We start from the raw sequence: 56,715 nt of genomic DNA on the forward strand, positions 1-56,715 counted from the left end.
TACGGCCGGCCCTCCCTGGTGATCCGGAAGTCCTCGAGGTTCTCGACGAGGCTCCAGGTACGGGTGTCCAGGACGGAGGTACGGGTGGAGAAGTTCGTGCCCGCGTAGGAGTCGCCCCCGACGAACACCGTCCAGGCGACCATGCGCCCGCTGGGCGAGACCCGGGCCCGGGTGGGGATGCCCGCGAGGGGGAAGCGGCGCAGCTCGTGCAGGCGGGCGTCGAGCACGACGGCGCGGTAGCCGTCCTGGACGGCGCCCTTGACGGACTGCAGGCAGATGCCGGTGCCCGCGGCCGCGTAGAAGCGCAGGCACTTCACGTCCGAGGCGGTGCGCGCGGCCCCGGGGCGGCCGGCCGGGACTGTGGCGAGCTCGTCCCGGTGCGGGCCCCACGCCATGTTGCGGAACACCATGCGGGGCGCGTCCGGCGCCAGCGTCACCGCCCCCGCCGTGACCGCGGGGCCGCCCGCCTGCGGGCGGCCCTTCTCCGCCGCCCGGTCGGCGGCGCGCAGCACGGACACGGCGGCGACGGCGGCCAGCGCCGCCACGGCGGCGAGCAGCACGAACAGACGGCTGCGGGTGTTCATGAGGGGCCTTTCCTCGGGGGTCACGTGCTCGGCGCCGGACGCAGGTACACGGCGCAGACCGCGCACGCCGTCAGCGCCAGCGCGGCGGCGGTGAGCGCCGTGCGGTCGCCCCAGGCGGTCCAGGCCGCGCCGAAGGCCAGGGAGGCGACGAAGCGGGCCATGGCCTGCCCGGTCTGGACGAGGGCGAGCCCGGCGCCGCGCAGCTCGTCGGGGACGGCGGTGGAGGCGGCGGCCATCAGCACACCGTCCGTGGCGGCGTAGAAGGCGCCGTGCAGCAGCAGGACGGCGTACGCGGGGCCGTGCGCGAGCATCAGCCCGTACGCGGCGAGCAGCGCGAGGTGTCCCGCCAGGAACATCCGCCAGCGCCCCACACGGTCGGCCAGCCTGCCCAGCGGCATCGCGAGCAGCAGGAAGGCCGCCGCGGTGCCCAGGGGGAGCAGCGCGAACCAGCGGTCGGGGACCCCGAGCCGGTGCTGGAGCAGCAGGTAGACGAAGGAGTCGCTCACCGTCGACAGGCCCAGCAGCGTCGCGCAGACCGTGAGCCGCCGCACGTCCCGGCGGCGCAGCAGCGCCACGGACGCCCGCAGCGAGGGCGCGGGCGCTTCGGCGGGGGCGGGGGCGGCCGTGGTGGCCGGGGCCCCGCCGCGGAGGCGGCCCGGCACGAAGAGCAGCAGCACCAGCACCCCCACGGCGGCCACGCAGAAGCTCACCGTGAAGACGGCGTCGTACCCCTCGGCGGCCTGCCGCAGGATGAGGAACGCCACCAGCGGTCCCAGCAGCGCCCCGGCGGTGTCCATGGCGCGGTGCACGCCGAAGGCCCGCCCGCGCGTCCCGGGCGTGGAGGTCAGCGAGATCAGCGCGTCCCGCGGTGCGGTGCGCAGTCCCTTGCCGGTGCGGTCGACCGCGAGGACGGCACCGATCAGGGGCAGGCTGTGGACGAGGAGCAGTGCGGGCTTGCACAGCGCCGACAGGCCGTAGCCGACGGCCGCGACGGCCTTGTGCCGGCCGCCGCCCCGGTCGGCGAGGTGGCCGCCGGCCAGCCGCACGAGGGCGCTGAAGCCGTTGTAGACGCCGTCGAGCAGGCCGAAGCCGAGCGGGGAGAGCCCGAGTCCGGCGACCAGGTAGAGGGGGAGCACGGCGGTGACCATCTCCGACGAGACGTCGGTGATGAGGCTGACGGTGCCCAGGACGAGGACGGTGGGGGCGACGGCGGTGGCCCGGGGTCCGGGACGCGACGCGTCCCGGACCCCGGTGCCGGCTCCGCCGCGGCTGTCCGCGACGTACACCGGCCTCAGCTCGCCCAGATGCCGGTGATGTCCGAGGCGGAGGCGGCGTTGCCCGCGTGCGTGGTGAGACCCGCCAGGTCCTCCAGCGTGCGGAGCACGTTGTAGTGGTTGTACGTCGTGGCGGACGACGAACCGGCCTTGACCGGCTGGCCGTAGAACACGGTCGGGATGCGGTTGCCGCTCAGCCGGTTGTCCTCGTCGAAGGTGACGACGAGCAGGCTGTTGTGGGTCTTCGCCCAGGTCGCGTAGGCGCCCAGCTTGTTCTTCAGCCAGGTGTCACCGGTGGAGACCGAGCAGTCGTGCATGTCGCTGCACAGGTTCGGCGTGACGAAGGAGACCTTCGGCAGGGTGGTGAAGTCCGTCGGGAACTGCGCGAAGGTCTTCGCCGTCGACGTCGGGACGTTGCTGAACGCGAACCACGGGTTGTGCTTGCGGGCGTAGTCGCCGCTGCTGCAGGTGGTGGAACCCTGGCTGGGCAGCGTCTCGTTGTAGCTGGCCCAGCTCTTGCCGGCGGCGATCAGCTCGGAGGCGAGGTTGGGCTTGGAGCTGAAGCCGGGGGTGTAGCAGCCGTCGTCGGTGACGCCCTGGTTGCCGCCCGAGAAGATCTGCAGGTAGTTGGGCTGGCTCGGGTGCGTGACGCCGTACGACTGCGTCAGGCTGGCGCCGCCGGCCTTGAGCGTGTTGTTGAGGTACGGCGCGCTGGAGCTGCCGATGACCTGGCTGTAGGCGTGGTTCTCGAGCATCACCACGACCACGTGGTCGGGGTTCGGCACGCTGCCGGCCGCGTGGGCGGTCTCGGCGCCGCCGAGTCCGGCCCACAGGCCGAGGGAGGCGGCGGCGACGCCGAGGGTGGAAGCGAGGGCGGTGACGGTGCGACGGGGACGGGGCAGGGACCAGCCGGACACGGCGGACCTCCGTGAAGGGGGGGACGGGGAGTGGCGCCGCGCCAGGTTAGGAGGCGGTCGCGGACGTCCGAAGCGCCGCGGAAGTGAAGGTCCGGGGAACGGTGCGTACGTTCTGGATCTTGAGGTCAAGCCCAGGTAAAAGGGCCCGGGGAACGCAACTCGCGTTCCCCGGGCCCTTGCTGTCAGGACGTCACTTGACGTACGTGATGCCGTCCGTGGTGATCGCGGGGCGGCCGGAGGTACCGACGACGACGACCCTCAGCGTGTGCTTGGCGCTGGTCGTCCAGGACTTGGACCAGATCGTCTGCCGGTAGGCGGTGGTGGAGGACTTCAGGTCCACCGTGGCCGCCTTGACCCCGTCGACGTAGACGTACGCCTGACCGGAGGTCGAGGCGCGAGAGACCACCCAGCCGACCGAGCGGCCGGTGAACGTCCAGGTCAGGCTGGCGTTCTTCGAGGACGAGGTGTAGGACTTCCCGCCGAGGTAGCTGGTGCTGCTCTTCGCCGACCAGGTCCCGGACTTCGTCGCCGAGGTCTCCTGCAGGATCGCCGCCGTGCGGCTCACCGAGGCGGTGGTGTAGTTCCCGGCCGCGTCGGTGGCCTTCAGGCCGTAGGTGACCGCGGTGTTCACCTTGCCCGTGGTGCTCCACGACGTGGTGGTCGGACCGAAGGTGGCCGTGGTCGGGGCGGTCGCCGCGACGCTCTTGAGGGCGCCGTTGTCGGCGGCCTTCCAGCTCACCGAGACCGGCACGGAGGTGCTGGAGACGGTGGCGTTGCGGATCTTCACCGAGGGGGCGGTGGTGAACGTCGGCTTGGTCGTGTCGCCGACCACGCTGTACGAGCTCGCCGACGTCGCCGTCTTGTTGCTCATGTGCACCGCCCGCACGGTCACGGTGTGCTTGCCCGCGGCGACCGTGATCGGCGCGGAGGTGGCGGTGGCCTTGGCGGTGGCCGCGACCTTGCCGTCCACCAGCACCTCGAACCGCTTCAGGACGGCTGTCGGCGTGCTCTCCTTCCAGGCCACCGTCGCCGTGCCCTTGGTGTAGTACGAGGACCCGGAGAGCGTGGCGCCGGTGACCCCGTTCAGCGTCGGCGCGGCGACGCCGGCCGCGTAGGAGCGGATGGTGGCGAGCTTGTCGTACAGGTTCTGGCCGGGGCAGGCGGTGGCGAAGCCGTCGCGGTGCCCGGAGATCGGGTTGAACGTGTACGACTTCTTGAAGACCCACGGCGGGCTGTCCTCCGCGCCCTCGACCAGGGTCTGCGTCTTGCTGCCGGGGTTGGGGTTGATCCCGTACTGGCCGAGCTTCCACGCGGACAGCGCCGCGATCGAGCCGAGCATCTTGGAGGAGATCGGTGTGGCCGGGACACCCTTGATGACCTGGAAGGTGCCGATCGCGGCGATGCCCCAGCTGCGCGTGTTGAAGCCGTAGGTCTGCGCGCCGATGACCGGCAGGTCCAGGCCGCCGAAGCGGCCCTCGAAGATGGTGCCGCACTTGTCGACCAGGGCGTTGTAGCCGATGTCGCGCCAGTCCTGCGACAGGTGGTAGGCGTAGATCCACCGCACGATCGAGGCCGATTCGGTGCAGTCGTAGTCGGCGGCGGTGTCGGTGTGGTGGACGAAGACCACGTTCACCTTGTCCGCGTAGGGCGGGTCCCCGGCCTCGCGCTTGGACTCGTCGGCACCCCAGTCCTTGCGGAGTTTGACGGCCGGCATCGCCACGGTGGACGTGGGGGCGGTGGGCCGGGTCGAACTCGGCGACGGCGAGGTGGAGGCGGAGGTGCTCGCGGACGCGCTCGGGGAGGCACTGGTGGACGCCGAGGAGTCCGGTGCCGGGGCCGAGGTCGACGGAGCCGCCGTGTCGCTCGGTGAGGAGTCCGTCGGGTCGGGCGTCGCGGTGTCGGACGGCGAGTCCGTCACGGAGGGGTCGGCCGGCGGGGTCGTGGTCTCCTCGGCGTCCGCCGCGAAGGCGGCGGGCGCCATGGCGACGTCGGTGCCGCTCTTCTTGGCGTCGCCGACCAGCTCGAGCTGGAGGCCCTTCGGGAGGGTGCCCGACGCGCCGTTCGCCGATACGACCTTGAGCTCGACGCCGTTGGACAGGCCCACGTACAGCGGGGCCGAACCGCCCCGGGTTGCGCCCTCGGTCTTCGGGTCGGGAGCGTCGTCGTAGTGCGGGTCGACCGCGTGCCAGTCGGACCATTGGCCGCTCTTCACGGAACGGGTGCGCACCTGCACCGTGCCGTCCAGCTCCGTGCGCGGGTCGTCCCACGTCACACCGAGCAGGCCGAAGGTGTCGGTGTCGCGCCGGGGCAGGGTGCGCTCCCCGCCCTTGCCCTTGAGGTCGACGGACTGGACCGCACTGGGCACCGGCCCCTTCGCGTCGGCCGACGGGGCGGTCCCCTCCGGACCGCTGGCCACGGACGCGGCGGTGATGACACCGGCCCCTCCGAGTACGACCGCCCCGACCGCGAGCCACGCACGCCCGCGCAGACGTATTCGCCGCATGTTCTCTATCCCCGCCCCGTCCCACTCCTGGGTAGCCGTGGGTACCGTTGGTTGATTTCTTAAACCTCTGAAACAGCAAGCGCTTTATACCAGAAGGACCAGACCGCGCTCACACCGCCGGACGATCACCCCGAAACCGGCCATAACGCCAGGTAACAGAGCCGGGGCAGGGCGGATACTCTCTCTAGGGCGGATCAGCCCAGCCGGGAGCACCGGGAAAGGCAGGCGGCGTGCTGGAAGGGCGACGGGACACCAGGTTCGGGCGGCTGCTGCGGCACGGCTTCAGTGACGCCGTGGCCGCCGAGGCGCTGCTGGGCGGCGAGCAGCTCGCCCCGGTGCGCAGCGACCCGGTCCTGCTCGACGCGCTGGGCGCCACGGCCGACCCCGACCAGGCGCTCGCCTCCCTCGTACGGCTCCTCGAGGCCCTCGATCCCGGGGAGCGGCGCACCCTCCTCGACACGCTCACCACGGCCAAGCCGCTGCGCGACCGGCTGCTCGGGGTGCTGGGCGCCTCCGTGGCCCTGGCCGACCACCTCACCCGGCATCCGCGCGACTGGCACGCCCTGGTCACCTACGAGCACGCCGACCTGCACCCGGGGACCACGGAGTTCGAACGGGGGCTGGCCGGGGCCGACGACCCCGAGTCGCTGCGCGTCGCCTACCGGCGCTGCATGCTGGGCATCGCCGCCCGCGACGTGTGCGGCACCAGCGACCTGGTGCAGACCGCCGCGGAGCTCGCCGACCTCGCCACCGCGACGCTGCGTGCGGCCCTGGCCATGGCCGAGGAGGAGGCGCCGGGCGATGCCGCGCTGTGCCGGCTGGCGGTGATCGGCATGGGCAAGTGCGGCGGCCACGAGCTCAACTACATCTCCGACGTCGACGTCATCTTCGTGGCCGAGGCCCGCCCCGACGCCGAGGAGGCCAAGGCGCTGCAGGCCGCCACGCGGCTGGCCTCGCGCATGATGCGGATCTGCTCCGACACCACCGTCGAGGGCAGCATCTGGCAGGTCGACGCCAACCTGCGCCCCGAGGGCCGGCGCGGCCCGCTGGTGCGCACCCTGTCCAGCCATCTGGCCTACTACAAGCGCTGGGCCAAGACGTGGGAGTTCCAGGCGCTGCTCAAGGCCCGGCCGGTGGCCGGCGACCCGGCGCTCGGGCAGGAGTACGTCGAGGCGCTGTCGCCCATGGTGTGGCAGGCCGCGGAACGCGAGCACTTCGTCCAGGACGTGCAGGAGATGCGGCGCCGGGTCGTGGAGAACATCCCCGTCGCGCACCTCGACCGGGAGCTGAAGCTGGGCCCCGGCGGCCTGCGGGACGTGGAGTTCGCGGTGCAGCTGCTCCAGCTCGTGCACGGCCGCACCGACCCGTCGCTGCGCAGCGGCACCACCTTGACCGCGCTGTCCCAGCTCGCCGCCGGCGGCTACGTGGGGCGGGCGGACGCGGCGGCGCTCGACACCTCGTACCGCTTCCTGCGGACGATGGAGCACCGCATCCAGCTCCACAAGCTGCGCCGCACCCACCTGGTGCCCGAGGACGTGGCCGACCTGCGGCGGCTCGGCCGCTCCCTGGGCTTCCGGGCGGACCCGGTGGCGGAGCTGCAGCGGGAGTGGCGGCGGCACGCGCGGGAGGTGCGCCGCCTCCACGAGAAGCTCTTCTACCGGCCGCTGCTCGACGCGGTCGCCCAGCTCGCCCCCGGCGAGGTGGGCCTGACCCCGGACGCGGCCAAGCAGCGTCTGGAGGCGCTCGGCTACGCCGACCCCACCGCGGCCCTGCGCCACCTGGAGGCGCTGGCCTCGGGGGTCAGCCGCAAGGCCGCCATCCAGCGGACCCTGCTGCCGGTGCTGCTCGGCTGGTTCGCCGACTCCGCGGACCCCGACGCGGGTCTGCTCAATTTCCGCAAGGTCAGCGACGCCCTGGGCCGCACCCCCTGGTACCTGCGGCTGCTGCGGGACGAGGGCGCCGCCGCCGTCAACCTCGCGCGCGTGCTGTCCTCCGGGCGGCTCGCCCCCGACCTGCTCATGCGGGCCCCCGAGGCGGTCGCCCTGCTCGCCGACGACGAGGGGCTCCAGCCCCGCACGCGTGGTGCGCTGGACCAGGAGGTGCTGGCCGCGGTCCACCGCGCGGACTCCGCCGAGCAGGCCGTCGCCGCGGTACGCGGAGTCCGCCGCCGCGAGCTGTTCCGCACCGCGGCCGCGGACCTCGTCGGGGTCCACCGCGACGACCCCGACGCCATCGGCACCGCCCTCACCGACCTCAACGCCGCCGCCGTCACCGGGGCCCTGCAGGCCGCGGTCAACGCCGTCGAGGTGGCCGAGGGGGAGCCCCTGCCGACCCGGTTCGCCGTCATCGGGATGGGCCGCTTCGGCGGCCACGAACTGGGCTACGGCTCCGACGCCGACGTCCTGTTCGTCCACGAGCCGTACGAGGGCACCGACGAGCACCGGGCCGCCAAGGCCGCGCTCAAGGTCGCCAACGAGCTGCGCAGGCTGCTGCAGATCCCCACCACCGACCCGCCGCTGCTCATCGACGCCGACCTGCGCCCCGAGGGCAAGAGCGGACCGCTGGTGCGCACGCTCGGCTCGTACGCCGCCTACTACCGGCGCTGGTCGCTGGTCTGGGAGAGCCACGCCCTGCTGCGCGCCGAACCGGTCGCGGGCGACGAGGACCTGGGAGCCCGCTTCATCGGCCTCGTCGACCCGCTGCGCTACCCGGCCGAGGGGCTGCCGGAGGAGGCGGTCCGCGAGATCCGCCGGCTCAAGGCCCGTATGGAGTCCGAGCGGCTGCCGCGCGGCGCCGACCCGACGACCCACGCCAAGCTGGGGCGGGGCGGGCTCAGCGACGTCGAGTGGACCGTGCAGCTGCTGCAGCTCCAGCACGGCGCGCAGTTCCCCGGCCTGCGGACCACCCGTACCCGGCCGGCGCTGGCCGCGGCCGCGGCGGCGGGACTGGTCCTCGCCGAGGACGCGGAAGTCCTGGACGCCGCCTGGATCCTGGCGAGCCGGATGCGCAACGCCGTCATGCTCGTCCGGGCCCGGGCCGGGGACACCTTCCCCGGTGACGGCAAGGAACTCGCCGCGGTGGGCCGGTACCTCGGCTACGAGCCGGGGCACGTGGGCGACATGGTCGAGGAGTACCGCCGGGCCACGCGCCGGGCCCGCGCGGTGGTCGAGCGCCTCTTCTACGCCACGTAGTCCGCGCCCGCCGCCCGCCTACGCCGTGGCGACGCGCACCTGGCGCGGCAACCGGTAGGCGAGGCCGCCGTAGACCGCCCAGGAGGCGGCGAAGCCGACGCCGAGGCAGAGGGTGCCGCCGGCGGCGTCGAGCCAGAAGTGGTTGGCGGTGGAGACGATGACGAGCAGCGTGACCACCGGGTAGAGCACGCCCAGCACCCGCACCCAGGCCCGCCGCGCGAGCATGGCGACGGTGATGCCGCACCACAGCGACCAGCCGATGTGCATCGACGGCATGGCCGCGTACTGGTTGGAGACGTGCGCCAGGTCGCCCGACGCCATCGACCCCCAGGTGTGGTGGATCTTCACGGTGTCGATGAAGCCGCCGCCCTCCATCAGCCGGGGCGGCGCCAGGGGGAAGAAGTAGTAGCCGAGCAGCGCGATGCCGGTCGTCACGAAGAGGACCAGCCGGGTCGGCGCGTAGCGCCCGGGGTGCCGGCGGAACAGCCAGACGAGCACGGCGAGGGTGACGATGAAGTGGAGCGTCGCGTAGTAATAGTTCATCGCGACGATGAGCCACGTTACCGAGTTCACGGCATGATTGACCGCGTGTTCGAAGGCGAGCCCGAGGGACCGTTCCAGGCCCCAGACGTGGCCCGCGTTCCGCATGGCGTCGTCCTGCTGCTCGGGCACGGCGTTGCGCACCAGTGAGTAGATCCAGTAGCTGACGGCGATCAGCAGGATCTCGAACCACAGCCGGGGCCGGCGTGGCGCCAGCAGTCTGTTGCCCGTCGTCGCTCCATCGGCGTCACGGGAATCGATGGAGCGCGGTGGTACGGCGTCACTGCGGTGGGCCATGGTCTTCGCGGTCGATTCCCCCATGGGGCGATAGTCTGCCATGCGGTCCGGTGCCGTCCGATCAACCCCCGGTGGGATTGCGTGCATCCCGCGTACGCCTCCCGGTCGACTGCTGTACGGGTACGGCTGCCCCGGCCTTGGGACCTGATGCCGTCGAACCGCGGACGACCAGTTCGGGCAGGAAAACGAACTCGCTGTGCGGTGCCGGGGTACCGCCGACCTCCTCCAGCAGCGCGCGCACCGCGGCCTGGCCCATGGCCGTGACCGGCTGCCGGATGGTCGTGAGCGGCGGATCGGTGAAGGCGATGAGCGGGGAGTCGTCGAAGCCGACGACGGAGACGTCCCCGGGGACGGACAGCCCCTGCTGCCGGGCGGCGCGGACGGCGCCGAGCGCCATCATGTCGGAGGCGCACACCACGGCCGTGCAGCCGGACTCGATCAGGCCGGAGGCGGCAGCTTGACCACCCTCGAGGGTGAACAGCGAGTGCTGGATGCGCCCGGCCGCCTCGTCGGCGGCTATGCCGAGCACCTCCTCCATGCTGCGCAGGAAGCCCTCTATCTTGCGCTGCACGGGGACGAACCGCTTGGGACCGACGGCGAGGCCGATCCGCTCGTGGCCGAGCGCCGCCAGATGGGTGACGGCCAGACGCATGGCACCGCGGTCGTCGGGCGAGACGAACGGCGCCTTGATCTTGCCGGAGAAGCCGTTGATCAGGACGAACGGTACGCCCTGGCCGTGCAGCCGGTCGTAGCGCTCCACGTCGGCGGTGGAGTCGGCGTGCAGTCCGGAGACGAAGATGATCCCGGCGACACCGCGCTCGACGAGCATCTCGACGAGTTCGTCCTCGGTCGAGCCGCCCGGGGTCTGGGTGGCCAGCACCGGGGTGTACCCCTGCCGGGTCAGGGCCTGCCCGATGACCTGGGCGAAGGCCGGGAAGATCGGGTTCTCCAGCTCCGGGGTGATGAGCCCGACGAGGCCCGCGCTGCGCTGCCGCAGCCGCACCGGCCGTTCGTACCCCAGCAGGTCGAGGGCGGCCAGCACGGATTGGCGGGTGGCGGCGGAGACCCCGGGCTTGCCGTTGAGGACACGGCTGACGGTCGCTTCGCTCACCCCCGCCTGGGCTGCGATGTCGGCAAGCCTTGCGGTCACAGGATTGGACTGTACCGGTCGCATCTCAGATCGCCCACCAGATGCACGAATCAGCCGGAAGACGGACGGATCCGCCGGTGAACGCCACGGGCTCGGAGGAGAGCACCGGCCGCCCCGGCACGGGGAGTTGGACCGGGGCCGAACGGGCGTTGACGGTGCACACCAGGCCGGGACGGGAGAAGGCCAGCACCCCCTCGGGAGCGTCCAGCCAGCGCATCGGCCCGTCGCCGAGGCCGGGCAGTTCACGGCGCAGCCGCAGGGCCGAGCGGTACAGCTCCAGGGTGGAGTCGGGGTCGCCGGTCTGCGCCTGGACGCTCAGTCCGCCCCAGCCCGCGGGCTGCGGCAGCCAGCTGCCGGCCGGCCCGAAGCCGTGGCTGGGGCCGTCGGCGGTCCACGGGATGGGCACCCGGCAGCCGTCGCGCAGCCCGTCCTGGCCGTTGTCCCGGAAGAAGGAGGGGTCCTGGCGGACCTCGTCCGGCAGGTCGGTGACCTCGGGCAGACCCAGTTCCTCGCCCTGGTAGACGTACACGGAACCGGGCAGCGCGAGCATCAGCAGGGCCGCGGCGCGGGCCCGGCGCAGCCCGGCCGCACCGCCTCCGTAGCGGGTGACGTGCCGGACCACGTCGTGGTTGGAGAGCACCCAGGTGGTGGGGGCGCCCACGGAGACGGTGGCGGCGAGGGACTCCTCGATCACCGCGCGCATCGCCCCGGCCTCCCAGGGGCACTGCAGGAAGTGGAAGTTGAAGGCCTGGTGCAGCTCGTCGGGACGGACGTACAGCGCCATGCGCCCGGCGTCGGGCGCCCAGGCCTCGGCGACGCCGATGCGCTCGGACGGCAGTTCCTGCGGCCCGGGGCCGGGGGAGTAGGAGTCGAGCAGCCGGCGCCAGGCGCGGTGGATCTCGTGCACCCCGTCCTGGTCGAAGAAGGGGAGCACCTGGGAGCCGATCATCTTGACCTGCTCCTTGTGGCCGATGTCGGGCAGCCCCGGCGCCTTGACCATGCCGTGGGCGACGTCGATGCGGAAGCCGTCCACGCCCAGGTCCAGCCAGAAGCGGAGGATGGCGTCGAACTCCTCGCGGACCTCGGGGTGCTCCCAGTTGAGGTCGGGCTGCTCGGGCGCGAAGAGGTGGAGGTACCAGTCGCCGTCCGCGACCCGGGTCCACGCGGGGCCGCCGAAGACCGACTCCCAGTCGTTGGGCGGCAGTTCGCCGTGCTCGCCCTTGCCGGGGCGGAAGTGGTAGCGCTCACGGGCCGGCCCCCCGCGCCGGTCCGTGAGCGCCGCCCGGAACCACGCGTGCCGGTCGGAGGTGTGGTTCGGGACGATGTCGACGATCACCCGCAGGCCCAGCTCGTGGGCGGTGCGGAGGAGCGCGTCGGCATCCGCGAGGGAGCCGAAGAGGGGGTCGACGGTGCGGTAGTCGGCGACGTCGTAGCCGCCGTCCGCCTGGGGCGAGGCGTAGAAGGGGGTCAGCCAGACCGCGTCGGCGCCCAGTTCCGCCAGGTACGGCAGCCGGGCCCGGATGCCGGGCAGGTCGCCCACGCCGTCACCGTCGCCGTCGGCGAAGGAACGTACGTACACCTGGTAGATGACGGCGCTGCGCCACCAGCCGGGTGTGCCCCCCTCGGGGGCGGCCGGGGTCTCGTCGGTCGCGTCGTGGATGACGGGGGCGAGCTCTTGGGTCATGTCGGTCCCTCGGGAGTCGGCGCCGTTCCCTGCCGATGATTCCGATCCACCGCGTGATCGGCAATGCCTTTCAAGAATTTGCGGAAGATCGCGTAACGGCTTCCAGGAGCGCGAGCGTCCCACGTCACGTCTCCCATCGGCAACTGTGAGGACACGCAGATGTAACGATCGGAAGATCTTGCAAGTCTTTGCAGCAAGGTCTTTCGTCGGGCTTTCATCCCTGTTACGTTCCTCGACAGCCCGGCGGCCGCAAAGGCGCAGTCGGCAGGGGGGACGCGGCGACGCGCCCCGCACCATCACGGGCTTTCATCCTGGAGGAGATCACATGCGGCGTGGCATAGCGGCCACCGCGCTGGTTGCGGCGCTCGGGCTTGCGGCGACGGCTTGCGGCGGCGACGACGGCGGCAGTGACAAGGCCGGCGGTCCGGTCACCATCACCTGGTGGGACACCTCGAACGCGACGAACGAGGCGCCGACCTACAAGGCCCTGATCGCGGACTTCGAGAAGGCGAACCCGAAGATCAAGGTCACCTACGTCAACGTGCCGTTCGACCAGGCCCAGAACAAGTTCCAGACGGCCGCCGGCAGCAAGGGCGCCCCGGACGTCGTCCGCGCCGAGGTCGGCTGGACCGCCTCCTGGGCCAAGTCCCAGTTCCTCGCGCCGCTGGACGGCACCCCGGCGCTGGCCGACCAGGGTGACATCAACCCGTCCCTGCTCAAGCAGGCGCAGTACGAGGGCAAGACCTACGGTGCCCCGATCGTCACCGACACCCTCGCGCTCATGTGGAACAAGGAGCTGCTGAAGAAGGCCGGCTTCGACAAGGCCCCCGCCACCTGGGACGAGCTGAAGGCGGTCGCCAAGGCCGTCAAGGCCAAGGACAAGGTCGACGGCTTCTGGCTCCGCGCCGACTCCTACTACGAGCTGCCCTTCCTCTTCGGCGAGGGCACCGACATGGTCGACGCCGCGGCGAAGAAGATCACGATCAACTCGCCCGAGGCCGTCAAGGCCGTCGACACGAGCAAGTCCGTGCTCGCCGCCCCGGGTGTCCACAAGCTCGATGTGACCGCCGACAGCTACGCCCACATGCAGGACGCGTTCGTCAACGGCAAGGTCGCCATGATCGTCCAGGGCCCCTGGGAGCTGACCAACATCTACAAGGGCGCGGCCTTCTCCGACAAGGCCAACCTGGGCATCTCCTCCGTCCCGGCCGGCTCCACCGGCAAGGCCGGCGCCCCCACCGGCGGCCACAACCTGGCCGTCTACGCCGGCTCGGACAAGGCCCACCAGGAAGCCGCCCAGAAGTTCGTCGGCTGGATGACCTCGGGTGAGACCCAGGCCAAGATCGCGCTGAAGAACGGCACCCTGCCGACCCGCACCTCCGCCTACACCGCCGAGGTCAAGGCCGCTCCCGGCGTCGCCGAGTTCCAGGACATCCTGGCCAACGTCGCCCGCCCGCGTCCGGAGCTGCCGGAGTACAGCTCCCTGTTCGCCGACTTCAACACCGGTCTGACGAACGTCCTGCAGGGCAAGACCGGCACCCAGCAGGGGCTGGACGCGACCGCCGACGCCTACAAGAAGCTCGTCAAGGACTTCCAGTAAGGCAGCCATGAGCCGTCCGGTCCGCCTCCCCCGAGCGGGGGGCGGACCGGGCGGCCCGCCCGCGTCCGCACGCATGCCCCCCGGCCGTGCGGGGCGGCCGTACCACCCTTAGCGAACCTCTCGAAAAGGTGCCGAAGATGACCGTCGCCGTCCAGGGCGGGACCCGGAAGACCAAGCGTGGCGAGGCGCCGCGCCCCGGTCCGCTCAGCCGCATCCGGCAGTCGTACAACCGCAACTGGTATGCCTGGGCCATGGTGGCGCCGGTGGTCGCCGTCATCGGCCTGCTGGTGCTCTACCCCCTGGTCCGCGGCATCTACCTGTCGCTGACCGACGCCAACAGCCAGAACGTCGGCCGGACGATCGGCGTCAACCACATCCCGGACTCCTTCTCCTGGGTGGGCTTGAAGAACTACACGGAGATCCTCTCCGGGGCGGACCACCAGTTCTGGCCGCACTTCACCTGGACCATCGTGTGGACGGCCGTCTGCGTCACCCTGCACTACGGCCTCGGCCTCGGCCTCGCCATGCTGCTGAACCGCAAGATCCGCGGCCGCACCTTCTACCGGCTGGTCCTGATCCTGCCCTGGGCCGTGCCCACCTTCGTCACCGTCTTCTCGTGGCGGCTGATCCTCGCCGACGACGGCGGCATCCTGAACACGGTCCTGCACTCGCTGCACCTGCCGACGCCCGCCTGGCTGAGCGACCCCTTCTGGCAGAAGACCGCGGCGATCATGGTCAACACCTGGGTCGGCGTCCCCTTCATGATGGTCTCGCTCCTCGGCGGCCTGCAGTCGATCCCCTCCGAGCTGTACGAAGCGGCCGAGATGGACGGCGCCACCCCCTGGCAGCGGTTCCGCTTCGTGACGCTCCCGGGCCTGCGCTCGGTGAGCAGCACGGTGATCCTGCTCGGCATCATCTGGACCTTCAACCAGTTCGTCGTCATCTTCCTGCTGTTCGGCGCGAGCGCGGGACAGGACGCCCAGATCCTGGTGACCTGGGCCTACCGGCTCGGCTTCGGACAGGACCCGCGTGACTACGCCGGGTCCGCCGCCTACGGCGTGATCATCCTGTCCATGCTCATCGTCTTCGCCTCCGTGTACCGGCGCTGGCTCGCCCGCTCCGAGAACGCGGCCGCCTGACGGCCGCCCCCGGCCAGGACATCGTCATGACGCAAGAGAGGGCAGCCACCCCCATGAGCACCACCGCAGACCTCCCCGCCACGGGGGCCGACCAGGGCGCGACCGCCGCCCCCGCCCGCGCGGCCGTACGCCGGCGCACCGGCCGCGGCGAGCGCAGCCGGGGCGCGTCCGTGCTGATCCACGGCGTGCTGATCACCGCGAGCCTCATCGCGGCCTTCCCCGTGCTGTGGATCGCCTGGGTCTCCTTCGGCCCCGACAAGACCGACTTCCTGCACCCGGCCGACATCGCCGGCAAGTTCAGCTTCGAGAACTACACCAAGGTCCTCGGCGACACGAACTTCCTGCAGTGGTTCCTGAACTCCATGATCGTCGCCCTCGGCACCTGCGTGCTGGGCGTGTTCATCGCCGCCAGCTCCGGCTACGCGGTCTCCCGGATGCGCTTCCCCGGCCACCGGCAGCTGATGTGGATCTTCCTGGTGACCCAGATGTTCCCGGTCGCCATCCTCATGGTGCCGCTGTACAACATCCTGGCCGACCTGGGTCTGCTGGACACGTACTGGGCGCTCATCCTGGTCTACTGCACCACCGCCGTGCCCTACTGCGCGTGGCTGCTCAAGGGCTACTTCGACACCATCCCGCAGGAGATCGACGAAGCCGGCCGGGTCGACGGCCTCACCCCCTTCGGCACCTTCTACCGGCTGGTCCTGCCGCTGGCCCGTCCGGGCCTGGCGGTGGCGGCCTTCTACACCTTCCTCACGGCGTGGGGAGAGGTCGCCTACGCCTCGGTCTTCATGCTCGGCGACGACAAGTACACCCTCGCCGTCGGGCTGACCACCTTCATCAGCGAGCACGACAACCAGTGGGACCTGATGGCCGCCACGTCCGTGCTCATCGCCGTCCCCGCGTCGGCCTTCTTCTACGTCGTCCAGCGGCACCTGGTCACCGGCCTCACCGCCGGCGCGGCCAAGTCCTGACCGTCGTCCGACCCGGGGCACCCGGCCCACCGGCCGGGTGCCCCGGCCTCGCCCCCTCGCCGCACGAGCAACCACTTTTCCAAGGGATCACCATGACCCAGTACCTGGCGGACTCCACCCGTCACCCCCACTCCTGCGACCAGCCCGTGGCCACCACGGACTGGTGGAGAGACGCGGTCATCTACCAGGTCTACCCCCGCAGCTTCGCCGACGGGAACGGCGACGGCATGGGCGACATCCCCGGCGTCCGCGAGCGGCTCCCGTACCTGCGCGACCTCGGCGTCGACGCCGTCTGGCTGAGCCCCTTCTACGCCTCGCCGCAGGCCGACGCCGGTTACGACGTCGCCGACTACCGGGCCATCGACCCGATGTTCGGCACCCTCCACGACGCCGACGGCCTGATCCGCGACGCCCACCGGCTGGGTCTGCGGATCATCGTCGACCTGGTGCCCAACCACTCCTCCGACCAGCACGAGTGGTTCAAGCAGGCGCTGCGCGAGGGCCCCGGCTCCCCGCTGCGGGCGCGCTACCACTTCCGCCCCGGCAAGGGCGAGAACGGCGAACTGCCCCCCAACGACTGGGAGTCCATCTTCGGGGGGCCGGCCTGGACCCGTGCCGCCGACGGCGAGTGGTTCCTGCACCTGTTCGCGCCCGAGCAGCCCGACTTCAACTGGGAGCACCCGGCCGTCCAGGACGAGTTCCGCTCGATCCTGCGCTTCTGGCTCGACATGGGCGTCGACGGCTTCCGCATCGACGTCGCGCACGGCCTGGTCAAGGCCGACGGCCTGCCCGACATCGGCGCCCACGAGCAGCTCAAGCTCCTTGGCAACGATGTCCTGCCCTTCTTCGACCAGGACGGCGTCCACGAGGTCTACCGCTCGTGGCGGCGCATCCTCGACGAGTACGACGGCGAGCGCATCGCCGTCGCCGAGGCCTGGACCCCCACCGTCGAGCGCACCGCCAACTACGTCCGCGCCGACGAACTGCACCAGGCCTTCAACTTCCAGTACCTCGGCACGAAGTGGGACGCCGTCGAGCTGCGCGAGGTCATCGACCGCTCGCTCGACGCCATGCGCCCGGTCGCCGCGCCCACCACCTGGGTCCTGTCCAACCACGACGTGGTCCGCCACGCGACCCGGCTGTCCCCCGACGGGAAGGGCTACGACCTGCGCCGCGCCCGCGCCGCCTCCCTGCTGATGCTGGCCCTGCCCGGCTCCGCGTACGTCTACCAGGGCGAGGAACTGGGCCTGCCCGAGGTCACCGACCTGCCCGACGAGGCCCGTCAGGACCCGGCGTTCTTCCGCGCCGCCGGCCAGGACGGCTTCCGCGACGGCTGCCGGGTGCCGATCCCGTGGACCGCCGAGGGCCCCAGCCACGGCTTCGGCAGCGGTGGCAGCTGGCTGCCGCAGCCCGCGGAGTGGGCGGGGCTCAGCGTCGCCGTACAGACCGGCGACCCGGACTCCACCCTGGAGCTGTACCGCTCCGCCCTGCGGCTGCGCCGCGAGCGGGACGGCCTCGGCGCGGGCGAGTCGGTCCAGTGGCAGGACGCCCCGCAGGGCGTGCTGTCCTTCCGCCGGCCCGGCTTCGCGTGCACCGTCAACACCACCGGCACTCCGGTGACGCTGCCCGCGCCGGGCCAGGTGCTGCTGGCCAGTTCCCCCGTGGAGGTCACGGCGGACGGGGTCGTCCTCCCGGCCGACACGACCGTCTGGTGGGCCGTTTGACGTGCGGCGCGGTCGCATAGGGTCGGGGACTGTGAACACCACCGCTCGACTTGCCGACATCGCGGCCCAGGCGGGGGTCAGCGAGGCCACCGCCAGCCGCGTGCTGAACGGGAAGGCGGGGGTCGCCCCCGCCACCCGGCAGAAGGTGCTGGCCGCACTGGACGTGCTCGGCTACGAGCGTCCGGTGCGGCTGCGCCAGCGCAGCGCCGGCCAGATCGGGCTGATCACCCCCGAGCTCAACAACCCGATCTTCCCCGCCTTCGCCCAGGTCATCGAGCAGAACCTGACCGGCTACGGCTACACCGCGGTGCTGTGCACCCAGCACCCCGGCGGCTCCACCGAGGACGAACTGGTGGAGGCGCTCGTGGAGCGCGGGGTGCGCGGCATCGTCTTCCTGTCCGGGCTGCACGCGGACGTCACCGCCGACCCCGAGCGCTACGCCCGCCTGCTCGGCCAGGGCGTGCCCTACGTGCTGGTCAACGGCTTCAACCCGGCGATCGCCGGGCCGTACATCTCGCCGGACGAGCGCGCCTCGGCGCGCATCGCCGTCCAGCACCTGGTGGAGCTCGGCCACCAGCGGATCGGCCTGGCCGTCGGGCCCAACCGCTTCGTGCCGGTGCACCGCAAGGTCGAGGGCTTCGTCGAGTCGCTGGGCAGCCTGCTCGGGCTCGGCGAGGAGCAGGCCGCGGAGTACGTCCAGCACACCCTCTTCTCCGTGGAGGGCGGCCACGCGGCCGCCGGGGCGCTGCTGGACAAGGGCTGCACGGGCATCGTCTGCGGCAGCGACCTGATGGCGCTCGGCGCGGTGCGCGCGGTGCGGGAGCGGGGGCTGACCGTCCCCGGGGACGTGTCGGTCGTCGGCTACGACGACTCGCCGCTGATCGCCTTCACCGACCCGCCGCTGACCACGGTCCGCCAGCCGGTCGAGGCGATGGGCGCGGCCGCGGTGAACGCGCTGCTGGAGGAGATCGGCGGCAACCCGGTGCAGCGCGCGGAGTTCGTCTTCCAGACGGAGCTGGTCGTCCGCGGCTCCACGGGCCAGGTGCCCGGCGCCGGCCGGCGTTCCTGATCGTCCCTCATCGTCTCTGATCGTCCCCGGCCGTTCCTGATGCGCGGCGGGTGTTGAGGCGGGCCCTGGACCTGCCCCGGGCGGGGCGCAGCGGGGTGGCTTCGTCGGTCCTGGGCCCGCCTCCGTCTCGGGGGCGACCGGTCCAGCCGGCCGGGCGCGTGGGACCCGCCGTCAGGGGCGGACCCCCGGCCGGCCGAACCGGGCTGAAGAGGAACGTAACAGCCGCTCCGGCCAGGACGGAAGGCCCCTGCAGAAACTTTCTGCAAGATTCTGCAGGGACCTTTCGGAAGGGCGGGACCGCAGGTGGGAGGGGGTCAGGGTGCGATGCCCACGCCGTCCAGACGGCTCCACGCGCGCTCCTGGGCGGCGGACAGCGCCGGCCAGTGCCGTGCCCCCGGGCGGGGGTACACGCGGGAGGCGTAGGGGCGCGGGACGTACCCCGGTTCGAAGAAGCACCCCGTGCCGTAGGTGGCGTCGAACGCCGGGCAGGAGGCCGCCACCGAGGCCGGCGTGGGCTTGCGGCCGGTCCGCGCCCAGGTCGCCAGTGACCGCATCGCGGCGGCGTACTCCGCGTCGCTCAGCTCGCTGTGCTCGCTCTCCCGCGTGAAGTTCTGTACCAGCAGCCGCCCGCGGTGGGCGCCCTCCAGGGAGGCCCGGTAGGCCGCCTCGTGCTCGACGAAGGCGGTCGGGTCGTCGATGGCGTGGACGGTGAGCACGGGGATCGACACGGCGCCGGTGACGTCGCTGTCGTAGGACAGGTCCCGGCGGGCCGTGGGGTCGGCGGTGAAGCGCTCCACGCCCGCGTTGAGCGCCGCGTCGTCGTGAGAGCCGGTGTAGCGGACGGTGCCGTTGCCGAACGGGTTCCGGCCGCCGAGCCGGTTGTGCACGATGTCACGGAAGGTGAAGGTCGCGAACCGAAGGTGCGACTCCAGCGTCCGCTCCGGGATCCCGGTCACCGCCAGGATGTCGTCGAGGTTGCGCTGCTGCAGGGCGGTGCGCTCCTGCGGGGGCGAGGCGTAGCCGGTGCACTCCTGCAGGCGCGAGCGCAGTCCGGTGGTGGTCATCGTCGAGTCGGCGCGCAGCCCCATCCACAGCGGGTACGGGGGCTCGGTGGGCCTGGGGTGGTTGCGGCAGTAGTACTGGTAGACCACGCGCAGGTCCACCCGGTAGTCGTAGCCGCGTGAACCGCCGCCCAGGACGCCGCTGGTCAGCAGGGCGCCGTCGTAGGGCGCATGCCGGCCGGTGCCGTAGACCTCGGCGACCTTGGCCGCCACGTCGCCGCCCCAGGACTGGCCGTGGACGAAGGTCAGGCGCGGCGCGCCGAAGCGCTCCACGAACAGCCGCCGCACCGTCTCGGTGTCCTTCGCCGCCATCCGCGTGCCGTAGCCACCGCGGCGGTAGGACGAACCCGCCCAGGCGTAGCCCTCCTTCACCATGACCGACCAGCGCGCCAGGTCCCCGGTGCTGCGCTCGGGGTCGGAGGTGTCGCCGAGGTCGGGGCCGCCGTGGGCGTGGACGACCAGCGAGCCGTTCCAGTCGCGCGGGACCGCCATGGCGTAGAAGGCGCCGTTCGCGTCCTGGCCCCGGTAGCAGGTGGCCTCCGCCGCCAGCTCCGCCGGGCAGTCGGCGGGGGCGGGTCCGTCGGCCGCGGACGCCGGTACGGGCCCGGCCAGGGCGGTGGCGAGGAGGGCGGCGACGCCCGCGATCGTCACGGAGATGCGGTGTCGTGCGGATCCGGACCGGGGGCGGTGGGGGGAGTGCCCGGTGACCATCGTCTCGTCCTTCCGTCGTCGTCCGGCGCTTCGTTGCGCGGGCCCCGATGCTTGGGGACGGAGGCGGTGGGGGTCCAGAGCCGTGGCCTTTGCGTTCATAGTGTTCGGCGACCGGCCGCGGCGGACCGGGATGTGACGGGGCGTCATCCGCACTCCGTCGACGCGGAGGATGTCACGTTGGAAATCCTTGCGACATCTTGCTGTAAGCCGCGCGTAAGAGGTACGGTCCCGCTCACGGTCCGGCACTGCCGCCGGGCCACGGCTCATGGCGCGTGGGCTCCCAGAGGTACAACCGTCCGCACACGGATTCCGCAAGGAGAACACCCCGTGGCCCAGCACACCGGGCTGCCCGCGTCCGCGCGTTCACGCGCGCGCAGACGCGGAGCCGCAGCCGTCGCGGTGGCGGCCCTCGCCGCCGCCTTCGCCGTCCCCGCATCGGCCCCCGCCGCCTCGGCGGCCGCCCCGCCCCCGCCGCCCTCCGACGCGGCGCTGGCCGCGCAACCCGGGCGTCACGACCTCACACGGGAGCAGTTCTACTTCGTACTGCCGGACCGTTTCGCCAACGGCGACGCGTCCAACGACAGGGGCGGTCTGACCGGCACCCGGCTCAGCACCGGCTACGACCCCACCGACAAGGGCTTCTACCAGGGCGGCGACCTCAAGGGGCTCACCCAGCGGCTCGACTACATCAAGGGCCTCGGCACCACCGCGATATGGATGGCGCCGATCTTCAAGAACCGGCCCGTGCAGGGGACCGGTGAGAACGCGTCGGCCGGCTACCACGGCTACTGGATCACCGACTTCACCCAGGTCGACCCGCACTTCGGCAGCAACGCCGACCTCAAGGCGCTGATATCCAAGGCCCACGCCAAGGGCATGAAGGTCTTCTTCGACGTCATCACCAACCACACCGCCGACGTCGTCGACTACGACGAGAAGTCCTACGGCTACCTCTCCAAGGGCGCGTTCCCCTACCTGACGAAGGACGGCGTGCCGTTCGACGACGCCGACTACGCGAAGGGCGGCAAGGGCTTCCCCGCCGTCGACCGCGACTCCTTCCCCCGCACCCCCGTCGTCACCGCGAACAGCAAGGTCCCGGCCTGGCTGAACGACCCGACGATGTACCACAACCGGGGCGACTCCACCTTCGCCGGCGAGAGCTCCGACCAGGGCGACTTCTCCGGTCTGGACGACCTGTGGACCGAGCGTCCCGAGGTCGTGAGGGGCATGGAGGAGATCTACGAGAAGTGGGTCCGCGACTTCGCCGTCGACGGCTTCCGCATCGACACCGTCAAGCACGTCGACCTGCCGTTCTGGACCCAGTGGGCCACGGCGCTGGACGCCTACGCGGCCGAGCACGGCCGCAAGGACTTCTTCATGTTCGGCGAGGTCTACTCCGCCGACACCGCCGTCACCTCCCCGTACGTCACGCAGGGCCGCCTCGACTCGACGCTCGACTTCCCCTTCCAGGACGCCGCCCGTCAGTACGCCTCCCAGGGCGGCTCCGCGGCGAAGCTGGCCGGGGTCTTCGGTGACGACCACCGGTACACGACGGACAAGGCCAACGCGTACGAGCAGGTCACCTTCCTCGGCAACCACGACATGGGCCGCATCGGCACGTTCCTGAAGCAGGACAACCCGAAGGCCGACGACGCCGAACTCGTGCGGCGGGACCGGCTCGCCAACGAGCTGATGTTCCTTTCGCGCGGCAACCCGGTCGTCTACTACGGCGACGAGCAGGGCTTCACCGGCGCCGGCGGCGACAAGGACGCCCGCCAGACGATGTTCGCGTCCAAGGTCGCCGACTACCTCGACGACGACCAGCTGGGCACCGACCGCACCCACGCGAGCGACGCCTACGACACCGGCGCACCCCTCTACCAGGCGATCGCGAAGCTGGCCGCGCTCCGCAAGGCCCACCCGGCGCTCGCCGACGGCGTCCAGACCGAGCGCCACGTCGCCGACGGCGCCGGGATCTACGCCTTCTCCCGCACCGACGCGAAGACCCGCACCGAGTACGTCGTCGCCGTCAACAACGCGACCGAGGCGCGGACCGCCGACGTCCCCACGGGCTCCGCGAACACCGCCTTCACCGCCCTCTACGGCACCGGGGGCTCCGTCACCAGCGGCGCCGACCGGAAGATCGGCGTGACCGTCCCGGCGCTGTCCACCGTGGTCTACAAGGCGGGCAGGCCGCTCGGCGCCCCCGCCGACCGGCCGTCCCTCACCCTGAAGGCCCCCGCCGCGGGTGCCACCGGCACCGTCGAGCTCTCCGCCGACGTCGACGGCGGGCAGCTCAACCGCGTGGTCTTCGCCGCGCAGACCGGCAACGGCCCGTGGAAGGTCCTCGGCTCCGCGGACCACGCGCCGTACAAGGTCACCCAGACGGTCGGTGACGAGGTGACGCCCGGCACCGCGCTGCGGTACAAGGCCGTCGTGATCGATTCCGCCGGCCGGACCGCCGCCGCTACCGCCGAGACCACCAGCGGCACCCCGGTTCCGCCGCAGCCCCCGGTGGCGAGCAGCCGCGACTACGCGATCGTCCACTACAAGCGGGCCGACAACAATTACACCGACTGGCGCCTGTACGCCTGGGGCGACATCGCCGACGGCGAGGGCACCACCTGGCCCGCCGGGCACGACTTCATCGGCCGCGACGCCTATGGCGCCTTCGCCTATGTGAAGCTCAAGCCGGGCGCGTCCAGCGTCGGTTACCTCGTCATCGACAAGGACGGCAACAAGGACGTCGGCGCCGACCGGTTCATCGACGTCACCAAGAACGGCGAGATCTGGGTCGAGCAGGGCAAGGAGGCCGTCGCCACCCAGGCCCCGTCCGGCACCGAGCCGGGGCAGGACAGGATGAAGGCCGTCCTCCACTACCACCGGGCGGACGGGGACTACGCGGGCTGGGGCCTGCACACCTGGACCGGCGCCGCGAACCCGACCGACTGGACCGCCCCGTTGCAGCCGGTGCGGACCGACGCCTACGGCGCCGTCTTCGAGGTGCCGCTCGCCGCGGGCGCCACGTCGCTCAGCTACATCCTGCACAAGGGCGACACCAAGGACCTGCCCGCCGACCAGTCGCTCGACCTCGCCACCTACGGACACGAGGTGTGGCTCCTGAACGGAACCGAGAAGTACCTCCTGCCCTCCACGTCCGGCTCCTCCGCCGACCTCGACCTGTCCTCGGCCAAGGCCCAGTGGATCGACGCCGACACCGTCGCGTGGAAGACCGGCGACACCGCCGCCAGTCACCAGCTCGTCTACGCCCCGGACGGCGGCCTGGCGATCAAGGACGGGGCTCTGACCGGCGAGGGCCACTGGCTGCGCCTGCAGCGCGTCGCGGGCGGCCTGACCGACGCCCAGAAGGCCCGCTTCCCGCACCTGAAGGACTACGCGGCCTTCACCATCGACCCGCGCGACCGCGACCGGGTCCGCACCGCCCTCACCGGGCAGATCATCGCAACCCAGCACCTCGCCAACGGCGCCTTGCTGTCCGCCACCGGCGTCCAGATCCAGGGCGTCCTGGACGACCTGTACGCCGCGAAGGCGACCAAGGCCGCGCTCGGCCCGGTCTTCTCCCACGGCAGGCCCATCCTCTCCGTATGGGCCCCGACCGCCCAGTCCGTCGCCCTGGACCTGGACGGGCGCACCGTCCCGATGCGGCGCGACGGCTCCACCGGCGTGTGGAGCGTGACCGGTGAGCGGAGCTGGACCGGCAAGCCGTACCGCTACGCCGTGAAGGTCTGGGCGCCCAGCGTCCAGAAGGTCGTCACCAACACCGTGACCGACCCCTACTCGGTCGCCCTGACCGCCGACTCGAAGCAGAGCCTGGTCGTCGACCTCGACGACAAGGCGCTCGCTCCGGGCGGCTGGTCGCACCTGGCCAAGCCCAAGGCCGTGGGCCTGAACAACGCGCAGATCCAGGAACTGCACATCCGGGACTTCTCCGTCGCGGACGCCATCGTCCCCGCGAAGGACAAGGGCAAGTACACCGCCTTCACCGACACGGGCTCCGCGGGGATGACGCACCTGAAGGCGCTGGCGAAGTCCGGGGTCTCCTACGTCCACCTGCTGCCGGCCTTCGACTTCGCCACCGTCGCGGAGAAGAGCGCCGACCAGGCCACCGTCGACTGCGACCTGGGCGCCTACCCGGCCGACTCCGACAAGCAGCAGGAGTGCGTGGCCGCGGTCGCCGCGAAGGACGCCTACAACTGGGGCTACGACCCCTTCCACTACACCGTCCCCGAGGGCTCCTACGCCACCGACCCGGACGGCACGGAGCGCACCGTCGAGTTCCGGAAGATGGTGCAGGGGCTCAACCAGGCGGGCCTGCGGGTCGTCATGGACGTGGTCTACAACCACACCGCCGCGAGCGGCCAGGACGACAAGTCCGTCCTCGACCGGATCGTCCCCGGCTACTACCAGCGCCTGCTGGACGACGGCACCGTCGCCAACTCCACCTGCTGCTCGAACACCGCGACCGAGAACGCGATGATGGGCAAGCTGGTCGTCGACTCGATCGTCACCTGGGCCAAGGAGTACAAGGTCGACGGCTTCCGCTTCGACCTGATGGGCCACCACCCCAAGGCGAACATCCTCGCCGTCCGCAAGGCGCTGGACGCGCTGACCCCCGCGAAGGACGGCGTCGACGGCAAGAAGATCATCCTCTACGGCGAGGGCTGGAACTTCGGCGAGGTCGCCGACGACGCCCGCTTCGTGCAGGCCACCCAGAAGAACATGGCCGGCACCGGAGTCGCCACCTTCTCCGACCGGGCCCGCGACGCGGTCCGCGGCGGCGGCCCCTTCGACTCCGACCCCGGCGTCCAGGGCTTCGCCTCGGGTCTGTTCAACGAGCCCAACGGCTCCGCCGCCAACGGCAGCGAGGCCGAGCAGCGGGCCCGCCTGCTGCACTACCACGACCTCATCAAGGTCGGCCTCACCGGCAACCTGAAGTCCTTCTCCTTCACCGACAGCAGCGGCAAGGAGGTCAGCGGCGCCGAGGTCGACTACAACGGCTCACCCGCCGGATACGCGGACGCCCCCGGCGACGCCCTCGCCTACGCCGACGCCCACGACAACGAGGCCCTGTACGACGCGCTCGCCTTCAAGCTGCCCCAGGGCACCTCGCCCGCCGACCGGGCACGCATGCAGGTCGTCGCCGAGGCCGTCCCGGCCCTCTCCCAGGGGCCGGCGCTCTACCAGGCGGGCTCGGACCTGCTGCGCTCCAAGTCCCTGGACCGCAACTCGTACGACTCCGGCGACTGGTTCAACGCCATCCACTGGGACTGCTCCTCGGGCAACGGTTTCGGCCGCGGCCTGCCCCCCAAGGCCGACAACGAGTCCAAGTGGTCCTTCGCGAAGCCGCTGCTGACCGCGGACACGCTCCGGGTCGGCTGCGCGCAGACCACCGCGGCCTCGGCCGCGTACCAGGACCTGCTGCGGATCCGCTCCACCGAGCCGGCCTTCGGGCTGACCACGGCGGCGCAGGTCCAGGAGCAGCTGTCCTTCCCGCTCTCGGGCGAGCAGGAGACCCCCGGCGTCATCACCCTGCAGCTGGGCCGGCTGGTGGTGGTCTTCAACGCGACCCCGAAGGCCCAGGACCAGCGCGTCGGCGCCCTGTCGGGGAAGGGCTACGCCCTCCACCCGGTGCAGGCCGCGGGCTCCGACGCCGTGGTGAAGCGGGCCTCCTACGACGTCGCGTCCGGCACCTTCACCGTGCCGGGCCGCACCGTCGCGGTGTTCGTCCGGAAGTAGCGACACGTTCCGTGACCGCCCGGTCGGCGGCCCGCTCTCCGCGGGTCCCGGCCGGGCGGTGCTGCGTACGGGCGAAGTGGGTGGCCATCGGCGCCTCGACGGGCAGAACGCCAACGGCTTCCTCCCGGGCGGCCCCGTGTCGGTCATCAACCTCGCCGTGGGGCAGAAGATCGACCGCTTCGGCGGCGAGGGCGGACGGTTCCTCGCGCCCGCGGGCCCGCCGTACTCCCAGCGCTCCATCGCGCCGTCCAACCCCAACACCTTCGACCCGGGCTACCCCTTCAACTGCCACCTGTACAAGGTGGTCAGGCCGTTCGCGGTCTCCGCGGGAGTCGTGGCGCCCTTCTACGGGCAGCCGGGCAACGGGCTCCAGTACGTGCTGCCGCTGAACGACAGCGTGCTCAACCACATCAACAACGGCGGACTCATCCGGGCGGGCCGCTCCGCCGCGTTCCGTGCGCCTACAGCTTCTTCTCCAGCAGGGTCACCGTGTACGGGCTGCCCTTGCCGCTTCGCTTGTGGGGCTGCTCGCCGACGACGGTGTAGCCCGCGCCCTCGTAGTACGCCCGCAGCTGCGGGTTGGCCGCCACGCAGTCCAGCCGCGCGTACGGGCGGCCGGACTCGGTGATGCGGCGCTCCGCCCGGTCGAGCATGGCCCGGCCGGTACCGCGCGGGGCGGTCGTCCGGTCCACCATGAGGCGGTGGACGTAGCCCGCGTCCGGCGGGCGCACCCCCCAGGCGTGCTCGTCGTCCCACCACAGCTCCCAGGCGCCGACCACCCGGCCCTCGCGTTCGGTGAGCCAGACCTCGCCCGCCGCCATGCGCGTGCGGAAGTGGCCCTCGTCCATCTCGCCGGGCTTCCACTGGTCGATGCCGTGCTCCTGCATCCAGCGGGCCGCGTCGTCCCGGAGGCGGACGAGGAGGGCGGCGTCGTCGGGCAGTGCGAGGCGGAAGGAGAGGTCGTTCATGCCTCCATTGTCAGGGAACCGTTTCCGGGCCATCGCTCGGCCGGTCCCGCGAGGGCGAGACCCACCAGGCCCATGCCGACGAGCCCGAGCATGCCCAGCACGTACAGCCAGGCGAAGGCCGAGCCCCAGTCCATGGCGCCGGGGTGGGTGAGGACCGCCAGGAGCGAGAAGGCGCCGACCGCGGCGTAGCCGGCCGCCGTGCCGCCGGCGAACAGCAGCAGGAGCAGCGGCCTGGTCATCGCCTCCATGGAGGCCGCCTTCGAGGCCGCCGGCGACTGGTCCGCCGGCATCCGGGACGCCCTCGGCGCGCTGCTCGGCATCCTCGCCGGGGCGCCCGCCTTCGCGACCATGGCCGTGGTCGAGATCGACGCCGTGGGGGAGGCCGGGCGCGAGGAGCGCGATGTGCTGCTCGCCCGGTTCCGGCGCTTCTTCACCGCCGCGGACGGCGCCGCCGGTGCCGTCGGGGCTCCGCCGGAGGTCGCCGCCACCGAGCTGTGATGGCCGTACCCGCCGCCGCGATCGGCGCCACGCTCATGGTCCTCACCGCGCAGGGCGCGCTCGGCGTGCAGTTCGCGATCTCCGGGATGCCCTTCACCGTCACCGCCACCGAACTCAAGGGCGAGGGCTTCGCGCAGTTCGGCGGCCTCGACTCGATGGCCGAGGGCAGCCCGAACACCGGCGACACCGGCGGCCAGGTCCTGGTCGTCGTCTCCGCGATCAAGAAGGCGACGCTCACCGACCTCTGCCAGAGCGTCGACCTCGGTGGCACCAACCTCGTCATCACAGCGGGCGGCGGCGCGGAGAAGGTCACCGCCCGCGGGCTGACCACCGACTCCACCGAGCTGTCCGGCGACGCCGCCTTCGACGGCATCGAGATCGGCAACGACGCCAGCACCCTCGACAAGGCCGGCGTCCAGGGCCCGATCGGCGTCTTCAGCCAGCAGTCCGACACCGTGACCATCGACAACCTGCGGCAGACCAACTACGCCATGACGGCCGCGGTGTTCAAACTGCCCGGCCTGAAACTGAAGTTCAGCGGCGAGGGCTGCTGATGGCCGGCTTCCGCCGGTGGCGCGGCCGCCGCCCGTTCTGGGGAGGGGGCCTGCTGACCCTCGGCGGCGCCGAGATCCTGGTGACCGAGAAGGCCGCGCTGCCCGTCGTCCTGCACATCGGCGCGCAGGGACTGGCCGGCTACCTCCTGCCCGGGCTGATGGTGATCTGCGGGCTGCTGATCCTGCTCAACCCGGCCCAGCGGCTCTTCTACTCGGTCGTCGGTGTCCTGCTGGCCCTCGGCAGCTGGATCACCTCGAACCTCGGCGGCTTCTTCGTCGGCCTGCTGCTCGGCGTCGCCGGCAGCTGCCTCGCCTTCGGCTGGCACCCCGACGGGGGAGCACCGCGCCGCGCCCGCTCCCCGCGCGGCGCCCCGGCGGCCGCTCCTGGCGCGGAGCAGGCCACCGGGGCGGGGGAGGGCGGGCTCAGCGCAGCGTCGTGAGCGCCGCGCCCGAGTCGAGCACCGCCGACAGCTCGGCCCGGGCGCCCTGTTCGGCGCGCACCGCCATCGTCGGGCCCTTCGAGGCGCCGGTCACGCCGCCCGTGGCCTTGATCCGCGTCACGTCACGGCTGCCCGCCGCCAGCAGGTACCAGTGGCCGGCGGTGGACTTCCACAGCGCTCCGGCCAGCACCTGCGGCACCGCCCGGCCGCACGCCCCGCTGTCCCGGCCGCTCTGGCCCACCGGTGCGCCCGGGGTGCCCGGTTCGGAGACCGGGGGCAGGAACAGCGCCAGCGCCCGGCCGTCCGTGCCGCGCCAGGTGTCGGCGCGGGCGCAGACCCACGACGCCTGCCCGTTGCCCTCCGGCAGCCGCTGCGTCGCGTACCGCCAGATGTTGACCGACCGGGTGCCCAGGCCGCTCATGGAGGGAAGGTTGCAGGCCGTCCGGGCCACGTTCGCCAGCCCCGTGGGGCCGGTCGCCTCCAGCGGCGTGGCGTCCGCGGCGGGCTGGTACGTCAGGTGCGCCGGCACGAGGTCGCCGAGGTCGGTGAGGAGGAACGGCCGGTCCACGCCGAGGCCGCCGGCGGCCCGGAACTGCAGCGCGGGCCAGGTGTCCCCGCACACCCCGGGACGGCTGTCCGCGCCGGGCATCCGCACCGGCTCGGTCACCCCGTCCGCCGTGCGGTCCAGCTTCGCCGGGGCGCGCCCCGGGTCCCGCAGGTCGCGGGAGGCCGCCTCGGTGACCCAGGGGGCGGTCAGGAACCGGGTGTTGCCGTCCGTACGGCCCAGCACCACGGCCGCCGTGGTCACGCCCGCGCCGTCCACCCGGGCGAAGTCCAGGGCCGCCGAGCCCCCGCCGTCGCGCGGCTCGGCGTAGCGCACCAGGCGCAGGCCGTCGTACATCAGCACCACGGTGGCGCCGTCCACGTCCCCCGCGTACAGCAACTGCGGCTGCTGCGCGGGCAGTCCCTCGGCGGTGCCCTTGGTGGCCGACACGGCGACGTTGCCGGAGGGGTGCGCCCACACCGCCATCGCCCGGCCCAGCAGCGCCCGGTCGCCGGCGCGCCCGCCGCGGGCCGGCCAGGCCGTGAAGTCCACCCGGGAGGCGCGGGTCCACGCGGTGTCCTGCACCCGCACCAGTTTCGCCGGGTCCAGCAGATCCGCGGTCCCGTACGCGCCCCCCGGCGACCCGCCCGCCGCGTACGGGTCCTGCCCGCCGGCCAGTACCGCGACCAGGGTCGCGGTCACGGCGACCGCGCCCGCCGCGATGAGGCCCACGCGCACGTGCTGCCGCCTGCGCAGCAGATCCGTCGGCCGGGCCTGCACCGTGCACGGGTCGAACCCGGTGCCGCCCAGCAGCAGTCCCTCCGGCACCGCCTTGGCGGCCTTCAGGGCGCCCCGCGGGTCGGCCACGCCGGCGGCCACCAGCAGCCTGCGCACCTCGCGGCCGTCCGCGTGCCGGGGCCGCTCCAGCTCCAGCAGCGCGTAGGCCGCCCGCCCGGCCGCGCTCAGCCCGGACAGCGCCCGGTCCAGCTCCGCCTCGTCCGTCCCGGTCGCCTTGGTGTGCAGCCGCAGGCCCCAGACGTACGGCGCCGGACCGCCCACCACCGTCCTGCGCAGCCGGCCCCGCCAGCCCCGCTCGCGGCCGAACGCCAGTGCCGTGTCCAGCACTTCCTGCCGCACCAGGGCGTACGCCGGGTCCACGGTCCCCCGCGGCCCGGGCACGTCCACCACGGCGGGGTCCGGCTCGCACGGCGAGCGCGGCAGCACGCCCTGCGTCAGGGTGTGGGCGGTCAGCACCCTCCGGTGCCGGCCGAGCGACGGCGGCAACGTCAGGTAGGCCAGCCGGACCAGGTGCGGGTAGTTCTCGACGAGTGCGGCCTCCGCCTCCTCGACGTCCACGATGACGGCTGCGCCGTGCCGGGGACGGGTGGCGGTCGCGTGCTGGGCGTTCACGTTCCGTAGAACGAGTGAATCCTGGGATGGTCACCCCGCCACCGCGCGCCGCCCCGGTGCCGGAGCGCCCAACCGGCCTGCGAGCAGGCGTTGTCGGTGCCCCGCGCCATGATGGCCGCATGCACGAGACGGACTGGGCACGGCTGTTCCACGCCTACGGCGCCGCCACGGACACCCCGCGGCATCTGGCCGCCCTGCGCACCGGCCGGGAGGCGGACGTCCGGGCCGCCCTGGAGCACCTCAACGGGGCGATCGTGCACCAGGGCACACCCTGGCCCGCCACACCGCCGGCCGTCCGCCAGGTCGCGGAGCTGCTCGCCGGGGAGCGCCCGGCCGCACCCAGGCAGGCTCTGCTGGCCTTCCTGCGGTACGCGGCGCAGGCGGCGCCCGACCCGGCGGAGGCGCAGGAGTGGCGGGCGCGGGCGTTCCCCGCGGACGGGGCGGCGGCCGACGCCTGGCAGGAGGCCTGGGCGAACGCGGACGAGGAGGAGCAGCAGGCCCTCTGGGACGACGAGATGGCCGACCTGGCGGTCGTCCGTGCGGCCGTGGGGGTGTACGACGCCCTGCCCGCCGTCCACGCGGCAGCGGCCGTCCACCTGACCGACCCCGACCCGCAGGTGCGGACCGCCGCGGCCGCCTGCGTGGCGCGCACGGCCGCGCACCCGGCGCTCGCCGGCCGCAGGGACGAGGTCGTCCGGGTCCTCACCGCGGCCGCGGCCACGGCCGGGACGGACGAGCGCGCCGCCCTCGCCGTCCACCTGGGGGAGTTGGGCGAGGCGCCCCGGGCCCTGCTCGCCGACCCCGAACCGGCCGTGCGGGTCTGCGCCGCACTCGCCCCCGCCCTCGATGGCGACGAGGACGCGCACACGGTGCTGCTGGACGCCCTGCGTGATCCGGCCGCGCTCGACGCGGCGTTCGGCCGCAAGCCCGCCACCTTCACCGGCCGGCCCCGCTTCACCGTCGCCGCCGCACTGTGCCGGCGCGTCACCGACCCCGAGCGGCTGCTGCCCGCGGCCCTCGCCGTCCTGCCGCTGCTCCCGTGGCGCCACCCCGACCCGGACATCGGCCCCTATCTGCCCCGGTTCTTCCCCGACGGCTGGCCGGCACCCCACAGCGCCACCGCGGCCCAGCGTGCCTACGCCGGGGCCCTGGCCGCGCACGACACCCTGTGGGATCCGCGCGGCGGCAACCGGGGTGCCCTCCTCGCCCGGCTCGGGCTGCCCGGCGACCGTGCCGCGTGGCGTGCCCTGAGCACGACGTCCGAATCCCGCCGGACCTCCTGACCGGACCGGGCGACGCTGGGGGCATGGACACCCATCGCATCGCGTACGAGGTCCGGGCCCTCGACCCGGCCGTCGCCGAGGAGTTGCGGGACGGCGACGACGCCGGTCTCGTCCCCCGCCCCGAGCCGGACCCGGAGGGCGGCGCCCCGCTCCGCTGCTGCCTGCGGCACAGCGCACCGGGGGAGCGGATCGCGCTGGCCGCCTACGCGCCGCTGCGCCGCTGGGCCGCCGCGACCGGGGCCGACCCCGGCCCGTACGACGAGACCGGCCCGGTCTTCGTGCACGCCGCCGCGGAGGACTGCCCCGGCCCGCCGGACGCCCCCGGCTACCCCGCGGCCCTGCACGCCGAGCGGCGGGTCTTCCGGTGCTACGACGCCCGGGGCCGCATCCTCGGCGGCCGGCTGGTCCGGCTGACCGCGGACGAGGTCTCCGCGGGCGCCGCCGACGCCGTCCTGGCGGCCCGGTTCGCCGATCCGCGGGTCGCCCTGGTGCACGTACGGGCCGTGGAGTACGGCTGCTTCCTCTTCGAGGCCGTCCGCGTGCCGTGACGGTGCGGTGGACGCGCCGAGGGCGCCCGGCGTGTGGACGGGCGCCCTCGGGGATGGTGCGGAGCGTCAGACGAGGTCGGCCTTCTCCAGCGCGGAGCAGCAGGTGTCGACGATGAGGCGGGTGACGACGTAGGGGTCGACGTTGGCGTTGGGCCGGCGGTCCTCGATGTAGCCCTTCTTGTCGACCTCGACCTGCCAGGGGATGCGGACCGAGGCGCCGCGGTCGGAGACGCCGTAGCTGTACTCGCTCCAGGGGGCGGTCTCGTGGGCGCCGGTCAGGCGGGCCTCGACGCCGGAGCCGTAATTCTTGATGTGCTCCATCGGCTTGTCGTCGCGGCCGAGGGCCTCGCAGGCCTCGATGATCGCGTCGTAGCCCTCGCGCATGGCCTTGGTGGAGAAGTTGGTGTGCGCGCCCGCGCCGTTCCAGTCGCCCGGGGCCGGCTTGGGGTGCAGGGTGGCCGAGACGCCGAACTCCTCGGCGGTGCGGTAGAGCAGCCAGCGCGCGACCCACAGCTGGTCGGCGACCTCCAGGGGGCTGAGCGGGCCGACCTGGAACTCCCACTGGCCGGGCATGACCTCGGCGTTGATGCCGGAGATGCCCAGGCCCGCGGCGAGGCAGTTGTCGAGGTGCTGCTCGACGATCTCGCGGCCGAAGATCTCGTCGGCGCCGACGCCGCAGTAGTAGCCGCCCTGCGGGGCCGGGAAGCCGGCCTCGGGGAAGCCCAGCGGGCGCGAGCCCTGGAAGAAGGTGTACTCCTGCTCGATGCCGAACAGCGACTCCTGGCCCGCGAACTGCTCGGCGACCGGGCGCAGCAGGGCACGGGTGTTGGAGGGGTGCGGGGTGTCGTCGATGTTGAAGACCTCGCACAGCACCAGCCGGTCGTCGCCGCCGCGGATCGGGTCCGGGTACGTGGCGACGGGCTTGAGCACGCGGTCCGAGCTGTGGCCCTCGGCCTGGTTGGTGCTGGAGCCGTCGAAGCCCCAGACACCGGGCTCCGCGCCGTCGGCGAGGATCTTGGTCTTCGAGCGCAGCTTCGCGGTCGGCTCGGTACCGTCGATCCAGATGTACTCGGCCTTGTAGCTCACGGGCGTCATCCTTGTTGGCGGGGGCCTTGCGGGTGGGTGGTGTTGCCGCTGCAGCCTCACAACCTGCGATTTCGCATCCATTGCCCGTGTGTTAACCCGGTGTGAACGCGCTGCCGTCCCACCTGCCGGACACCCCGGCAGGGCCTGCGGAAGGCCCTCCACCGCCCTGGGGACAGGCCCCCGTGGACCGCCGTGACCAGGGACGTAGGGTGTGTGCCATGCCTCACATCACCGTGGACTACACCGGCAACCTCGCGGACGCCTTCGACCGGCGCGGCTTCGCGACCGCGTTGCACCCGCTGGTCGCCAAGACCATCGACACCAGGGTGGAGGCGTGCAAGACCCGCTTCCGCCGGTCCGACGAGTACGTCCTCGCCGACGGCGCCCCCGAGCACGCGCTGGTGCTCGTCCAGGCCGCCGTCCTGTCCGGGCGCACGCCCGAGGCCAAGACGCAGCTGAGCGAGGCCGTCCTGGAGCTGGTGCGGGAGCACCTCGCGCCGACGCCGGGGCTGAGCGTGCAGACCGCCGTCGACGTCGTCGACCTCGACCGCACCTGGTACCGCAGCCACACCGAGCCGGCGGGGGAGCGGTGACCATGCGCATCGGACTGCTCGGCACCGGCCCCTGGGCGGAGATCGCCCACGGCCCCGCCCTCGTCGCCCACCCCGAGGTCGAGTTCACCGGGATCTGGGGCCGCCGCCCCGAGGCGGCGGCCGCGCTCGCCGCGACCCTCGGCACCCGTGCCTACGCCGACGTGGACGAGCTCATCGGCGACGTGGACGCGGTCGCCATCGCCCTGCCCCCGGACGTGCAGGCCCCGCTGGCCGCGCGTGCCGCCGAGGCCGGCCGGCACCTGCTGCTCGACAAGCCGGTCGCGACGACCGTCGCCGACGCCCGCCGTGTCGCCGACGCCGCCGAGGCCGCCGGGGTCGCGTCGGTGGTCTTCTTCACCCTCCGCTTCGACGCCACGAGTTCCGCCTGGATCGACGAGCAGGCCGCCGTGGACGGCTGGTTCACCGCTCGTGCGGAGTGGTTCGGCTCGGTGTTCACCTCCGGCGACAGCCCCTTCGCGGCATCCCCCTGGCGGCGCGAGAAGGGCGCGTTGTGGGACGTCGGGCCGCACGCGCTGTCCGTGCTCCTCCCGGTCCTCGGGGACGTCACCGCGCTCACCGCCGTCCAGGGGCCCGGCGACACCGCGCACCTGGTGCTGCGGCACGACAGCGGCGCCTCCAGCACGGCGGCGCTCAGCCTCACGGCCCCGCCGGCGGCCGCCGGCATGACCGTCGAGCTGCGCGGCACCTCCGGGGTGGTCTCGCTCCCCGGCCGCGCCGATGGTCCCGTGCCCGCCTTCGGCAACGCCATCGACGCCCTGCTCACGGCCGTGCGCACCGGCGTCCCCCACCCCTGCGACGCCCGCTTCGCGGCGCGCGTGACGGAGTTGCTGGCCTCGGCCGACCCTGCGTGACGCGCCGTCAGGGGCAGGACCCTGGCGGGCGACTTGCGAAGTGCCTATCGTTTTGGGTATGGCAGCGGACTGGTGGTCCATCGAAGTCCTCAACGCCAGCACATCCGCCGCGGCATGGCGTGACGCGTATGCGCCGACGCTCGTGGAGTCGGCGGTCACCAACCGTGCACTGGCGTGGGAATGGCACTCGTACGGGTGGGGCGTCGTCTTCGAGTTGTGCTTCCGAGAAGAGGAGCACTGGCTCGCATGGCGCGCCCTGCCCGGCACTCGCGCGGCGCTCGACGCCGTCCCCGATCCGGTCTCCGGCGTCCTGGTCCACCGCGGTCGCGGCGGCACCAGCGGAGCCTTCGTCCCCCGCTCGCCGCACCGGTCGCCGGGCGCGGCCGCGGTGGGTCTCCCCGATCCGCCGCCGGAACCGTCCGGCGCGGCCGTCCTGTGCGAACGGGCGGCGCGCGCGTAACGCCCCTCAGCGCGCGCCCCGCCCCGCCCGCATCCGTCGTGGCCACGCGTGGCCCGTGGTCTCCAAGGCCGCGGCCCGCAGCAACTCGAGCACGGCGGCGGCGGGATGGTCGGTGAACGCGGGGAACCGCCACCGGTGGTACGCGCTCCAGTAGCTCACCGCGCGGCGCTCGGTGAGGGCGAGGAACTCAGGGTGCTCCGCGGCGAACCGCCCGTACACCCGGCGTGCCTCGCTCCCCGGCGCCAGGGCCCCGGTGAGCCGTGCGTGGAGGTCGGCGACGATCTCCGGCACGTACTCGCCGGTGAGCCGCACCACGAACGGCACCGCCCAGGGCTCGGCCACCCCGGCCACGTGCGCCGCGTGGCGTTGCCGTACGTACCCGTCGTGGTGCAGCGCGTACAGACAGTGCAGGACGAGGCGCTGCCGGGGGGTGAGGACGGCCGGCACTCCGGGTCCGGTTCGCGGCGGTGGAGGCGCACCGGCAGCCGCACATCGCCGTGGACCTCCCAGTGGGGGTCGTAGGCCGGGGGCGGTGGGAGCAGGGCTGCGACGGCGCGCACGTCCGGCGCGAGCGGGGCTGGGAACGCCGCCTCCAGGGACGGCGGATCGGCGGGCGCGGCGGACACGGGCGGACCCTACCCGGACCGGACACCTGTGCGGCGGGAAGAATGCGCCTCGGTGCCGCCTTGTACGGATCATGAAGGCCATCGTGTACACGGAAGGCGGCGGCCCCGAAGTGCTGCGCCTGACCGAGCGGCCGCTGCCGCAGCCGGGTCCGGGCGAGGTACGGGTACGGGTCGAGGTGTCGGGGGTCAACCCGACGGACTGGAAGTCGCGGCGCGGCGGTCCACCCGCCACGGTCACGGAGCAGGTGCCGAACCAGGACGGCGCCGGGGTGGTCGACGCGGTCGGGGACGGCGTCGACCCCGGACGGACCGGTGAGCGGGTGTGGCTGTGGGAAGCCGCCTGGCAGCGGGCGGACGGCACCGCCCAGGAGTACGTGACGCTCCCGGAGGCACACGCCGTGCCGCTGCCCGCGACCGCGTCCTTCGACACCGGCGCGAGCCTCGGGATCCCGGCGATGACCGCGCACCGCGCGCTGACGGTGGCGGAAGGCGGCCCGGCCCGGCTCGCCCCGGGTGTCCTCGGCGGCCGGAACGTCCTGGTCGCGGGTGGTGCGGGCGCGGTCGGCCACGCGGCGATCCAGCTCGCGCGCTGGGCGGGGGCGTTCGTCGTGGCCACGGTCAGCAACCCCTACAAGGCGGAGCTCGCCCGTGCCGCGGGGGCGCACCACGTCGTGGACTACACGGCCCCCGACCCGGCCGCGGAGATCCGCCGCGCCGCCCCGGAGGGCGTGGACGTCGTCGTGGAGGTCGCCGTGGCGGTGAACAGCGGGCTCGACCTGGCGGTGCTGGCGCCGAACAGCGTCGTCGCCTACTACGCGGACAACGGGGGCGCCGAGTTCACGCTGCCCGTCAGGGAGACCTTCGCGCGCAATCTGCGCTGGCACGGCGTGCTCGTCTACAGCATGCCGGACGTCGCGAAGCGCCAGGCGGTCGCGGCCGTCACCGAGGCCCTGCGGGACGGCGCCCTGCGGTCCGGCGAGGAGTCGGGGCTGCCGCTGCACCGCTTCCCGCTGGAGCGCACCGCCGACGCCCACGCGGCGGTGGAGGAGGGCGTCGTCGGCAAGGTCGTCGTGGACGTGTAGGCCGCGGGGGCGGCGGGCGGCCGCCCGGGCTGTCGGGTTTGTTCAAGACCGGCCGCGGCCCCTGCGCGCAGCATGGCCGCATGACCGAACTGCACGCGTACCTGATCGAAGCCGCGGGCGAGGCCGCCCGCGTCGCCCGCGGGGTGGGCGGCGACCCCGCCCGGCTCTCCGCGCCGACGCCCTGCGGGGAGTGGGACACCCGCACGCTGCTGAACCACTGGATCCTCTACACCTCGCACGGCCTGGAGCACCGCGCGCTGCGCAAGCCGCTGCCCGAGGAGCTCACGGCCCGCGACTTCACCGCCGGCTCCGACTGGGCCGGGGCGTACGCGGAGCAGCTGGACCGGGCCGTGGCGGCGTGGGCGGCGCCGGAGGCCTGGGAGGGGGAGGTCGACCTGGGCCATGGGTCGATGCCGGCCGCCGAGGTCGCCTCGATGATCGTCAAGGAGCTCGCCGTCCACGGCTGGGACGTGGCCCGTGCCACCGGCCAGGAGTACCGCTGCGGCGAGGCCCTCGGCGCGTTCGTGCTGGCGGTCGTGGACCGGTACGCCGAGGTCTACCGCCGGTACGAAGGGTTCGCCGCGCCCGTCACGCTGGCCGACCCCGCCGCGGCCACCGCCTTCGAGCGGGCCCTGGCCCTGTCAGGCCGTACGCCTACGCGGCGATGACCCCCGTGCCCAGCAGGCCGAAGAGGAGGACGCCGATCACGAGCCGGTAGATGATGAACGCGTTGAACGAGTGCTTGGCCACGAACTTCAGCAGCCAGGCGATCGACGCGTAGGCGACGACGAAGGAGACGGCCGTCCCGACGACGAGCGGCGCCGTGTCCACCCCGGCGCCGAGCGCGTCCTTCAGTTCGTACAGACCGGCACCGGTCAGCGCGGGGATGCCCAGGAAGAAGGAGAGTCGCGTCGCGGCGACCCGGTCCAGGTCGAGGATGAGCGCGGTGGACATCGTCGCGCCGGAGCGGGAGAAGCCGGGGAAGAGCAGGGCGAGGATCTGCGAGGAGCCGACGAGCATGGCGTCCTTGAACGTGGTGTCGTCCTCGCCGCGCTTGTGGCGGCCCATCTGGTCGGCCGCCCACATCACGCCGCTGCCGACGATCAGCGAGCCCGCGACCACCCACAGCGAGGCCAGCGGCCCCTCGATGAGGTGCTTGGCCGCCAGGCCGACGACGACGATCGGGATCGTCGCGAAGATCACCCACCAGCCGAACTTGTAGTCGTGGTGGTACCGCTCCTCGCGGTTGACGATGCCGGTGAACCACGCCTTGCAGATCCGGACGATGTCCTTGAAGAAGTAGACCAGCACGGCCGCGATGGCGCCGGACTGGATGACCGCGGAGAAGGCGACGACGGCCTTGTCGTCCACCGGGATGCCCATCAGGCCCTCGGTGATCTTCAGGTGGCCGGTGGACGAGATCGGGAGGAACTCGGTGACCCCCTCCACGACGCCGAGCACAGCTGCCTGACCGATACTGATGGCGCTCATGGGACCCATCTCTGCGGAGGACGTGGCATGCCCGGGCCTGCACCGGCCGGAGCCCTACGGAGTGTAAGAGAAGTCCCGCGCCCCCCGCGAACCAGGTCCGCCCCGACCGCACCCCCGACCGCACCCCCGACCGGACGCCCCGGCAGGCGGCCACCTCGCGAACAGGGCGGTCGCGCGGGAGCACGGTCCGGCGGTCTGTCGCGCATGTCACATCAGCGGCATCCGGTGAGAAATGGTGGCGAAGGTTATTTCTGTCAGGAAAATGTGCGGAAGCACGCAAGGCGATGCGACCCCGGCGCGGGGGCGATCGCCGGCGACGTGGCGGCCGGCGCGACACCCCCGCCATGCGAAGGAGGCAGTGGCGTCCGCGCCGCCGCACCCCAAGGCCCGCGCGGTGCAAGGACGGTGTGACGGAGGGCTCGAACAGGCCCGGTCGTGGGCAATACTGGCGGCCGCATGCCTGCGTAGGAGCCTTTCATGTCGATGATCAGCAATCTCCGCAAAGCCGTCCGCCTCACCCACGTACGCCAACGGCGTGTGGACCTCAGCCACCCGGCGCGTTCCCCGCTGGGCAGTTCGGTGGTGAACTGCGTGGTCTACATTGACGGACTGCGCCAGGACGACTGCGCCGCGTACGAGGCGATCGCCCGGGTCCGCAAGTCCGGCCGGGGCTTCGTGTGGATCGGGCTCCACGAGCCGTCGGAAGCGGAGTTCGCCGGTGTCGCGGAGCTGTTCGGGCTCCACCCGCTCTCCGTCGAGGACGCCGTGCACGCCCAGCAGCGGCCCAAGCTGGAGCAGTACGGGGACACCCTGTTCACCGTCCTCAAGACGGCCCGCTACGTCGAGCACGACCGGCTCACCGCCACCAGCGAGGTGGTGGAGACCGGCGACGTCATGGTCTTCACCGGATCCGACTTCGTCATCACGGTGCGCCACGGGGGCCACGGCTCGCTCGGCCCGCTCCGGGAGGGCCTGGAGACGGTCCCCGACCAGCTCGCCAAGGGGCCGGCCGCCGTCCTGCACGCGATAACCGACCACGTCGTCGACCAGTACCTCGCCGTCACCTCCGCGGTCCACGCGGACATCGAGCAGGTCGAGACCGACGTCTTCTCCGACCACCGCGGCCGCGGCACCGACGCCGGCCGGATCTACCAGCTCAAGCGCGAACTGCTGGAGCTCAAGCGGGCCGTGGCACCGCTCGGCCGCCCCCTCCAGCGGCTCGCAGAGGAGCCCCTGCCCGGCATCGAGGCCGACCTGCGGACCTACTTCCGCGACGCCGCCGACCACCTCGCCCGCGCCACCGAGCAGGTCACCTCCTTCGACGACCTGCTCAACTCGATCCTCCAGGCCAACATCGCGCAGGTGTCCATGGCCCAGAACGAGGACATGCGCAAGATCAGCGCCTGGGTCGCCATCCTCGCCGTCCCCACCATGATCTGCGGCCTGTACGGCATGAACTTCGAGCACATGCCGGAACTGCGCTGGACCTACGGCTATCCGCTCGCCGTGGGCGTGATGGCCGTCGCCTGCTTCGTCATCCACCGCGGATTCCGGCGCAACGGCTGGTTGTGAGCAGTGCTGTGTGACATATTACCGGCGTGAGCAAGCCGACGAGCTGCGATGTCGTGGTCGTCGGCGCCGGGATGGTGGGCGCGGCCTGCGCCCTCCAGGCCGCGGCGGCCGGGCTCCGCACCGTCCTCGTGGACCGCGGGCCGGTGGCCGGCGGCACCACCGGGGCCGGCGAGGGCAATCTGCTGGTCTCCGACAAGGAGCCGGGGCCGGAGCTCGCACTCGCCCTGCTCTCCGCCCGGCTGTGGCAGGAACTGACGGAGCGTCACCACCTGGGCGTGACCGCCGAGTACGAGGCCAAGGGCGGGCTCGTCGTGGCGTCCGGCGCGGACGGACTGCGCGCACTGGAGGACTTCGCCGCCGCCCAGCGGCGCAGCGGCGTCCAGGCGGTGCCCGTCCCGGCGGACGGGCTGCGCGAGCTCGAACCCCACCTGGCGGACGGACTCGCCGGGGGTGTGCACTACCCCCAGGACGCCCAGGTGCAGCCCGCGCTCGCCGCCGCCCGCCTCGTCCGCGCCGCCCGCGACCTTGGGGCGCAGGCGCGTCTCGGCACCACGGTGACGGCGGTGCTCCGCGCGCCGGACGGCGCCGTGCGCGGGGTCCGTACCGACCGGGGCGACATCCACGCCCCGGGCGTCGTCAACGCCGCGGGCACCTGGGGCGGCGAGGTGGCCGCCCTCGCCGGGGTGCGGCTGCCCGTACTGCCGCGACGGGGCTTCGTCCTGGTCACCGAGCCCCTGCCGGCGCGCACCGTCCGCCACAAGGTGTACGCGGCCGACTACGTCGCCGACGTCGCCAGCGACTCCGCCGCCCTGCAGACCTCCGCCGTCGTCGAGGCCACCGCCGCCGGCCCCGTCCTCATCGGCGCCAGCCGCGAACGCGTCGGCTTCGACCGCACCTTCTCCCTGCCCGTCGCCCGCCGCCTCGCCGCCCAGGCCCTCGCCCTGTTCCCGGTGCTCCGGGACGTCGCGACGCTGCGCGCCTACACCGGCTTCCGGCCCTACCTGCCGGACCACCTCCCCGCGATCGGCCCCGACCCCCGCGTGCCCGGGCTCCACCACGCCTGCGGCCACGAGGGCGCCGGCATCGGACTCGCCCCGGCCACCGGCCACTTGATCGCGCAGTGCCTCACCGGGGCCCGCCCCGAGCTCGACCTCACCCCCTTCCGCCCCGACCGCTTCCCCGCCGAGGAGGCCACCCCGTGAGCCGTCGCAGCCCCCTGCGCCTGGCCCGCGCCGCACCGGGCCCGGGCTTCACCTTCACCTTCGAGGGGCGCGACATCCCCGCCCACCCCGGCCAGTCCGTCGCCGCCGCCCTCTGGTCGGCCGGCGTCCTGTCCTGGCGCACCACCCGCGTCGACGGCGCCTCGCGCGGCGTCTTCTGCGGCATCGGCGTCTGCTTCGACTGCCTCCTCACGGTCAACGCCCGCCCGGGGCAGCGCGCCTGCGTCACCGTCGCCCACCCCGGCGACGTCGTCACCCCGCAGGTGGGCACGGGGGAGCTGCCGTGAGCGCCCGCGTCGGGGCCGCGGTGCGCCGTGGCCGGGGCGGGCGACGGGGAGCTGCCGTGGGCGGTGCCCGCCCGGCGCGGTGCGGCGGTTCGGCGCGGTGGCGGGCGCCGGCGAAGGCGCGCGGGCAGCGGAATCCGCGGGAAGGGACGGCGGGTCCCGCCGCGGCCCGGCCCGGTCCGTCGGTGACCGCGGCGACGTCGCCGGCCACGGCCGGGACGTCCGTCCCGGACTCGCCGGACGGTGCCGGAGCCAACGGAGGGGGACGGCCGGGGCCCGTGCGGGGCTTGTCCGCGCCTCAGGGGGTGGTCCGCGGGGGGCGCCCCGCACCGGGCCCGCGGGGGAGGCGGGCGTGACCGGGGACAGGTACGAGCTGGCCGTCGTGGGGGCCGGGCCCGCGGGGATCGCGGCGGCGCTGGCGGCCGCGGACGCGGGCGTACGGGTCGCCCTGGTCGACGCCGCGCCCCAGGCGGGCGGGCAGTTCTACCGGCAGCCCGCGCCGGGACTCCGGGCGCGCAGGACCCGGGCCCTGCACCACGCGTGGCGCACCTGGCGGGGGCTGTACGGGCGACTGGAGGCCCACCTCGCCACGGGCCGCGTCACCCACCTGCCGCAGCGCCAGGTCTGGTGCATGGAGCCGGGGTTCACCCTCCACACGCTCGAGGCGGGCGCGATCCGGGCGGACGCGGTGGTCCTCGCGACCGGGGGCTACGAGAAGGTGCTGCCGTTCCCCGGCTGGACGCTGCCCGGGGTCGTCACGGCGGGCGGCGCGCAGGCCATGCTCAAGGGCGGCCTGGTGCTCCCCGGCCGTACGGTCGTCGTCGCCGGGACGGGGCCGCTGCTGCTGCCGGTCGCGGCGGGCCTCGCGGCGGCCGGGGCGCGCGTCGCGGCGCTCGCCGAGGCCGCCGACCCGCGTGACCTGCTGCGGCACGCCACCGCCGTACCCCTCGGCAAGGCCGTGGAGGGTGCCGCCTACGCCGTCCGGCTCGCCCGGCACGGGATCCGCGTGCGCTGGCGGCACACGGTCGTCGCCGCCCACGGCGAGGACCGCGTCGAGGCGGTCACCCTCGCCGGGCCCGACGGCACACGGTGCCGCGTCGCCTGCGATGCCCTCGCCGTCGGCCACGGGCTGTTGCCGCACACCGACCTGGCGGACTCCTTCGAGGTGGACGCGGAACAGCGCACCCCCACCCCCGGCGTCTGGGCCGCGGGCGAGGTGACCGGCGTCGGCGGCGCGGAGCTCGCCCTGGCCGAGGGGGAGATCGCCGGCCGTTCCGCCGCCGCCCGGCTGCGCGGCACCGAGCCCGACCCCGCCGCCTGGGTCGCGGCCGCCCGCCGCCGCGGGCGGCTGCGGAGGTTTGCCGCCGTGCTCGACGCCGTCTACCGGCTCCCCGGCGACTGGGCGGAGTCCACCGTCACCGACGACACCCTGCTGTGCCGCTGCGAGGAGGTGCCCGCCGCCGCCGTCCGCGAGGCCGTCCGCGACCTCGGCGCCGGCGACCTGCGCACCGTCAAGCTGCTGACCCGCGCCGGGATGGGCTGGTGCCAGGGCCGCGTCTGCGGCCCCGGTGTCGCCGCCATCGCCGGTTGCCCCTTCACCGACCCCGGGCGGTCCCTCGCCCGGCCCGTGCCGCTCGGCCTGCTGGCCGGCGGGGCAGAAGAAGAGGAAGAGAGGGAACGGCCATGAACACCACCCCCGACCGCCCGTGGCGCGGCGTGCTCGTCGCCACCGCCCTGCCGCTGCGCGCAGGTGACCTGTCCGTCGACCACGAGGCCTACGCGGCCCACTGCGCCTGGCTGGTGGCGAACGGCTGCGACGGCGTCGTGCCCAACGGCTCCCTCGGCGAGTACCAGGTCCTGACCCCCGCCGAGCGCGCGCGGGTCGTGGAGACGGCCGTCGCCGCGATCGGCGGCGAGCGCGTCGTACCGGGCGTCGCCGCGTACGGCTCGGGCGAGGCGCGCCACTGGGCCGAGCACGCCGCCGACGCCGGCTGCTCGGCCGTGATGCTGCTGCCGCCCAACGCCTACCGTGCGGACGAGCGTTCCGTGCACGCCCACTACGCCGAGGTCGCGCGGGCGGGGCTGCCGGTCGTCGCGTACAACAACCCCTACGACACCAAGGTCGACCTGACCCCGCGCCTGCTCGCGGAGCTGCACGGCGCGGGTCACATCCAGGCCGTGAAGGAGTTCAGCGGCGACGTGCGCCGCGCCTGGGAGCTGGCCGAGCTCGCCCCGGAACTCGACCTCGTGGTGGGCGCGGACGACGTCCTGCTCGAACTGGCCACCGCGGGCGCCAAGGGCTGGGTGGCGGGCTACCCCAACGCGCTGCCCCGCGCCTGCGGCGAGCTCTTCCGCGCCGCGGTCGCCGGGGACACCGCGACCGCGCTGCCGCTCTACCGGGCGCTGCACCCGCTGCTGCGCTGGGACTCCCGGACGGAGTTCGTCCAGGCCATCAAGGTGTCGATGGACCTCACCGGCCGGTACGGGGGCCCCTGCCGCCCGCCGCGCACGCCGCTGCTGCCGGAGCAGGAGAAGGAGGTCAGGGCCGCCACCGAGGCCGCGATCGCCGCCGGCCTCGCCTGACCGGGCTCCGGCCTCGCCTGACCGGGCTCCGGCCCCCCGACCCACGAGGAGGACACACCCCCATGCGCAGCAAACTCGTCCTGCACGCGGTGGACTCCCACACCGAGGGCATGCCCACCCGCGTCGTCACCGGCGGCATCGGCACCGTCCCTGGCGCCACCATGAACGAACGCCGCCTCCACTTCCGCGACCACCTCGACCACATACGGCACCTGCTGATGGACGAGCCGCGCGGCCACGCCGCGATGAGCGGGGCGATCCTGCAGCCGCCGACCCGTCCGGACGCCGACTACGGCGTGATCTACATCGAGGTCTCCGGCTACCTCCCGATGTGCGGGCACGGCACGATCGGCGTGGCGACCGTCCTCGTCGAGACCGGCATGGTGCCGGTGACCGAGCCCGTCACCACGGTCCGCCTCGACACCCCGGCGGGCCTGGTCGTCGCGGAGGTCGCCGTCGAGGGCGGTGCGGCGACCGCCGTGACCCTGCGCAACGTCCCCTCGTTCTGCGTCGCGCTGGACCGCAAGGCCGTCCTCGCCGACGGCCGCACGGTCACGTACGACCTCGCCTACGGCGGGAACTTCTACGCGATCCTGCCCCTGGACGCCTTCGGCCTGCCCTTCGACCGCTCCCGCAAGGACGACATCCTCGCCGCGGGCCTCGCGCTGATGGACGCGATCAACGCGGAGGACCCGCCCGTCCACCCGGAGGACCCCACCATCCGCGGCTGCAAGCACGTCCAGTTGCTGGCGCCCGGCTCCACGGCCGTCCGTTCACGGCACGCCATGGCCATCCACCCGGGCTGGTTCGACCGTTCACCCTGCGGCACCGGCACGAGCGCGCGCATGGCCCAGCTGCACGCCCGCGGCGAACTGCCCCTGCACCAGGACTTCGTGAACGAGTCCTTCATCGGCACGCACTTCACCGGCCGGCTCACCGGCACCGCCGAGGTGGCCGGTCTGCCCGCCGTGCTGCCGTCCGTCACGGGCCGCGCCTGGATCACCGGCACCGCCCAGTACCTGCTGGACCCGGCCGACCCGTTCCCCGCCGGATTCGTCCTCTAGCCGCCCGGGCACCGATACTGGGCGCATACATGCCACGTCGCCGAGGAGGAGCCACCGCATGGCAGCGCACGACGGGCCCGCCCTGCCCGCCCTCGGCGGGCAGCGCACCGGCAGTTACCGCGAACTCGTCGCGGACGCCCTGCGCGCGGCGCTGGTCGCGGGGGAGCTCCGCCCCGGCGAGGTGCACTCGGTGCCCGCGCTGGCGGCCCGCTTCGGCATCTCCGCCACGCCCGTCCGCGAGGCGCTGCTGGACCTGGCCAAGGAGGGGCTGCTCGACCCGGTGCCCAACAAGGGCTTCCGGGTGACCGCGGTGTCCGAGCGGCAGCTCGACGAGTACACCCACATCCGCTCGCTCATCGAGGTCCCGACCGTCACCGGCCTCGCCTCCACCGCCGACGCCACGGCGCTGGAGGCGCTGCGCCCGGCCGCCGAGGAGATCGTCACCGCCGCCGCGGCCGGCGACCTCATCGCCTACGTGGAGGCCGACCGCCGCTTCCACCTCGGGCTGCTCGCGCTCGCCGGCAACGAGCACCTGGTCGAGGTCGTCGGCGACCTGCGCAAGCGCTCCCGGCTGTACGGCCTCACGGCGCTCGCCGAGCGCGGCCTGCTGCGGGCCTCCGCCGAGGAGCACCTGGAGCTGCTGGACGCCCTTCTGGCCCGCGACGGCGCGACCGTACAGGCCGTCATAACCCGGCACCTCGGGCACGTCAGGGGCCTGTGGGCGCGATGACCGGCGCAGGCGCCGTGGGACCGGGACCGTTCTTCACCGTGCGCACCGGGCCGGGGGAGCCGCGGGCCGAGGGTTTCGTGCCGCTGGCGCAGGTGTACGCCGGGCGGCCGTCGCCCGACCTCACCGGCCGTGTGGCGGAGGTCGGGCGGCGCTTGCGCACCTCCGAGCGGCGCGTCGCCGCCTCGCTGGCCCACCAGGGGCTGGCCGCACGGCTGTGGTCCGTCGCACTCGGACCGGCGGCGCTCACCGGCCGCATGCCCGACCTGTCCGGCGGACGCCTGTGGTGGCACCCCGGCCGGTCCACGCCGGACGAGCTGTGGCTGCCGGACGACGCCCCGGACGTGCCCGCGGGGCGGCTGCGCGAGGACGTCCTCCACGGCCACCTCGTGCCCCTCTGCGCGGCCGTGCACGCGGTGTCGGGCGTCGCGCCCGGACTGCTGTGGGGCAACGCCGCCTCGGCCCTCGCCGGCACCCTGCGGGTGCTGCACTCCTGGTGCCTGGGGGAGGGCGCGCGCCCCGACGCGGCCGCCCGCGCCGTCGCGCTGACGGAGGAACTGACGGCGGACCCGCTGCTGCGCGACGCCGGCGACCTTCGGCTCACCGGGACCGGCGCGCCCGCCTACGCACGCCGCAGCTGCTGCCTGTACTACCGCGTGCCCGGCGGCGGGCTGTGCGGGGACTGCGTGCTGCGCTGAGGGCGGGAAGGGTGCCCTTCGTTCGGCCCCTCGACCAGGAACTATCTACGTGGGCAGAGAAGTTGATGATGTGAAAAGCTGTCGTCAGCGGTGCCGGGTCAGGGCCCGGACGGCCGCCGAGAGGAGCGCAGCGTGATGGAGAACGGCTTCCGCGCCGAGGAGATCGACACCGGCAGGCCGCACCCCGCGCGGATCTACGACTACCTGCTGGGCGGCAAGGACAACTACGAGGTGGACCGCACGGCCGCCGACGCGCTCGCCGCCGTCGCGCCCGAGGTGAGGATCGGCGTCCGCGCCAACCGGGCCTTCATGCGCCGGGCCGTCCGGCACGTGGTCGGCAGCGGCGTCCGCCAGGTCCTCGACATCGGCACCGGCCTGCCCACCTCCCCCAACGTGCACGAGATCGCCCAAGAGGTGGCGCCGGACGTCCGCATCGCGTACGTCGACAACGACCCGATCGTGAACACGCACGCCAACGCCCTGCTCAGCCGCTCGGGCGCCACCAGCGTCGTGCTCGCCGACCTGCGCGACCCGCGGGCCGTCCTGGAGCACCCCGACGTCCGCCGGGTCATCGACTTCGACGAACCCGTCGCCCTGCTCCTCGTCGCCGTCCTCCACTTCCTCACCGACGCGGAGAAGCCCGCGGAGATCGTCGCCACCCTGCGCGACGCGCTCCCGGCCGGCAGCTACGTGGTGCTCTCGCACGCCACCGGCGACTTCGCCGACCGCAGCGACGCCCAGGCGGTCTACAACGACGCCACCGCCACCTTGAACCTCCGCTCCCGCTCCGAGGTCGAGCGGTTCTTCGACGGTCTCCAGCTGGAGGACCCGGGCCTTGTCCAGGTCCCCTTCTGGCGCCCCGACGCCCCGGTCCCGCCCCGCTCCGCCGAGATCGGCTTCTACGGCGGCGTGGCCCGCCGCGGCTAGCGGGACCCCGCCCCTCAGGCGGGCCGGTCCAGACGCGCGGCGAGGACCCGGGCCCTGGCCTGCTGGACCGCCCCCGCCTGGGAGGCCGCGAAGCGCAGCAGGCCGGGGGGCGTGCGCAGGTGCAGGGTGTCGGTGACGAGGCTGCCGGCCCCGTCGCGGTCGATGGCGAAGCGGTAGCCCATGCGGACCCGCGCGGGGCTGCGCACCTCGCCGGAGATCTCGGCGGAGTGCGGCAGGCGGTCCGGGACGGCGACGAGCGTGACGTCGATGACGTTGTCGTGCCGCAGCAGGCCGAGGAAGCGGAACCGCTCCACGGCCGTGTAGCGCACGGTCCCGCCGCTGCGGCGCACGTTGCGGACGTCGACGAGGAGCGGCGACAGGCCGATGTAGTGCGACGGCTCCGCCAGGTGCGCGAAGACCTCCTCCGGCGGCGCGGCTATCCGGAAGGTGTGCTTCAGTTCGGCGGACGGCATCCCGGACCCCTCCTCGACACGGCGCGCGGCACCGTGATCCTCCCACCGCGCAGCCCCGTACGCGCCCCGTTCGGCACCCGGGAACGGGAAAGCCGTCAGCCGGCTCTGGGGTGGGAGGATCCTCCCGGAGGGGCGCGTAGGGACATGTTCGAACTGATGGCGTGGCTGGCCGAGCGCGGAGTCGCGACCGTGTTCAAGGCTCGTCAGCGGTGGACCGCTCGGCGAGGACTCGTTCTTCCGCGCGGACATGGCCACGGCGGATGCATGCCTTGACGCGGTGCTCGCTCACCTGGAGAGCACGGGAATGTCGCCGTTCGCATGACCAGGAAGAGGGTGTTCAAGGAAGGCTCGGCCGAAGGCAATTTTGGTCAGAGCACGGTCAGTTGACCGGTGCCTTATGAGCGCTTGGCCGGCCGGGACAACGTCGAAGCGATCCTGGAGGCCCTGCCTTTGCGTGCCCGCCGTGAGCTTCGGCAGATCGTCGCGCTGCTCGACGAGGAATTCGAGCGGCGGACGCACCTACCGACCCGACAGGCGTCGGTGCCACCAACCGGCCCCGAACCTCACCGGCGCCGTGGGATCCGGCACCGCCCGGCGCCGAACGCACGGGGCCGTCGACCGCGTCTTCCGGATGAGGAAGGACGCAGGCGACGGCCCCGGTACGGCCCCGGAGGGGATGCAGGTGCTGTGACCTGCGGCGTTCTTAGATGTCGAAGTAGAGCTCGAACTCGTGCGGGTGCGGGCGCAGCGCGATCGGCGCGATCTCGTTGGTCCGCTTGTAGTCGATCCAGGTCTCGATCAGGTCGGAGGTGAAGACCCCACCCTGGAGGAGGAACTCGTGGTCGGCCTCGAGGGACTCCAGGACCGCCGACAGCGAGGTCGGGACCTGCGGGACGCCCGCGTGCTCCTCGGGGGCGAGCTCGTACAGGTCCTTGTCGACGGGCTCGGCCGGCTCGATCTTGTTCTTGATGCCGTCGAGGCCGGCCAGCAGCAGCGCCGAGAAGGCCAGGTACGGGTTGCCGGAGGAGTCCGGGGCGCGGAACTCGATGCGCTTGGCCTTGGGGTTCGCACCCGTGATCGGGATGCGGATGGCCGCGGAGCGGTTGCGCTGCGAGTAGACCAGGTTGACCGGGGCCTCGAAGCCGGGGACCAGGCGGTGGTAGGAGTTCACCGTGGGGTTGGTGAAGGCCAGCAGCGCCGGGGCGTGCTTGAGGATGCCGCCGATGTAGTAGCGGGCGGTGTCGGACAGGCCCGCGTAGCCCTGCTCGTCGTAGAACAGCGGGGCGCCGTTGGTCCACAGCGACTGGTGGACGTGCATGCCGGAGCCGTTGTCACCGAAGATCGGCTTGGGCATGAAGGTCGCGGTCTTGCCGGCACGCCAGGCGACGTTCTTCACGATGTACTTGAAGAGCATCAGGTCGTCGGCCGCGGCGAGCAGCGTGTTGAACTTGTAGTTGATCTCGGCCTGGCCGGCGGTGCCCACCTCGTGGTGCTGGCGCTCGACCTGCAGGCCGGACTTGATCAGCTCCAGGGTGATCTCGGCGCGCAGGTCGGCGAAGTGGTCGACCGGCGGGACCGGGAAGTAGCCGCCCTTGTACTTGACCTTGTAGCCGCGGTTGTCCTGCTCCGCACCGCTGTTCCAGGCGCCGGCCTCGGAGTCGATGTGGTAGAAGGACTGGTTCGCGCTGGTCTCGAAGCGGGCGCTGTCGAAGACGTAGAACTCGGCCTCGGGGCCGAAGTACGCGGTGTCGGCGATGCCGGAGGAGGCGAGGTAGGCCTCGGCCTTCTTCGCCACGTTCCGCGGGTCACGGCTGTACTGCTCGCCGGTGATCGGGTCGTGGATGAAGAAGTTGACGTTGAGCGTGGAGTCCTTGCGGAACGGGTCCAGCTTGGCCGTGGACAGGTCCGCGATCAGCGCCATGTCGGACTCGTGGATGGCCTGGAAGCCGCGGATCGAGGAGCCGTCGAACATCAGCTGCTCGTCCGGGTCGAAGGACTCGACCGGGACCGTGAAGTGCTGCATCACACCGGGCAGGTCGCAGAACCGGACGTCCACGAACTTGACGTCGTTGTCCGAGATGAACTTCTTCACCTCGTCGGCGTTTTGGAACGACATCCAACTCCTCCTTGGCCCGGCCCGGGAGGCCGGATTGCAGCTCATGGGTGCGACCAGTGCGGTGGCGCACGTTGGTGCCGACCATAGAGATCGGGCATTTCCCTCTCGTGACCCATTTGTTTCTTGCAGGTTAACCGAGCCGCCGCACGGGTGCCGGGTCGGACGCGGGCGCCCCGGGGCGGGGGGTTACCGTGGAGCCGTGGACAACAGGGATGTCATCGGATCGTGGATCGAGGGCCCGAAGGCCGCCGCGGAGCGGATGGGCGTCGACTTCGGCTACCGCGGGCAGCGCCTCGGGCTGCCCGAGGAGGGCCCCGGCTCGATCGCCCCGGTCGGGCGGCGCATCGGGGCCCTCTTCATCGACTGGGGCCTGTGCGCGGTGATCGCATACGGGCTGATCGCGCACCGTGACGCGGCCGCGGCCAATCCGTGGACCACGGTGGTCTTCGGCCTCATGAGCGTGCTGCTGCTGGGCACCATCGGCACCACCCCGGGCAAGCGCCTGCTGCGGCTGCGCGTGGTCCGGCAGGACGGCGGGCGGCTGGGCATGGGCGCCGCGGCGCTGCGGACGCTGCTGCTCCTGCTGGTCATCCCGGCGGTGGTCTGGGACCGCGACACCCGCGGCATGCACGACCGGGCCGTGAAGGCGGTCCAGATCCGGATGTGACCGCGGCTGCGGATGTGACCGCGGCGCACACCACGCGAAGTGCCCCGGACGAATCGATTCGTCCGGGGCACTCCGCGTTCCGTTTCGTATGCGATCAGCGGCCCTTCGGCATCCGCATCCCCTTGGGGAGCGGGCCCTTCGGCACCGGCATGTTGCTCATCAGGTCGCCCAGTGCCCGCAGCCGGTCGTTGACCTCGGTGACCTTGGGGCCGGGCAGGACCCGCGGCAGCTTCAGCAGGGTGGTGCGGATCTTCTTCAGCGGCACCTGGCCCTCGTCGTTGCCCACGACGAAGTCGGTGACCGGGACGTCGACGACGATGCGCGCCATCTTCTTCTTCTCGGAGGCCAGCAGGCCCTTCACCCGGTTCGGGTTGCCCTCGCCGACCAGGACGATGCCGGCCTTGCCGACCGCGCGGTGCACGACGTCCTGGCTACGTGTCATCGCCACCGCGGGCGTCACCGACCAGCCGCGGCCGACGTTGTCCAGCACCGCCGCCGCTGCGCCGGGCTGTCCGTCGAGCTGGCCGAACGCGGCCTTCTCGGCACGCCGCCCGAAGATGACCGCCATCGCCAGCAGGGCCAGCAGGAAGCCCAGGATGCCCGCGTAGATCTCGTGACCGATCAAGAAGCCGATGGCGAGGATGACACCGAAGGTGACGATTCCCACAGCCGCAAGGACGAGACCGACCTTGGAGTCGACCCGCCTGGTCATCTTGTAGGTCTGGGCGATCTGCTTGAGGCGCCCAGGGTTGCTCTCGGATGTTTCCCTCGCCATGCCGCACAGGATACGTGGCCCGCGCGTCCCGGGCCCCACCGGAGGGGGTCCGGTTTTCGCCCGGAGGCTCTGCCGGGGTCTAGAGGACGTCGCCGCGCGGGGCGCGCGAGGAGACCAGGGCGTCCATCACGTGCTGGGCGTCGCGGCGGTCCTTGGCGCGCTTGCGGTCCTCCAGGACGGCGGACCAGGCGTTGCGGCGGGCCGTCTCCTCCGCGCCGCGGAACAGGAAGTACTCCACGGCGCGCAGCGCGCCGGCGGCGGCGCCGGGGATGGTGGTGCTCTGGCGGTGGAGGTGTGCGGCCTCGGCCTGCATGGTGGTGTCCCCCTCAGGACGGCTCAGACGCGGGTGGATGTTCCGCTCATCCAGAGTCACCACATTGTGTTACCAGTCCGTGACCGGTCGGTCAAACCGTCGTGAAACCCCGGCGGTGGCTTTGCGCCGTCCTCCGCGGACGTACGGCACGTCAGGGACGCGTCAGGGGCCCCCGGGGGAGCCCCTGACGTGACGAACCGCACGTTCCGGCGGTGATCCGGAGGTCACCGCAGCGTGATCAGACCGCCTGTGCGGCGACGACCTCGCCGCGCTCGCCGCGGCGCTCGACGGCCTGCTGGAAGAGCCGGCCGGCCCGGTACGAGGAGCGCACGAGCGGGCCCGACATGACACCGGCGAAGCCGATCTCCTCGGCCTCCTCCTTCAGCTCCACGAACTCCTGGGGCTTCACCCAGCGCTCCACCGGGTGGTGCCGCAGGCTCGGACGCAGGTACTGGGTGATGGTGATCAGCTCGCAGCCCGCGTCGTGCAGGTCCTGCAGCGCCTGGCTGACCTCGGCGCGCTCCTCGCCCATGCCGAGGATGAGGTTGGACTTGGTCACCAGGCCCGCCTCGCGCGCCTTGGTGATGACCTCCAGCGACCGCTCGTAGCGGAAGCCGGGGCGGATGCGCTTGAAGATCCGCGGCACGGTCTCCACGTTGTGGGCCAGCACCTCGGGGCGGGCGCCGAAGACCTCGGCGAGCTGCTCGGGCACCGCGTTGAAGTCGGGGATCAGCAGCTCGACCTTGGTGCGGCCGTCGGCCCGCTTGGCGGTCATGGCGTGGATCTGCCGCACGGTCTCGGCGTACAGCCAGGCGCCGCCGTCCTCCAGGTCGTCGCGGGCGACGCCGGTGATCGTGGCGTAGTTCAGGTCCATGGTGACGACGGACTCGCCGACGCGGCGCGGCTCGTCACGGTCGAGGGCCTGCGGCTTGCCGGTGTCGATCTGGCAGAAGTCGCAGCGCCGGGTGCACTGGTCGCCGCCGATGAGGAAGGTGGCCTCGCGGTCCTCCCAGCACTCGAAGATGTTGGGGCAGCCCGCCTCCTGGCACACCGTGTGCAGACCTTCGCGCTTCACCAGGCCGTGCAGCTCGGTGTACGCGGGACCCATCTTGGCCCGGGTCTTGATCCACTCGGGCTTGCGCTCGATGGGGGTCTGGCTGTTGCGGACCTCCAGACGCAGCATCTTGCGGCCTTCAGGTGCGACAGCGGACACGTCCGACTCCCTCTCGCGGCTTCATTTCCTTGGTGAACATCAGCGTACGCCTGTGGATTCCTGGACGGCCCGGGGGAGCGGCTCGGCCGACTCCAGGACCAGCCGCAGGTGCTTCTCGACCACCGGGAGGACCTCGGCGACGGCGACCTCGCGACCCAGCTCGTTGCTGAGCGAGGCCACCCCGGCGTCCCGGATGCCGCACGGCACGATCCGGTCGAACCAGGTGTTGTCGGGGTTGCAGTTGATCGCGAAGCCGTGCATCGTCACGCCCTTCGCGACGCGGATGCCGATGGCGGCGAGCTTGCGGTCCTCGCGGCGCTGGCCGGCGTTGGACGGGGCGTACTCGGGGCCCGAGAGGCGGGGGTCGAACTCGTCGTCCTGCAGCCGGGGGTCGAAGTCCAGGGTCAGCCCCGGGATCACCGGCGGCCGGTCCTCGATCGGGTCGCCCAGCACCCACACGCCGCTGCGGCCCTCCACCCGGGTGGTCTCCAGGCCGAACTCGGCGCACGCGTTGATCAGCGCGTCCTCCAGGCGGCGCACGTGCGCGACCACGTCCACCGGGCGCGGCAGCTTCAGGATGGGGTAGCCGACCAGCTGGCCCGGCCCGTGCCAGGTGATCTTGCCGCCGCGGTCGACGTCCACCACGGGGGTGCCGTCCAGCGGACGCTCGCTGTCCTCGGTGCGGCGGCCCGCGGTGTAGACGGGCGGGTGCTCCAGCAGCAGGCACGTGTCGGGGATCTCGTCGGCGAAGCGCGCGGCGTGCACGCGCCGCTGCTCCTCCCACGCCTCCAGGTACTCCACCGCGTCCTCGCCGAAGCCCAGGTGGACGAAGCGCAGGTCACTCACGGCCGCTCCCTTTGTGGTCCTTTGCGGCGCCCCTCCACGAGTCAAGAGCGCCCCAGCAACTGTACGTCCGGTCAGGTGGTGTCCCGCACGGGGCCGGGGGCTTAGCACCCGACGAAGGGCAAAGGAAGCGTTCTGCCGATATGTGGGTGCAGATTCACCCGATACAGCGAATGCGAGGCGCTCGGGTGGTGAGTGAGTCGATACAGAACGTTACATTCGCGCCGTTCTGCGGATGGCTCCGGGGGCCGCGGGCGGTGAACACCGCTCCGGACGCCCGCGGCGCCGCGCACCCGCGCAGCCGGACACCCGCAACTCCGCAACTCGCACGCCCGCACGCCCGGAAGGCAGGGGACCGCACCACTGATGTCCGACCGTTCCTCGCAGCGCCCCCCGAACCGTCAACTGGCCGCCCTGATCGCCGAAGCCGGGTTCTCCAACGCCGGGCTCGCCCGTCGGGTGGACCAGCTCGGCATCGAGCACGGTCTGGATCTGCGGTACGACAAGACCTCCGTCACCCGGTGGCTGCGCGGCCAGCAGCCCCGGGGCACGACGCCCGCACTCATCGCCGAGGTCTTCACCCGGCGGCTCGGCCGGCGGCTGTCCGCCCACGACCTCGGCCTCGACGCCGTCGCCCCGGTCTACGCGGGACTGGAGTACGCCTCCTCCCCGGAGGAGGCCGTGGAGATCATCTCCGGGCTGTGGCGGAAGGACACCGGGAACCAGGCCGACCTCCGCAAGATCGCGTTCACCCCCGCGGGACTGGTCGTCCCCAGCCGTGACTGGCTGATCGGCAGGGCGGACGACCGGGTGGGGCGCGGCCCCGAGCCGGGCACCGGCCCCTCCGGTCCAGGTCCCGGCCACGGCGGCGGTCCGGGGGCGGCGCGGCTGCCGGCCCAGCGCGCGGGGGGCGGGTCACGCGGGGCGCCCGCACCGGTCGTGGTCGCCGCGCCCGCGGTCTTCGGGGGCACCGGTCAGCGGGTCGGCGTGGGGGACATCGCCGCCCTGCGCTCCGTCGGTGAGCTCTTCCGCACCCTCGACAACGCCTACGGCGGCGGCCACGCGCGGCAGGCCCTCGTCCGTTACCTGGAGCACGAGGCCGAACCCATGCTGCGCGGCACCTACGGGGAGACCATGGGGCGCCGCCTGTTCGCGGCGGTCGCCGACCTCACCCGGCTCGCGGGGTGGACCTCGTACGACATCGGCGCGCACGGGCTCGCCCAGCGGTACTTCGTGCAGGCGCTACGGCTCGCGCAGGCCGCCGGGGACCGGGTCTACGGGGGGTACGTCCTCGTCACGATGAGCCGCCAAGCGGTCTACCTCGGGCACGGCCGCGAGGCCGTCCAGCTGGCGCGGGTCGCCCAGCAGGGCGCCGCCGGCGGTGCCCCACCGGTCGTACAGGCGCTCTTCCACGCCGCCGAGGCACGCGGTCACGGACTGCTCGGCGAGGTCCGCGCCTGCACGGCGGCACTGGTGCGGGCCGAACGCGCCCTGGAGGCGGTCAGGAACGGCGACGACGTCCCGTCCTGGGCGCGCTTCTTCGACGAGGCCCAGCTCGCGGACGAGTTCGGCCACTGCCACCGCGACCTCGGCCAGTACCGCGCGGCCTCGCAGCATGCCGAACGCTCGCTGCAACTGCGCGGCCACGCGTACGCGCGCAGCCGCGTCTTCTGCCGCACGGTGCTGGCCGCCGCGCGCCTCGGCCTCGGCGAGGTCGACGCCGCCTGCGCCCTCGGCGCGGAGGCCATGCAGGCCGCGGTCGAGATGCGCTCGCTCCGTGCCGTCGAGTACGTCCGCGACTTCAGCCGCCGCCTCGAAACCCACCGCGACGCCGCCCCCGTCCGCGCCTTCCACGACCGCGCCGCCGCGCTGGGCGTCCCGGCGGGGTGACACCGGTCGGCGGCGCGGGGGGGTGCCGCCGTCGAGGTCCGGCCCTGACGGGTTCCCGCCCCGGCGCGGTTCGCAGGGTTCCGCCGTGGTGCCGCGCCGGCGCGTGGGGTACAGGCTCCGGCGGTCGCAGGGGGTCCTGTACCGGCCCGGTGCGGTCCGTGGACCAGCGGGGGGAGCCCGCTGGCCTCAGGTGCCCCGGCCCAGGCTGCCGGGTGCACCGGACGGCGCCGCGGCCGGAGGGCGGCGCGCCCATGGGGCCGGAGAGCCGGGGGCCGGCGGGCGCCACTGAGCCGCGCCGGGTGTCTCGTGTGGAGAGGGAGCCCCGGGGGTGCCGGGCCGCCGATCCGGCAGGTACGCGACGGTGGCGAGAGGGACCGCGCCGGTGCGCGGCCGCCGCTCTGCCGCCTCGGCGCTCCACCGCGACTCCGCCCCGTCCGCGCGTCCACGACCGGCGGTGTGCCCGCGACCCTGACGGGCCGGCGTCAGGGCAGGCCGCGCACGTCGGACCGGCTTCGGGCGGCGCAGGGCATGCCGCCCGTTCGGCGCCCGGCTGAGGCCGCGCAGCGCGTCCCATCAGACCGCGCGGTCCGACCCACGCCCTCCCCCGGGTGGCGGTCAGGCGGCCAGGGGTTCGGCGGGGGGCGCCGGGGGGAGGCCGACGTCGCGGAGGAGGCGCTGGGCCGCGCGGCGGCCGGAGAGCAGGGCGCCCTGGACGGTGCT

49 protein-coding genes and 1 pseudogene (2 of these 50 only partly in view) are annotated in these 56,715 nt (G+C 73.1%); 29 read left to right on the forward strand and 21 right to left on the reverse strand.

Annotated features, from left to right (window positions below; genetic code table 11):
• The 4 genes from ABZ312_RS14755 to ABZ312_RS14770 form a co-directional block, all read right to left on the reverse strand.
• A protein-coding gene (locus ABZ312_RS14755; protein WP_500358325.1) for a TolB family protein crosses the window boundary here: on the reverse strand, positions 1 to 584 show its 5' portion. It extends 436 nt beyond the left edge of the window; only the first 584 of its 1,020 coding nucleotides appear in the window; it begins with the start codon at positions 582 to 584; its stop codon lies off the left edge, out of view.
• Between the two features lie 20 nt (positions 585 to 604).
• Positions 605 to 1,870 (reverse strand): MFS transporter, encoded by a 1,266-nt coding sequence (locus ABZ312_RS14760; protein ID WP_500358326.1) that lies wholly within the window; start codon positions 1,868 to 1,870, stop codon positions 605 to 607.
• Positions 1,871 to 1,875: 5 nt separating this feature from the next.
• A complete protein-coding gene (locus ABZ312_RS14765) occupies positions 1,876 to 2,775 on the reverse strand; it encodes an alkaline phosphatase family protein (protein ID WP_500358328.1) in 900 nt (299 codons plus the stop codon).
• 190 nt (positions 2,776 to 2,965) lie between these two features.
• Positions 2,966 to 5,278: a peptidoglycan recognition protein family protein gene (locus tag ABZ312_RS14770; protein ID WP_500437772.1), complete on the reverse strand. Its 2,313-nt coding sequence runs from the start codon at positions 5,276 to 5,278 to the stop codon at positions 2,966 to 2,968.
• A 230-nt stretch (positions 5,279 to 5,508) separates the two neighbouring features.
• Between ABZ312_RS14770 and ABZ312_RS14775 the strand changes: the two genes are divergently transcribed.
• Entirely contained in the window at positions 5,509 to 8,469 is a 2,961-nt protein-coding gene (locus ABZ312_RS14775; protein WP_500322295.1) for a bifunctional [glutamine synthetase] adenylyltransferase/[glutamine synthetase]-adenylyl-L-tyrosine phosphorylase, read from the forward strand.
• Positions 8,470 to 8,487: 18 nt separating this feature from the next.
• Here ABZ312_RS14775 and ABZ312_RS14780 read toward each other — a convergent pair whose 3' ends face one another.
• Genes ABZ312_RS14780 through ABZ312_RS14790 form a run of 3 tightly spaced genes read right to left on the reverse strand, consistent with a single transcriptional unit; the run spans position 8,488 to position 12,140 of the window.
• Entirely contained in the window at positions 8,488 to 9,330 is an 843-nt protein-coding gene (locus ABZ312_RS14780; protein ID WP_500322296.1) for a phosphatase PAP2 family protein, read from the reverse strand.
• Between the two features lie 37 nt (positions 9,331 to 9,367).
• A complete protein-coding gene (locus ABZ312_RS14785) occupies positions 9,368 to 10,456 on the reverse strand; it encodes a LacI family DNA-binding transcriptional regulator (RefSeq protein WP_500322298.1) in 1,089 nt (362 codons plus the stop codon).
• A 25-nt stretch (positions 10,457 to 10,481) separates the two neighbouring features.
• Positions 10,482 to 12,140, reverse strand: a complete 1,659-nt coding sequence (locus tag ABZ312_RS14790; protein ID WP_500322299.1) for a glycoside hydrolase family 13 protein — start codon at positions 12,138 to 12,140, stop codon at positions 10,482 to 10,484.
• A 325-nt stretch (positions 12,141 to 12,465) separates the two neighbouring features.
• On the opposite strand from ABZ312_RS14790, the gene ABZ312_RS14795 reads away from it, so the two are divergent.
• The 5 genes from ABZ312_RS14795 to ABZ312_RS14815 all read left to right on the forward strand — a co-directional run bounded on the left by ABZ312_RS14795 (position 12,466) and on the right by ABZ312_RS14815 (position 18,646).
• Positions 12,466 to 13,740 (forward strand): extracellular solute-binding protein, encoded by a 1,275-nt coding sequence (locus ABZ312_RS14795; protein WP_500322300.1) that lies wholly within the window; start codon positions 12,466 to 12,468, stop codon positions 13,738 to 13,740.
• Between the two features lie 137 nt (positions 13,741 to 13,877).
• A complete protein-coding gene (locus tag ABZ312_RS14800; protein ID WP_499511501.1) occupies positions 13,878 to 14,879 on the forward strand; it encodes a carbohydrate ABC transporter permease in 1,002 nt (333 codons plus the stop codon).
• Between the two features lie 53 nt (positions 14,880 to 14,932).
• Entirely contained in the window at positions 14,933 to 15,853 is a 921-nt protein-coding gene (locus tag ABZ312_RS14805) for a sugar ABC transporter permease (RefSeq protein ID WP_499511500.1), read from the forward strand.
• A gap of 92 nt (positions 15,854 to 15,945) precedes the next feature.
• Positions 15,946 to 17,577 carry a glycoside hydrolase family 13 protein gene (locus ABZ312_RS14810; protein WP_500322302.1) on the forward strand — a complete coding sequence of 544 codons (1,632 nt, stop codon included), beginning with the start codon at positions 15,946 to 15,948 and terminating at the stop codon, positions 17,575 to 17,577.
• 31 nt (positions 17,578 to 17,608) lie between these two features.
• Positions 17,609 to 18,646, forward strand: coding sequence for a LacI family DNA-binding transcriptional regulator (locus tag ABZ312_RS14815; protein WP_500322303.1), 1,038 nt, complete (start codon positions 17,609 to 17,611; stop codon positions 18,644 to 18,646).
• A 314-nt stretch (positions 18,647 to 18,960) separates the two neighbouring features.
• Here ABZ312_RS14815 and ABZ312_RS14820 read toward each other — a convergent pair whose 3' ends face one another.
• On the reverse strand, positions 18,961 to 20,418 hold the full coding sequence (locus tag ABZ312_RS14820; protein WP_500437774.1) for a hypothetical protein: 1,458 nt from the start codon (positions 20,416 to 20,418) through the stop codon (positions 18,961 to 18,963).
• Positions 20,419 to 20,745: 327 nt separating this feature from the next.
• Here ABZ312_RS14820 and pulA point away from each other — a divergent pair, with 327 nt between their 5' ends.
• Together pulA and ABZ312_RS14830 are read left to right on the forward strand one after the other, a co-directional pair.
• Positions 20,746 to 26,175, forward strand: a complete 5,430-nt coding sequence (gene pulA / locus ABZ312_RS14825; protein WP_500437776.1) for a pullulanase-type alpha-1,6-glucosidase — start codon at positions 20,746 to 20,748, stop codon at positions 26,173 to 26,175.
• A 157-nt stretch (positions 26,176 to 26,332) separates the two neighbouring features.
• Positions 26,333 to 26,593, forward strand: a pseudogene (locus tag ABZ312_RS14830) (TNT domain-containing protein); the annotation flags it as partial.
• A gap of 43 nt (positions 26,594 to 26,636) precedes the next feature.
• On the opposite strand, the gene ABZ312_RS14835 reads toward ABZ312_RS14830, so the two are convergent.
• Together ABZ312_RS14835 and ABZ312_RS14840 are read right to left on the reverse strand one after the other, a co-directional pair.
• Complete coding sequence (locus tag ABZ312_RS14835) at positions 26,637 to 27,143, reverse strand: GNAT family N-acetyltransferase (protein ID WP_500437778.1); 507 nt, start codon at positions 27,141 to 27,143, stop codon at positions 26,637 to 26,639.
• Complete coding sequence (locus ABZ312_RS14840; RefSeq protein ID WP_500437780.1) at positions 27,140 to 27,391, reverse strand: hypothetical protein; 252 nt, start codon at positions 27,389 to 27,391, stop codon at positions 27,140 to 27,142. Before ABZ312_RS14840 ends, ABZ312_RS14835 begins: the two co-directional genes overlap by 4 nt.
• On the opposite strand from ABZ312_RS14840, the gene ABZ312_RS14845 reads away from it, so the two are divergent.
• Genes ABZ312_RS14845 through ABZ312_RS14855 form a run of 3 tightly spaced genes read left to right on the forward strand, consistent with a single transcriptional unit; the run spans position 27,390 to position 28,635 of the window.
• Positions 27,390 to 27,641: a hypothetical protein gene (locus ABZ312_RS14845; RefSeq protein WP_500322407.1), complete on the forward strand. Its 252-nt coding sequence runs from the start codon at positions 27,390 to 27,392 to the stop codon at positions 27,639 to 27,641. The two genes, ABZ312_RS14840 and ABZ312_RS14845, sit on opposite strands and share 2 nt — an antisense overlap.
• Complete coding sequence (locus tag ABZ312_RS14850; protein WP_500437782.1) at positions 27,641 to 28,195, forward strand: DUF6230 family protein; 555 nt, start codon at positions 27,641 to 27,643, stop codon at positions 28,193 to 28,195. The genes ABZ312_RS14845 and ABZ312_RS14850 overlap by 1 nt, the downstream gene beginning before the upstream one ends.
• Complete coding sequence (locus ABZ312_RS14855; protein ID WP_500322308.1) at positions 28,195 to 28,635, forward strand: DUF6114 domain-containing protein; 441 nt, start codon at positions 28,195 to 28,197, stop codon at positions 28,633 to 28,635. Before ABZ312_RS14850 ends, ABZ312_RS14855 begins: the two co-directional genes overlap by 1 nt.
• Here the strand turns inward: ABZ312_RS14855 and ABZ312_RS14860 are convergent.
• Entirely contained in the window at positions 28,619 to 30,589 is a 1,971-nt protein-coding gene (locus ABZ312_RS14860; RefSeq protein WP_500322310.1) for a hypothetical protein, read from the reverse strand. The genes ABZ312_RS14855 and ABZ312_RS14860 overlap by 17 nt on opposite strands.
• 119 nt (positions 30,590 to 30,708) lie before the next feature.
• Between ABZ312_RS14860 and ABZ312_RS14865 the strand changes: the two genes are divergently transcribed.
• Complete coding sequence (locus tag ABZ312_RS14865; RefSeq protein WP_500359665.1) at positions 30,709 to 31,872, forward strand: hypothetical protein; 1,164 nt, start codon at positions 30,709 to 30,711, stop codon at positions 31,870 to 31,872.
• A gap of 23 nt (positions 31,873 to 31,895) precedes the next feature.
• Entirely contained in the window at positions 31,896 to 32,420 is a 525-nt protein-coding gene (locus tag ABZ312_RS14870) for a DUF1203 domain-containing protein (protein ID WP_500322313.1), read from the forward strand.
• A 66-nt stretch (positions 32,421 to 32,486) separates the two neighbouring features.
• On the opposite strand, the gene glnII is transcribed toward ABZ312_RS14870, so the two are convergent.
• Entirely contained in the window at positions 32,487 to 33,506 is a 1,020-nt protein-coding gene (gene glnII, locus ABZ312_RS14875) for a glutamine synthetase (RefSeq protein ID WP_500359664.1), read from the reverse strand.
• Between the two features lie 218 nt (positions 33,507 to 33,724).
• On the opposite strand from glnII, the gene ABZ312_RS14880 reads away from it, so the two are divergent.
• Genes ABZ312_RS14880 through ABZ312_RS14890 form a run of 3 tightly spaced genes read left to right on the forward strand, consistent with a single transcriptional unit; the run spans position 33,725 to position 35,431 of the window.
• Positions 33,725 to 34,099, forward strand: a complete 375-nt coding sequence (locus tag ABZ312_RS14880; RefSeq protein ID WP_499511483.1) for a 5-carboxymethyl-2-hydroxymuconate Delta-isomerase — start codon at positions 33,725 to 33,727, stop codon at positions 34,097 to 34,099.
• Between the two features lie 2 nt (positions 34,100 to 34,101).
• Complete coding sequence (locus tag ABZ312_RS14885) at positions 34,102 to 34,971, forward strand: Gfo/Idh/MocA family protein (RefSeq protein ID WP_500322316.1); 870 nt, start codon at positions 34,102 to 34,104, stop codon at positions 34,969 to 34,971.
• 58 nt (positions 34,972 to 35,029) lie between these two features.
• A complete protein-coding gene (locus tag ABZ312_RS14890; protein WP_499511481.1) occupies positions 35,030 to 35,431 on the forward strand; it encodes a hypothetical protein in 402 nt (133 codons plus the stop codon).
• Between the two features lie 6 nt (positions 35,432 to 35,437).
• Here ABZ312_RS14890 and ABZ312_RS14895 read toward each other — a convergent pair whose 3' ends face one another.
• Positions 35,438 to 35,878, reverse strand: a complete 441-nt coding sequence (locus ABZ312_RS14895; RefSeq protein ID WP_500437783.1) for a hypothetical protein — start codon at positions 35,876 to 35,878, stop codon at positions 35,438 to 35,440.
• A 250-nt stretch (positions 35,879 to 36,128) separates the two neighbouring features.
• Between ABZ312_RS14895 and ABZ312_RS14900 the strand changes: the two genes are divergently transcribed.
• Positions 36,129 to 37,139, forward strand: coding sequence for an NADPH:quinone reductase (locus ABZ312_RS14900; RefSeq protein WP_500437785.1), 1,011 nt, complete (start codon positions 36,129 to 36,131; stop codon positions 37,137 to 37,139).
• A gap of 80 nt (positions 37,140 to 37,219) precedes the next feature.
• Positions 37,220 to 37,807 carry a TIGR03086 family metal-binding protein gene (locus ABZ312_RS14905; protein ID WP_500359661.1) on the forward strand — a complete coding sequence of 196 codons (588 nt, stop codon included), beginning with the start codon at positions 37,220 to 37,222 and terminating at the stop codon, positions 37,805 to 37,807.
• Here the strand turns inward: ABZ312_RS14905 and ABZ312_RS14910 are convergent.
• Complete coding sequence (locus ABZ312_RS14910) at positions 37,794 to 38,630, reverse strand: undecaprenyl-diphosphate phosphatase (RefSeq protein WP_500322321.1); 837 nt, start codon at positions 38,628 to 38,630, stop codon at positions 37,794 to 37,796. The two genes, ABZ312_RS14905 and ABZ312_RS14910, sit on opposite strands and share 14 nt — an antisense overlap.
• Before the next feature lie 477 nt (positions 38,631 to 39,107).
• On the opposite strand from ABZ312_RS14910, the gene ABZ312_RS14915 reads away from it, so the two are divergent.
• The 9 genes from ABZ312_RS14915 to ABZ312_RS14955 all read left to right on the forward strand — a co-directional run bounded on the left by ABZ312_RS14915 (position 39,108) and on the right by ABZ312_RS14955 (position 47,705).
• On the forward strand, positions 39,108 to 40,202 hold the full coding sequence (locus tag ABZ312_RS14915; RefSeq protein ID WP_500437787.1) for a magnesium and cobalt transport protein CorA: 1,095 nt from the start codon (positions 39,108 to 39,110) through the stop codon (positions 40,200 to 40,202).
• Between the two features lie 26 nt (positions 40,203 to 40,228).
• Complete coding sequence (locus ABZ312_RS14920) at positions 40,229 to 41,404, forward strand: NAD(P)/FAD-dependent oxidoreductase (RefSeq protein WP_500437789.1); 1,176 nt, start codon at positions 40,229 to 40,231, stop codon at positions 41,402 to 41,404.
• Complete coding sequence (locus ABZ312_RS14925) at positions 41,401 to 41,709, forward strand: (2Fe-2S)-binding protein (protein WP_500437791.1); 309 nt, start codon at positions 41,401 to 41,403, stop codon at positions 41,707 to 41,709. The genes ABZ312_RS14920 and ABZ312_RS14925 overlap by 4 nt, the downstream gene beginning before the upstream one ends.
• A gap of 349 nt (positions 41,710 to 42,058) precedes the next feature.
• Positions 42,059 to 43,393: an FAD-dependent oxidoreductase gene (locus tag ABZ312_RS14930; protein WP_500437792.1), complete on the forward strand. Its 1,335-nt coding sequence runs from the start codon at positions 42,059 to 42,061 to the stop codon at positions 43,391 to 43,393.
• A complete protein-coding gene (locus ABZ312_RS14935) occupies positions 43,390 to 44,289 on the forward strand; it encodes a dihydrodipicolinate synthase family protein (RefSeq protein ID WP_500322326.1) in 900 nt (299 codons plus the stop codon). The genes ABZ312_RS14930 and ABZ312_RS14935 overlap by 4 nt, the downstream gene beginning before the upstream one ends.
• Before the next feature lie 62 nt (positions 44,290 to 44,351).
• Positions 44,352 to 45,353, forward strand: coding sequence for a proline racemase family protein (locus ABZ312_RS14940; RefSeq protein ID WP_500437794.1), 1,002 nt, complete (start codon positions 44,352 to 44,354; stop codon positions 45,351 to 45,353).
• 58 nt (positions 45,354 to 45,411) lie between these two features.
• Entirely contained in the window at positions 45,412 to 46,083 is a 672-nt protein-coding gene (locus ABZ312_RS14945; protein WP_500437796.1) for a GntR family transcriptional regulator, read from the forward strand.
• Entirely contained in the window at positions 46,080 to 46,778 is a 699-nt protein-coding gene (locus tag ABZ312_RS14950; RefSeq protein WP_500437798.1) for a (2Fe-2S)-binding protein, read from the forward strand. The genes ABZ312_RS14945 and ABZ312_RS14950 overlap by 4 nt, the downstream gene beginning before the upstream one ends.
• 135 nt (positions 46,779 to 46,913) lie before the next feature.
• Positions 46,914 to 47,705 carry an SAM-dependent methyltransferase gene (locus ABZ312_RS14955; protein ID WP_500437822.1) on the forward strand — a complete coding sequence of 264 codons (792 nt, stop codon included), beginning with the start codon at positions 46,914 to 46,916 and terminating at the stop codon, positions 47,703 to 47,705.
• A 14-nt stretch (positions 47,706 to 47,719) separates the two neighbouring features.
• On the opposite strand, the gene ABZ312_RS14960 is transcribed toward ABZ312_RS14955, so the two are convergent.
• Both ABZ312_RS14960 and glnA read right to left on the reverse strand, forming a co-directional pair.
• Positions 47,720 to 48,178 carry an SRPBCC family protein gene (locus tag ABZ312_RS14960; RefSeq protein WP_500437800.1) on the reverse strand — a complete coding sequence of 153 codons (459 nt, stop codon included), beginning with the start codon at positions 48,176 to 48,178 and terminating at the stop codon, positions 47,720 to 47,722.
• Positions 48,179 to 48,881: 703 nt separating this feature from the next.
• Positions 48,882 to 50,294: a type I glutamate--ammonia ligase gene (glnA, locus tag ABZ312_RS14965; RefSeq protein ID WP_499511463.1), complete on the reverse strand. Its 1,413-nt coding sequence runs from the start codon at positions 50,292 to 50,294 to the stop codon at positions 48,882 to 48,884.
• 199 nt (positions 50,295 to 50,493) lie between these two features.
• Here glnA and ABZ312_RS14970 point away from each other — a divergent pair, with 199 nt between their 5' ends.
• Positions 50,494 to 50,961 carry an RDD family protein gene (locus ABZ312_RS14970; protein WP_500322333.1) on the forward strand — a complete coding sequence of 156 codons (468 nt, stop codon included), beginning with the start codon at positions 50,494 to 50,496 and terminating at the stop codon, positions 50,959 to 50,961.
• Between the two features lie 94 nt (positions 50,962 to 51,055).
• Here the strand turns inward: ABZ312_RS14970 and ABZ312_RS14975 are convergent, their stop codons facing one another.
• From ABZ312_RS14975 to lipB, 4 genes are all read right to left on the reverse strand, one after another.
• Complete coding sequence (locus ABZ312_RS14975; RefSeq protein WP_500322334.1) at positions 51,056 to 51,736, reverse strand: DUF4191 domain-containing protein; 681 nt, start codon at positions 51,734 to 51,736, stop codon at positions 51,056 to 51,058.
• Between the two features lie 79 nt (positions 51,737 to 51,815).
• Positions 51,816 to 52,049 carry an SCO2195 family GlnR-regulated protein gene (locus ABZ312_RS14980; RefSeq protein ID WP_499516811.1) on the reverse strand — a complete coding sequence of 78 codons (234 nt, stop codon included), beginning with the start codon at positions 52,047 to 52,049 and terminating at the stop codon, positions 51,816 to 51,818.
• Between the two features lie 238 nt (positions 52,050 to 52,287).
• Positions 52,288 to 53,262, reverse strand: coding sequence for a lipoyl synthase (gene lipA / locus ABZ312_RS14985; RefSeq protein ID WP_500437802.1), 975 nt, complete (start codon positions 53,260 to 53,262; stop codon positions 52,288 to 52,290).
• A gap of 39 nt (positions 53,263 to 53,301) precedes the next feature.
• Complete coding sequence (lipB, locus tag ABZ312_RS14990) at positions 53,302 to 54,108, reverse strand: lipoyl(octanoyl) transferase LipB (RefSeq protein ID WP_500437804.1); 807 nt, start codon at positions 54,106 to 54,108, stop codon at positions 53,302 to 53,304.
• A gap of 363 nt (positions 54,109 to 54,471) precedes the next feature.
• Here lipB and ABZ312_RS14995 point away from each other — a divergent pair, with 363 nt between their 5' ends.
• Complete coding sequence (locus tag ABZ312_RS14995; RefSeq protein ID WP_500322338.1) at positions 54,472 to 55,995, forward strand: NsdA family TPR-like regulatory protein; 1,524 nt, start codon at positions 54,472 to 54,474, stop codon at positions 55,993 to 55,995.
• Between the two features lie 615 nt (positions 55,996 to 56,610).
• On the opposite strand, the gene ABZ312_RS15000 is transcribed toward ABZ312_RS14995, so the two are convergent.
• On the reverse strand, positions 56,611 to 56,715 hold the final stretch of the coding sequence (locus tag ABZ312_RS15000; protein ID WP_500360082.1) for an NAD(P)/FAD-dependent oxidoreductase. It continues 1,137 nt past the right edge of the window; 105 of the gene's 1,242 nt are visible here — the last part of the coding sequence; its start codon lies off the right edge, out of view; its stop codon occupies positions 56,611 to 56,613.

The organism is Streptomyces sp. NPDC006207 (genome assembly GCF_040613835.1).
Classification (GTDB): domain Bacteria; phylum Actinomycetota; class Actinomycetes; order Streptomycetales; family Streptomycetaceae; genus Actinacidiphila.

Bases quoted from the DNA above. Each gene is read 5' to 3' on its own strand.
- ABZ312_RS14980 (WP_499516811.1), bottom strand. From the start codon at position 52,049: ATGCAGGCCGAGGCCGCACACCTCCACCGCCAGAGCACCACCATCCCC.
- ABZ312_RS14915 (WP_500437787.1), top strand. From the start codon at position 39,108: ATGTCGATGATCAGCAATCTCCGCAAAGCCGTCCGCCTCACCCACGTA.
- ABZ312_RS14795 (WP_500322300.1), top strand. From the start codon at position 12,466: ATGCGGCGTGGCATAGCGGCCACCGCGCTGGTTGCGGCGCTCGGGCTT.
- ABZ312_RS14935 (WP_500322326.1), top strand. From the start codon at position 43,390: ATGAACACCACCCCCGACCGCCCGTGGCGCGGCGTGCTCGTCGCCACC.
- ABZ312_RS14845 (WP_500322407.1), top strand. From the start codon at position 27,390: ATGGAGGCCGCCTTCGAGGCCGCCGGCGACTGGTCCGCCGGCATCCGG.
- ABZ312_RS14790 (WP_500322299.1), bottom strand. From the start codon at position 12,140: ATGACCCAAGAGCTCGCCCCCGTCATCCACGACGCGACCGACGAGACC.
- ABZ312_RS14805 (WP_499511500.1), top strand. From the start codon at position 14,933: ATGAGCACCACCGCAGACCTCCCCGCCACGGGGGCCGACCAGGGCGCG.
- ABZ312_RS14770 (WP_500437772.1), bottom strand. From the start codon at position 5,278: ATGCGGCGAATACGTCTGCGCGGGCGTGCGTGGCTCGCGGTCGGGGCG.
- ABZ312_RS14940 (WP_500437794.1), top strand. From the start codon at position 44,352: ATGCGCAGCAAACTCGTCCTGCACGCGGTGGACTCCCACACCGAGGGC.
- ABZ312_RS14890 (WP_499511481.1), top strand. From the start codon at position 35,030: ATGGCAGCGGACTGGTGGTCCATCGAAGTCCTCAACGCCAGCACATCC.
- ABZ312_RS14960 (WP_500437800.1), bottom strand. From the start codon at position 48,178: ATGCCGTCCGCCGAACTGAAGCACACCTTCCGGATAGCCGCGCCGCCG.
- ABZ312_RS14800 (WP_499511501.1), top strand. From the start codon at position 13,878: ATGACCGTCGCCGTCCAGGGCGGGACCCGGAAGACCAAGCGTGGCGAG.
- ABZ312_RS14905 (WP_500359661.1), top strand. From the start codon at position 37,220: ATGACCGAACTGCACGCGTACCTGATCGAAGCCGCGGGCGAGGCCGCC.
- ABZ312_RS14995 (WP_500322338.1), top strand. From the start codon at position 54,472: ATGTCCGACCGTTCCTCGCAGCGCCCCCCGAACCGTCAACTGGCCGCC.
- ABZ312_RS14835 (WP_500437778.1), bottom strand. From the start codon at position 27,143: ATGAACGACCTCTCCTTCCGCCTCGCACTGCCCGACGACGCCGCCCTC.
- ABZ312_RS14870 (WP_500322313.1), top strand. From the start codon at position 31,896: ATGGACACCCATCGCATCGCGTACGAGGTCCGGGCCCTCGACCCGGCC.
- ABZ312_RS14950 (WP_500437798.1), top strand. From the start codon at position 46,080: ATGACCGGCGCAGGCGCCGTGGGACCGGGACCGTTCTTCACCGTGCGC.
- ABZ312_RS14780 (WP_500322296.1), bottom strand. From the start codon at position 9,330: ATGGGGGAATCGACCGCGAAGACCATGGCCCACCGCAGTGACGCCGTA.
- ABZ312_RS14820 (WP_500437774.1), bottom strand. From the start codon at position 20,418: ATGGTCACCGGGCACTCCCCCCACCGCCCCCGGTCCGGATCCGCACGA.
- ABZ312_RS14850 (WP_500437782.1), top strand. From the start codon at position 27,641: ATGGCCGTACCCGCCGCCGCGATCGGCGCCACGCTCATGGTCCTCACC.
- ABZ312_RS14955 (WP_500437822.1), top strand. From the start codon at position 46,914: ATGGAGAACGGCTTCCGCGCCGAGGAGATCGACACCGGCAGGCCGCAC.
- glnA (WP_499511463.1), bottom strand. From the start codon at position 50,294: ATGTCGTTCCAAAACGCCGACGAGGTGAAGAAGTTCATCTCGGACAAC.
- ABZ312_RS14975 (WP_500322334.1), bottom strand. From the start codon at position 51,736: ATGGCGAGGGAAACATCCGAGAGCAACCCTGGGCGCCTCAAGCAGATC.
- ABZ312_RS14810 (WP_500322302.1), top strand. From the start codon at position 15,946: ATGACCCAGTACCTGGCGGACTCCACCCGTCACCCCCACTCCTGCGAC.
- ABZ312_RS14910 (WP_500322321.1), bottom strand. From the start codon at position 38,630: ATGAGCGCCATCAGTATCGGTCAGGCAGCTGTGCTCGGCGTCGTGGAG.
- ABZ312_RS14865 (WP_500359665.1), top strand. From the start codon at position 30,709: ATGCACGAGACGGACTGGGCACGGCTGTTCCACGCCTACGGCGCCGCC.
- ABZ312_RS14885 (WP_500322316.1), top strand. From the start codon at position 34,102: ATGCGCATCGGACTGCTCGGCACCGGCCCCTGGGCGGAGATCGCCCAC.
- ABZ312_RS14840 (WP_500437780.1), bottom strand. From the start codon at position 27,391: ATGGAGGCGATGACCAGGCCGCTGCTCCTGCTGCTGTTCGCCGGCGGC.
- ABZ312_RS14945 (WP_500437796.1), top strand. From the start codon at position 45,412: ATGGCAGCGCACGACGGGCCCGCCCTGCCCGCCCTCGGCGGGCAGCGC.
- ABZ312_RS14880 (WP_499511483.1), top strand. From the start codon at position 33,725: ATGCCTCACATCACCGTGGACTACACCGGCAACCTCGCGGACGCCTTC.
- ABZ312_RS14855 (WP_500322308.1), top strand. From the start codon at position 28,195: ATGGCCGGCTTCCGCCGGTGGCGCGGCCGCCGCCCGTTCTGGGGAGGG.
- ABZ312_RS14900 (WP_500437785.1), top strand. From the start codon at position 36,129: ATGAAGGCCATCGTGTACACGGAAGGCGGCGGCCCCGAAGTGCTGCGC.